Annotated in this window: 53 protein-coding genes (2 of these 53 running past the window's edge); 23 read left to right on the top strand and 30 right to left on the bottom strand. The window is 71.9% G+C overall.

Annotated elements, in window-relative coordinates; all coding sequences use genetic code 11:
• From ilvD to QIS96_RS23850, 4 genes are all read right to left on the bottom strand, one after another.
• Nucleotides 1-1,054: the 5' portion of a dihydroxy-acid dehydratase gene (gene ilvD, locus QIS96_RS23865; protein ID WP_282544757.1), read on the bottom strand. 800 nt of this gene lie to the left of the window's left edge; the window shows 1,054 of its 1,854 coding nt (coding positions 1-1,054); the start codon lies at nt 1,052-1,054; the stop codon falls past the left edge of the window.
• Nucleotides 1,055-1,232: 178 nt separating this feature from the next.
• Nucleotides 1,233-1,850, bottom strand: a complete 618-nt coding sequence (locus QIS96_RS23860; protein ID WP_282544756.1) for a TetR/AcrR family transcriptional regulator — start codon at nt 1,848-1,850, stop codon at nt 1,233-1,235.
• The gene (locus QIS96_RS23855; RefSeq protein WP_282544755.1) at nt 1,847-2,710 is read right to left on the bottom strand and encodes a sugar phosphate isomerase/epimerase family protein; all 864 of its coding nucleotides are present in this window, start codon (nt 2,708-2,710) and stop codon (nt 1,847-1,849) included. Before QIS96_RS23855 ends, QIS96_RS23860 begins: the two co-directional genes overlap by 4 nt.
• 75 nt (nt 2,711-2,785) lie before the next feature.
• Nucleotides 2,786-3,754, bottom strand: coding sequence for a Ppx/GppA phosphatase family protein (locus tag QIS96_RS23850; RefSeq protein ID WP_282544754.1), 969 nt, complete (start codon nt 3,752-3,754; stop codon nt 2,786-2,788).
• A gap of 71 nt (nt 3,755-3,825) precedes the next feature.
• Between QIS96_RS23850 and QIS96_RS23845 the strand changes: the two genes are divergently transcribed.
• Nucleotides 3,826-4,683 carry a hypothetical protein gene (locus QIS96_RS23845; protein WP_282544753.1) on the top strand — a complete coding sequence of 286 codons (858 nt, stop codon included), beginning with the start codon at nt 3,826-3,828 and terminating at the stop codon, nt 4,681-4,683.
• A 79-nt stretch (nt 4,684-4,762) separates the two neighbouring features.
• Here the strand turns inward: QIS96_RS23845 and QIS96_RS23840 are convergent, their stop codons facing one another.
• Nucleotides 4,763-6,499 carry a BACON domain-containing protein gene (locus QIS96_RS23840; protein ID WP_282544752.1) on the bottom strand — a complete coding sequence of 579 codons (1,737 nt, stop codon included), beginning with the start codon at nt 6,497-6,499 and terminating at the stop codon, nt 4,763-4,765.
• A gap of 222 nt (nt 6,500-6,721) precedes the next feature.
• On the opposite strand from QIS96_RS23840, the gene radA reads away from it, so the two are divergent.
• Nucleotides 6,722-8,125 carry a DNA repair protein RadA gene (gene radA, locus QIS96_RS23835; protein WP_282544751.1) on the top strand — a complete coding sequence of 468 codons (1,404 nt, stop codon included), beginning with the start codon at nt 6,722-6,724 and terminating at the stop codon, nt 8,123-8,125.
• A 266-nt stretch (nt 8,126-8,391) separates the two neighbouring features.
• Nucleotides 8,392-9,516, top strand: a complete 1,125-nt coding sequence (disA, locus tag QIS96_RS23830) for a DNA integrity scanning diadenylate cyclase DisA (protein WP_282544750.1) — start codon at nt 8,392-8,394, stop codon at nt 9,514-9,516.
• A gap of 63 nt (nt 9,517-9,579) precedes the next feature.
• Here disA and QIS96_RS23825 read toward each other — a convergent pair whose 3' ends face one another.
• A complete protein-coding gene (locus QIS96_RS23825; RefSeq protein ID WP_282544749.1) occupies nt 9,580-10,392 on the bottom strand; it encodes a hypothetical protein in 813 nt (270 codons plus the stop codon).
• A gap of 170 nt (nt 10,393-10,562) precedes the next feature.
• Between QIS96_RS23825 and QIS96_RS23820 the strand changes: the two genes are divergently transcribed.
• From QIS96_RS23820 to cseC, 6 genes are all read left to right on the top strand, one after another.
• On the top strand, nt 10,563-11,261 hold the full coding sequence (locus QIS96_RS23820; protein ID WP_282544748.1) for a phosphatase PAP2 family protein: 699 nt from the start codon (nt 10,563-10,565) through the stop codon (nt 11,259-11,261).
• 76 nt (nt 11,262-11,337) lie between these two features.
• Nucleotides 11,338-12,258, top strand: coding sequence for an HhH-GPD family protein (locus tag QIS96_RS23815; protein ID WP_282544747.1), 921 nt, complete (start codon nt 11,338-11,340; stop codon nt 12,256-12,258).
• A 347-nt stretch (nt 12,259-12,605) separates the two neighbouring features.
• The gene (locus tag QIS96_RS23810) at nt 12,606-13,154 is read left to right on the top strand and encodes a SigE family RNA polymerase sigma factor (protein WP_282544746.1); all 549 of its coding nucleotides are present in this window, start codon (nt 12,606-12,608) and stop codon (nt 13,152-13,154) included.
• Complete coding sequence (locus QIS96_RS23805; protein WP_282544745.1) at nt 13,142-13,783, top strand: hypothetical protein; 642 nt, start codon at nt 13,142-13,144, stop codon at nt 13,781-13,783. The genes QIS96_RS23810 and QIS96_RS23805 overlap by 13 nt, the downstream gene beginning before the upstream one ends.
• A 10-nt stretch (nt 13,784-13,793) precedes the next feature.
• A complete protein-coding gene (gene cseB, locus QIS96_RS23800; RefSeq protein WP_282544744.1) occupies nt 13,794-14,513 on the top strand; it encodes a two-component system response regulator CseB in 720 nt (239 codons plus the stop codon).
• A gap of 20 nt (nt 14,514-14,533) precedes the next feature.
• Nucleotides 14,534-15,922, top strand: coding sequence for a two-component system sensor histidine kinase CseC (cseC, locus tag QIS96_RS23795; protein WP_282544743.1), 1,389 nt, complete (start codon nt 14,534-14,536; stop codon nt 15,920-15,922).
• Between the two features lie 547 nt (nt 15,923-16,469).
• On the opposite strand, the gene QIS96_RS23790 is transcribed toward cseC, so the two are convergent.
• A complete protein-coding gene (locus QIS96_RS23790) occupies nt 16,470-18,032 on the bottom strand; it encodes an MDR family MFS transporter (protein ID WP_282544742.1) in 1,563 nt (520 codons plus the stop codon).
• A gap of 145 nt (nt 18,033-18,177) precedes the next feature.
• Here QIS96_RS23790 and QIS96_RS23785 point away from each other — a divergent pair, with 145 nt between their 5' ends.
• Nucleotides 18,178-18,783: a TetR/AcrR family transcriptional regulator gene (locus QIS96_RS23785; RefSeq protein ID WP_408907243.1), complete on the top strand. Its 606-nt coding sequence runs from the start codon at nt 18,178-18,180 to the stop codon at nt 18,781-18,783.
• A gap of 23 nt (nt 18,784-18,806) precedes the next feature.
• On the opposite strand, the gene QIS96_RS23780 is transcribed toward QIS96_RS23785, so the two are convergent.
• Both QIS96_RS23780 and QIS96_RS23775 read right to left on the bottom strand, forming a co-directional pair.
• Nucleotides 18,807-19,484, bottom strand: a complete 678-nt coding sequence (locus QIS96_RS23780) for a M23 family metallopeptidase (protein WP_282544741.1) — start codon at nt 19,482-19,484, stop codon at nt 18,807-18,809.
• 806 nt (nt 19,485-20,290) lie between these two features.
• Entirely contained in the window at nt 20,291-22,813 is a 2,523-nt protein-coding gene (locus QIS96_RS23775; protein WP_282544740.1) for an ATP-dependent Clp protease ATP-binding subunit, read from the bottom strand.
• 441 nt (nt 22,814-23,254) lie between these two features.
• Here QIS96_RS23775 and QIS96_RS23770 point away from each other — a divergent pair, with 441 nt between their 5' ends.
• Entirely contained in the window at nt 23,255-23,827 is a 573-nt protein-coding gene (locus QIS96_RS23770; protein WP_282544739.1) for an SCO3374 family protein, read from the top strand.
• Here the strand turns inward: QIS96_RS23770 and QIS96_RS23765 are convergent.
• The 10 genes from QIS96_RS23765 to QIS96_RS23720 all read right to left on the bottom strand — a co-directional run bounded on the left by QIS96_RS23765 (nt 23,806) and on the right by QIS96_RS23720 (nt 32,073).
• Nucleotides 23,806-24,141, bottom strand: a complete 336-nt coding sequence (locus tag QIS96_RS23765) for a histone-like nucleoid-structuring protein Lsr2 (protein ID WP_282544738.1) — start codon at nt 24,139-24,141, stop codon at nt 23,806-23,808. The two genes, QIS96_RS23770 and QIS96_RS23765, sit on opposite strands and share 22 nt — an antisense overlap.
• A gap of 234 nt (nt 24,142-24,375) precedes the next feature.
• Nucleotides 24,376-24,918, bottom strand: a complete 543-nt coding sequence (locus QIS96_RS23760; protein WP_282544737.1) for an amino-acid N-acetyltransferase — start codon at nt 24,916-24,918, stop codon at nt 24,376-24,378.
• A 9-nt stretch (nt 24,919-24,927) separates the two neighbouring features.
• Nucleotides 24,928-25,326, bottom strand: a complete 399-nt coding sequence (locus QIS96_RS23755; RefSeq protein WP_282544736.1) for a BlaI/MecI/CopY family transcriptional regulator — start codon at nt 25,324-25,326, stop codon at nt 24,928-24,930.
• A 100-nt stretch (nt 25,327-25,426) separates the two neighbouring features.
• Nucleotides 25,427-25,618, bottom strand: coding sequence for a hypothetical protein (locus QIS96_RS23750; protein WP_282544735.1), 192 nt, complete (start codon nt 25,616-25,618; stop codon nt 25,427-25,429).
• A 13-nt stretch (nt 25,619-25,631) separates the two neighbouring features.
• A complete protein-coding gene (locus QIS96_RS23745; RefSeq protein WP_282544734.1) occupies nt 25,632-26,255 on the bottom strand; it encodes a hypothetical protein in 624 nt (207 codons plus the stop codon).
• A gap of 149 nt (nt 26,256-26,404) precedes the next feature.
• Entirely contained in the window at nt 26,405-27,202 is a 798-nt protein-coding gene (locus tag QIS96_RS23740) for a type III pantothenate kinase (protein WP_282544733.1), read from the bottom strand.
• A complete protein-coding gene (nadC, locus tag QIS96_RS23735) occupies nt 27,202-28,209 on the bottom strand; it encodes a carboxylating nicotinate-nucleotide diphosphorylase (RefSeq protein ID WP_282544732.1) in 1,008 nt (335 codons plus the stop codon). Before nadC ends, QIS96_RS23740 begins: the two co-directional genes overlap by 1 nt.
• A gap of 5 nt (nt 28,210-28,214) precedes the next feature.
• The gene (locus QIS96_RS23730) at nt 28,215-29,951 is read right to left on the bottom strand and encodes an L-aspartate oxidase (RefSeq protein ID WP_282544731.1); all 1,737 of its coding nucleotides are present in this window, start codon (nt 29,949-29,951) and stop codon (nt 28,215-28,217) included.
• Nucleotides 29,948-31,045, bottom strand: coding sequence for a pantoate--beta-alanine ligase (gene panC / locus QIS96_RS23725; protein ID WP_282544730.1), 1,098 nt, complete (start codon nt 31,043-31,045; stop codon nt 29,948-29,950). The genes QIS96_RS23730 and panC overlap by 4 nt, the downstream gene beginning before the upstream one ends.
• Before the next feature lie 59 nt (nt 31,046-31,104).
• Nucleotides 31,105-32,073, bottom strand: a complete 969-nt coding sequence (locus tag QIS96_RS23720) for a Rossmann-like and DUF2520 domain-containing protein (protein WP_282544729.1) — start codon at nt 32,071-32,073, stop codon at nt 31,105-31,107.
• Nucleotides 32,074-32,292: 219 nt separating this feature from the next.
• Between QIS96_RS23720 and QIS96_RS23715 the strand changes: the two genes are divergently transcribed.
• Nucleotides 32,293-33,498, top strand: coding sequence for a threonine aldolase family protein (locus tag QIS96_RS23715; protein ID WP_282544728.1), 1,206 nt, complete (start codon nt 32,293-32,295; stop codon nt 33,496-33,498).
• A gap of 51 nt (nt 33,499-33,549) precedes the next feature.
• Here the strand turns inward: QIS96_RS23715 and QIS96_RS23710 are convergent, their stop codons facing one another.
• Entirely contained in the window at nt 33,550-33,762 is a 213-nt protein-coding gene (locus QIS96_RS23710) for a hypothetical protein (protein WP_282544727.1), read from the bottom strand.
• 194 nt (nt 33,763-33,956) lie between these two features.
• Between QIS96_RS23710 and QIS96_RS23705 the strand changes: the two genes are divergently transcribed.
• The gene (locus tag QIS96_RS23705; RefSeq protein WP_282544726.1) at nt 33,957-35,063 is read left to right on the top strand and encodes a DUF5937 family protein; all 1,107 of its coding nucleotides are present in this window, start codon (nt 33,957-33,959) and stop codon (nt 35,061-35,063) included.
• A gap of 817 nt (nt 35,064-35,880) precedes the next feature.
• On the opposite strand, the gene QIS96_RS23700 is transcribed toward QIS96_RS23705, so the two are convergent.
• Together QIS96_RS23700 and QIS96_RS23695 are read right to left on the bottom strand one after the other, a co-directional pair.
• Entirely contained in the window at nt 35,881-36,546 is a 666-nt protein-coding gene (locus QIS96_RS23700; protein WP_282544725.1) for a response regulator transcription factor, read from the bottom strand.
• Between the two features lie 57 nt (nt 36,547-36,603).
• Nucleotides 36,604-37,806: a sensor histidine kinase gene (locus QIS96_RS23695; RefSeq protein ID WP_282544724.1), complete on the bottom strand. Its 1,203-nt coding sequence runs from the start codon at nt 37,804-37,806 to the stop codon at nt 36,604-36,606.
• 170 nt (nt 37,807-37,976) lie between these two features.
• On the opposite strand from QIS96_RS23695, the gene QIS96_RS23690 reads away from it, so the two are divergent.
• A complete protein-coding gene (locus QIS96_RS23690; protein WP_282544769.1) occupies nt 37,977-39,038 on the top strand; it encodes an SAM-dependent methyltransferase in 1,062 nt (353 codons plus the stop codon).
• On the opposite strand, the gene QIS96_RS23685 is transcribed toward QIS96_RS23690, so the two are convergent.
• A complete protein-coding gene (locus QIS96_RS23685; RefSeq protein ID WP_282544723.1) occupies nt 39,003-40,163 on the bottom strand; it encodes an NADH-quinone oxidoreductase subunit D in 1,161 nt (386 codons plus the stop codon). The genes QIS96_RS23690 and QIS96_RS23685 overlap by 36 nt on opposite strands.
• A gap of 116 nt (nt 40,164-40,279) precedes the next feature.
• On the opposite strand from QIS96_RS23685, the gene QIS96_RS23680 reads away from it, so the two are divergent.
• A complete protein-coding gene (locus QIS96_RS23680) occupies nt 40,280-40,789 on the top strand; it encodes a PH domain-containing protein (RefSeq protein ID WP_282544722.1) in 510 nt (169 codons plus the stop codon).
• A complete protein-coding gene (locus tag QIS96_RS23675) occupies nt 40,786-42,156 on the top strand; it encodes a PH domain-containing protein (protein ID WP_282544721.1) in 1,371 nt (456 codons plus the stop codon). The genes QIS96_RS23680 and QIS96_RS23675 overlap by 4 nt, the downstream gene beginning before the upstream one ends.
• 145 nt (nt 42,157-42,301) lie before the next feature.
• Here QIS96_RS23675 and QIS96_RS23670 read toward each other — a convergent pair whose 3' ends face one another.
• The 4 genes from QIS96_RS23670 to QIS96_RS23655 all read right to left on the bottom strand — a co-directional run bounded on the left by QIS96_RS23670 (nt 42,302) and on the right by QIS96_RS23655 (nt 46,202).
• Nucleotides 42,302-43,579 (bottom strand): hypothetical protein, encoded by a 1,278-nt coding sequence (locus QIS96_RS23670; RefSeq protein ID WP_282544720.1) that lies wholly within the window; start codon nt 43,577-43,579, stop codon nt 42,302-42,304.
• 192 nt (nt 43,580-43,771) lie between these two features.
• On the bottom strand, nt 43,772-44,776 hold the full coding sequence (locus QIS96_RS23665; protein WP_282544719.1) for an ABC transporter substrate-binding protein: 1,005 nt from the start codon (nt 44,774-44,776) through the stop codon (nt 43,772-43,774).
• A gap of 29 nt (nt 44,777-44,805) precedes the next feature.
• Nucleotides 44,806-45,489: an ABC transporter permease gene (locus QIS96_RS23660; protein WP_282544718.1), complete on the bottom strand. Its 684-nt coding sequence runs from the start codon at nt 45,487-45,489 to the stop codon at nt 44,806-44,808.
• Entirely contained in the window at nt 45,486-46,202 is a 717-nt protein-coding gene (locus QIS96_RS23655; protein ID WP_282544717.1) for an ABC transporter permease, read from the bottom strand. Before QIS96_RS23655 ends, QIS96_RS23660 begins: the two co-directional genes overlap by 4 nt.
• A gap of 189 nt (nt 46,203-46,391) precedes the next feature.
• Here QIS96_RS23655 and QIS96_RS23650 point away from each other — a divergent pair, with 189 nt between their 5' ends.
• Nucleotides 46,392-47,555, top strand: a complete 1,164-nt coding sequence (locus QIS96_RS23650; protein WP_282544716.1) for an ABC transporter ATP-binding protein — start codon at nt 46,392-46,394, stop codon at nt 47,553-47,555.
• 107 nt (nt 47,556-47,662) lie between these two features.
• Here the strand turns inward: QIS96_RS23650 and QIS96_RS23645 are convergent, their stop codons facing one another.
• Nucleotides 47,663-48,784: an alpha/beta hydrolase gene (locus QIS96_RS23645; RefSeq protein ID WP_282544715.1), complete on the bottom strand. Its 1,122-nt coding sequence runs from the start codon at nt 48,782-48,784 to the stop codon at nt 47,663-47,665.
• Nucleotides 48,785-49,134: 350 nt separating this feature from the next.
• On the opposite strand from QIS96_RS23645, the gene QIS96_RS23640 reads away from it, so the two are divergent.
• The 6 genes from QIS96_RS23640 (at nt 49,135) to QIS96_RS23615 (ending at nt 54,188) form a co-directional block, all read left to right on the top strand.
• Complete coding sequence (locus QIS96_RS23640; RefSeq protein WP_282544714.1) at nt 49,135-51,036, top strand: phosphatidylglycerol lysyltransferase domain-containing protein; 1,902 nt, start codon at nt 49,135-49,137, stop codon at nt 51,034-51,036.
• A 55-nt stretch (nt 51,037-51,091) separates the two neighbouring features.
• The gene (gene folP, locus QIS96_RS23635) at nt 51,092-51,955 is read left to right on the top strand and encodes a dihydropteroate synthase (RefSeq protein ID WP_282544713.1); all 864 of its coding nucleotides are present in this window, start codon (nt 51,092-51,094) and stop codon (nt 51,953-51,955) included.
• Nucleotides 51,952-52,479 carry a nuclear transport factor 2 family protein gene (locus tag QIS96_RS23630; protein WP_282544712.1) on the top strand — a complete coding sequence of 176 codons (528 nt, stop codon included), beginning with the start codon at nt 51,952-51,954 and terminating at the stop codon, nt 52,477-52,479. The genes folP and QIS96_RS23630 overlap by 4 nt, the downstream gene beginning before the upstream one ends.
• A gap of 190 nt (nt 52,480-52,669) precedes the next feature.
• Complete coding sequence (gene folB, locus QIS96_RS23625; protein ID WP_282544711.1) at nt 52,670-53,029, top strand: dihydroneopterin aldolase; 360 nt, start codon at nt 52,670-52,672, stop codon at nt 53,027-53,029.
• Complete coding sequence (folK, locus tag QIS96_RS23620) at nt 53,026-53,625, top strand: 2-amino-4-hydroxy-6-hydroxymethyldihydropteridine diphosphokinase (RefSeq protein WP_282544710.1); 600 nt, start codon at nt 53,026-53,028, stop codon at nt 53,623-53,625. The genes folB and folK overlap by 4 nt, the downstream gene beginning before the upstream one ends.
• A 77-nt stretch (nt 53,626-53,702) precedes the next feature.
• Nucleotides 53,703-54,188 (top strand): DUF3180 domain-containing protein, encoded by a 486-nt coding sequence (locus QIS96_RS23615; protein ID WP_282544709.1) that lies wholly within the window; start codon nt 53,703-53,705, stop codon nt 54,186-54,188.
• 207 nt (nt 54,189-54,395) lie between these two features.
• Here the strand turns inward: QIS96_RS23615 and folE are convergent, their stop codons facing one another.
• Nucleotides 54,396-55,001: a GTP cyclohydrolase I FolE gene (gene folE / locus QIS96_RS23610; protein ID WP_282544708.1), complete on the bottom strand. Its 606-nt coding sequence runs from the start codon at nt 54,999-55,001 to the stop codon at nt 54,396-54,398.
• Between the two features lie 141 nt (nt 55,002-55,142).
• Nucleotides 55,143-56,037 carry the 3' portion of an ATP-dependent zinc metalloprotease FtsH gene (ftsH, locus tag QIS96_RS23605; RefSeq protein WP_282544707.1) on the bottom strand. Its footprint extends 1,151 nt past the window's final position, so 895 of the gene's 2,046 nt are visible here — the last part of the coding sequence; its start codon lies off the right edge, out of view — the gene reads right to left on this strand; it ends in the stop codon at nt 55,143-55,145.

The raw sequence follows: 56,037 nt of genomic DNA, 5'->3' as shown, positions 1-56,037 counted from the left end.
TGTTGAGCAGGCCGCCGCGGTGCAGCTCGCCGAGCAGGGCGGGGATGCCGCCGGCGCGGTGCACGTCCTCCATGTAGTACGTCTTGCTGCCCGCGACGTTCGGCGCGACCTTAGACAGGCACGGCACCCGGCGCGAGACCGCGTCGATGGCGTCGAGCCCGAAGGGCACCTCGGCCTCCTGCGCGGCGGCGAGCAGGTGCAGGATCGTGTTGGTGGAGCCGCCCATCGCGATGTCGAGGGCCATGGCGTTCTCGAAGGCGTTGAACGTGGCGATGTTGCGCGGCAGGACGGACGCGTCGTCCTGGCCGTAGTACCGCTCCGTCAGCTCGACGATCGTCCGGCCGGCGCGCTCGTACAGGTCCTTGCGGGCCGTGTGCGTGGCGAGGACCGAGCCGTTGCCCGGCAGGGACAGGCCGATGGCCTCGGTCAGGCAGTTCATCGAGTTGGCGGTGAACATGCCGGAACAGGAGCCGCAGGTCGGGCAGGCGTTCTCCTCGATACGGAGCATGTCCGCGTCCGAGACGCTGTCGTTGACGGCCTCCGACATGGCGTCGACCAGGTCGAGCGTGCGGACCGTGCCGTCGACGAGGGTGGCGCGGCCGGACTCCATCGGGCCGCCGGAGACGAAGACCGTCGGGATGTTCAGGCGCAGGGCGGCGTTGAGCATGCCCGGCGTGATCTTGTCGCAGTTGGAGATGCAGATCAGGGCGTCCGCGCAGTGCGCCTCGACCATGTACTCCACGCTGTCCGCGATCAGGTCGCGGGAGGGCAGGGAGTAGAGCATGCCGCCGTGGCCCATCGCGATGCCGTCGTCCACGGCAATGGTGTTGAACTCGCGCGGGATGCCGCCGGCCTCCTTGATCGCCTCGGAGACGATCCGGCCGACCGGCTGCAGGTGGGTGTGGCCGGGCACGAACTCGGTGAAGGAGTTGGCGACGGCGATGACCGGCTTCCGGCCGATGTCGGCGCCGGGTACACCGGAGGCCCGCATAAGGGCGCGGGCGCCCGCCATGTTGCGGCCGTGGGTGACAGTGCGCGACCTCAGCTCGGGCATCGCCGATCGCTCCTTCATACAGGTCCTGGTTACGGGTCCCACTGGGGGGCGGCCTGAGATCCACTACGGGTCAGACTGCCCTTCGAGAGTACGCCCACGATCCAAGATCCGGACAGCCTGTCCGGAATGCGGGACGCCCGGCTCACGCATCGGGCACCGCCCGGCACCGCCGGCGGGCTCAGGCCTGCGTCAGATACCGCTGCAGCGTCGGCGCGACCAGGGCGACGATCTCCTCCTGGTCCACCGAGGCCAGCGGCTCGACCTTGATCACGTACCGGACGAAGGCGATCCCGATCATGTGCGAGGCGGCGAGCTCCGCGCGGAACTGGGGATTCGGTACGTCGAGGTCGCCGGCCACGCGCTCCAGGAGCCGCCGCAGGACGAACGTGCGCAGCGCCTTGGCCGCCGCCTCGTGGGTCACCGCGGAGCGGATCACGGCGAGGAGCGGGGCACGCGTGGCCGGGTTCTCCCACACCGAGAAGAAGAACCGCGCGAGCCGCTCGCCGACCTGCTCGGGGCCTTCGGCCAGTACGGCCGGGACGACCAGGGCGGGCTCGAAGCTGACCTCGATCGCGGCGGCGAAGACCTCGTCCTTGCTGCCGAAGTAGTGGTGCACGAGCGCCGCGTCGACGCCCGCGACCTTGGCGATGCCGCGTACGGACGTCTTGTCGTAGCCGCGCGCGGCGAACTCGGAGCGGGCCGCCTCCAGGATCCGCTCGCGGGCCGCGGGCCCCTGCTCCCGCTCGGTGCGCGAGGGCCGGCCGCGGCGGCGCGGCGGCTCGGCCTCGGCGCTCACGCGCGCTCCGACGCGGCGCGGCCCGAAGCCGTACGGCCCGACGCGGCCCGGTTCGAGGCGGACGCGAGGTGGAGCCGGGTGAACGCGAGGGCCTCGGCGAGGTCGGCCTCCCGCTCGGCGCTGGACATCGCGCGGCGGGTGTTGACCTCGATCACGACATGGCCGTCGAAACCGCCGAGCGCGAGCCGTTCGAGGAGCTCGGCGCAGGGCTGGGTGCCGCGGCCCGGGACGAGGTGCTCGTCCTTGGCGGAGCCGTTGCCGTCGGCGAGGTGGATGTGGGCGAGCCGGTCGCCCATGCGGTCGACCATCTCCAGGGCCTCGGTGCGGGCGGTCGCGGTGTGCGAGAGGTCGACCGTGAAGTGCCGGTAGTCGTCCTTGGTGACGTCCCACTCGGGGGCGTACGCGAGCATCTCGCGGTCGCGGTAGCGCCACGGGTACATGTTCTCGACGGCGAACCTGACGTCCGTCTCGTCGGCCATCCGCCACAGGCCGCTGACGAAGTCGCGCGCGTACTGCCGCTGCCAGCGGAACGGCGGGTGCACGACGACCGTGGACGCGCCCAGCTTCTCGGCGGCGGCCTGCGCGCGCTGCAGCTTCGTCCACGGGTCGGTCGTCCAGACCCGCTGCGTGATGAGCAGGCAGGGCGCGTGCACGGCGAGGACCGGGATGCCGTGATAGTCGGAGAGGCGGCGCAGGGCTTCGACGTCCTGGCTGACGGGGTCCGTCCAGACCATGACCTCGACGCCGTCGTACCCGAGGCGCGCGGCGATCTCGAACGCCGTCGCCGTCGACTCCGGATAGACCGAGGCCGTCGACAGGGCGACCTTCGCATCCGGGATGCGCACCACTGGTTCTGCCACGAAGGACAGGGTACGGGCCGCCGAGCCCCGCCCGGCAGGCGACCTGGACCCTGTCGCCGTACCGCCGCGTGCGGTTCAGCCCGTGGCCGTAGCCGCGCTCTCGTCCAGCTGGACGCCCTCCGGGAGGTGGTCCAGGCGGCGCAGGATCACGCCCTCGCGCAGCGCCCAGGGGCAGATCTCCAGGGTCTCGACGCCGAAGAGGTCCATGGCGCCCTCGGCGACGAGCGCGCCCGCGAGCAGCTGGGCCGCGCGCCCCTCGGAGACCCCGGGCAGCTCCCCGCGCTCGGCCACGGTCATCGCGGCCAGCTGCGGAACCCAGTCCTCCAGGGACTTCCGCTTCAGCTCCCGCTGGACGTAGAGGCCCTCGGCGGTGCGCGCGGCCCCGGCCAGCCTGGCCAGCTGCTTGAACGTCTTCGAGGTGGCGACCACGTGGTCGGGCTTGCCGAAGCGGCTGAACTCGCCGACGGTACGGGCGATCTGGGCGCGCGCGTGCCGGCGCAGCGCCTTCACGTCCTGCGGGTCGGCGGGGTCGTCGGGCAGCCAGGCGGCGGTGAGCCGGCCGGCGCCGAGCGGCAGCGAGACCGCGGCGTCGGGGTCCTCGTCGATGCCGTACGCGATCTCCAGGGAGCCGCCGCCGATGTCGAGGACGAGCAGCTTGCCCGCGGACCAGCCGAACCAGCGGCGGGCCGCGAGGAACGTGAGCCGCGCCTCGTCCTCGCCGCTGAGCACCTGCAGCTCGACCCCGGTGGCCTCCTTGACCGCCCTCAGCACCGCGTCGGCGTTGCCGGCCTCGCGGACCGCCGAGGTCGCGAACGAGAGCACCTCCTCGCAGCCCTTGTCCTCGGCGGCCTCCAGGGCCTCCCGCACGGTCGTGATCAGCAGGTCGACGCCCTCGGGGCCGATCGCTCCCGCCGGGTCGAGGAGTTGGGCGAGCCGCAGCTCCGCCTTGTGCGAGTGCGCGGGGAGCGGTCGCGCGCCGGGGTGGGCGTCCACCACCAGCAGATGCACCGTGTTCGAACCCACGTCGAGGACACCGAGTCTCATACGGAAAACGCTACTGCCCCCGGCAGGCCCACCGGTCCTCTCCACCAGGTCCGCACGCATACCCTGGATTCGTGGCCAAGACGAAAAAGGCGAAGAACGACAAAACCTCCAAACCTTCCAAGGCGTCCAAGAAGAAGGACGGGAAGAGCGCCGCGCAGGGCGAGAAGACCGGCGCCGGCGTTCCCGACGAGCAGGGTCTCGACTTCGCCCGCGCCTGGGTCGAGTTCCCCGATCCTGCCGATGACGAGCAGGTTTTCCGCTGTGACCTGACCTGGCTCACCTCGCGCTGGACGTGCATCTTCGGCAGCGGCTGCCAGGGCATCCAGGCGGGCCGCGCCGACGACGGCTGCTGCACGCTCGGGGCGCACTTCTCCGACGAGGACGACGAGAAGCGCGTGGCGAAGCACGTGGCGAAGCTCACGCCGGAGATCTGGCAGCACCACGACGTCGGTGCGGAGACGGGCTGGATCCAGGAGGACGAGGACGGCGAGCGCCAGACCCGCCGCTTCGAGGGCTCCTGCATCTTCCAGAACCGTCCGGGCTTCGCCGGCGGCGCGGGCTGCTCGCTGCACATCCTGGCGCTGCGCGAGGGCCGCGAGCCCCTGGAGACCAAGCCGGACGTCTGCTGGCAGCTCCCGGTCCGCAGGACATACGAGTGGATCGACCGGCCCGACGACACCCGGGTCCTGCAGATCTCCATCGGGGAGTACGACCGCAGGGGCTGGGGTCCCGGCGGCCACGACCTGCACTGGTGGTGCACCTCGGCGACCTCGGCGCACGGTGCGGGCAAGGCGGTGTACGAGTCGTACCGCCCGGAGCTGATCGAGCTGATGGGCGAGAAGGGGTACGCGCGCCTCGCGGAGCTGTGCGAGGAGCGGCTCGCGTCCCAGCTCCCGCTGGTGGCGCCGCATCCGGCGGACCCGTCCTGACCTGCCGGCCCGACCTGCGCGCCGCAGCCCCGGCCGGACTGCTGAACCGTCACTGCCGGGGCTGCTGAACCGTCACTGCTCAGCCGGACCGGCTCGGTGAGCCGGTGTCCGACGGGCTCGTCGTCGGCTCTGTGGGCGAACCGGTGGGCGACCCCGTCGGCGACGGGCTCGTCGGGCTCGGCGTGGGATCGGTCGGGCCCGGATCCGTCGGGCCCGGGTCCGTCGGCGACGGGTCGGTGGGGCTCGGGTCCGTGGGCGTCGGGTCGGTCGGCGTGGGGTCCGTGGGGCTCGGGTCGGTGGGCGTCGGCGAGGTGGGGCGGCCCGGATCGCTGGGCGAGAGGGAGCCCGCGCCACGACCGTCGATCACCACCACCGAGTCGCCCGGACCGATCCGCACGCGCGCGTGCCACGTGCCCGCGGGCTCCCGGCTCTCGTCGACGTACACCCGCACCGTCGTGGACTCGCCGGGTTCGAGCACCCCGGACGTCCGGCTCAGCCACAGCCAGGACGCGCCCTCGTACGCCGACCAGTGCACCGGCGCGCCGCCCGAGGCGGTCAGCGTGATGAGCGTCGAACCGCCGCTGGGCTGCGCGTCCACGGTGAGGCGGCCGGGGCCCACGCCGGTGCGCGAAGGTGCGGCGCCGGGGCTGATCACCTCGACCGAGACGTCCGGCGACCGCTTGTCCTCGGTGAACCGGGGGTCGGGCTCGCTGCGCGCGTTGCCCGCGTTCTCGTAGTGGTCCGCGCGGTCGCCGTCCAGGCCGGTGGCGCCGCCCTCGCTCGCGGTGACCGAGCGGCCGTCCATGGCCTCGCCGGTCAGCGGCGCACCTCGGTACGCCGCCCACAGGGCGAGCACCGGGGCCGCGACGACGGTGGCCACGACCGTCGTCGTCACCGCGCGGGCGCGCATCCGGTCCCGGCGGGCCGCGTGGTCCTTGGGGTCCATCGGGAAGCCCCGCCGGTCGAACCGCGGGGCGTGCGCACGCGCGCGTGGTGCCCGCGCCATCGCCCCGTGCACGGCGTCGCGCGGCGCCGGGACCACGGGCAGCGCGGCGGGCGCGGCGGAGGTGCCGGGCCAGGCGGCGGCCCCGGCGCGCTCGGCCGTACGACGGCAGCGCGGGCAGTCGTCGACGTGCCGGACGAGCTCGCGGCGCAGCGCGGCGCCCAGGAACACCTGCTGGTCGCCGGTGAGCCGGACGATGCTCGGGCAGGCGCCGGTCTCGACGACGGCGAGCGCGGCCCGGGTGCGCTCCACCTCGCAGGCCGCGGCGGCGAGCAGCTCACGCGCGGCATCCCCTTCGAGACCGAGCACCGAGGCGACCTCCCCGGCCGACAGGCCGTGCCGGACCGCGAGCTCCAGGGCCTCGCGCTGCTCGGGCGTGGTGCCGGCCGCCTCCGGCCAGGCGAGCAGGGCGAGTTGGCGGCGCCGCTCGCCCTCGACGGCGTCGGGCACGGCCGCTCCACCGCCGCTCTGCGCGGCCCGGCCCGCCACATGGGCGCCGCCCTGCCGCTTCCGCTTGGCCTCAGCGAGCCGCCGCAGACAGGCCCAGCGCGCGAGCGCGTACAGCCACGCGCGGCGGGCGGCCGCCTTCTCGGGGGCGCGTGACGAGCGCCGCTCGGCGAGCGCGAGGACGTCGCCGAGCGCGGCCGTCGCGGCGTCGTGGTCGCACAGCACGGACAGGCAGTACGTGAACAGGCCGTCCAGATAAGGCTCGTGGCGCGCCGACGGTTCCTGCGGGACGGTCCTGGGCGCACGACGGTGCGCCCGGTGTGCGCCGGTGGTCTTGGTGGGATGCTCCGGGCTACTGGTCGTCACGCGTGCGACCGTAGGGGCCGGGGGCAGGGGCGGTCCGCCCGCTTGCGGACCTTTAATCCTTACGGGTGAACAGATCCCTCGAAAGGGGACAGGAACGCCCCATTCCAGCGCACCGGCCGAGCAGGGGTCGCACAGAAGCACGCCCCGGTGCACAGCCCCCGCGAGCACGGCCACGACCGCCCCCGGCCCGCGTTGTCAGTGGCTCCCGCTACGGTTTCGCACATGGCTGCCCGTACGAAATCCACCAAGGACCGTCCGTCGTACCGCTGCACGGAGTGCGGCTGGCAGACGGCCAAGTGGCTCGGCCGCTGCCCCGAATGCCAGGCCTGGGGCACGGTCGAGGAGTACGGCGCGCCCGCGGTCCGCACGACGGCCCCCGGCCGCGTCACCAACTCCGCCCTGCCCATCGGCCAGGTCGACGGCCGCCAGGCCACGGCCCGCTCCACCGGTGTGGACGAGCTGGACCGGGTGCTCGGCGGCGGCCTGGTGCCCGGCGCCGTGGTGCTGCTCGCGGGCGAGCCCGGCGTCGGCAAGTCCACGCTGCTGCTCGACGTCGCGGCGAAGGCGGCGAGCGACGACCACCGCACGCTGTATGTGACGGGCGAGGAGTCCGCGAGCCAGGTCCGGCTCCGCGCCGACCGCATCAACGCCCTGAACGACCACCTGTACCTGGCCGCCGAGACCGATCTCGCCGCCGTTCTGGGCCACTTGGACGCGGTGAAGCCCTCGCTCCTGATCCTGGACTCGGTGCAGACGGTCGCCTCGCCGGAGATCGACGGCGCCCCCGGCGGCATGGCCCAGGTGCGCGAGGTGGCGGGCGCCCTGATCCGCGCCTCCAAGGAACGCGGCATGTCCACGCTCCTCGTCGGCCACGTCACGAAGGACGGCAACATCGCGGGCCCCCGCCTCCTGGAGCACCTGGTGGACGTGGTCCTCTCCTTCGAGGGCGACCGGCACGCGCGCCTGCGCCTGGTCCGCGGCGTCAAGAACCGTTACGGGGCGACGGACGAGGTCGGCTGCTTCGAGCTGCACGACGAGGGCATCACCGGACTCGCCGACCCCAGCGGCCTGTTCCTCACCCGCCGCGCCGAGCCGGTCCCCGGCACCTGTCTGACCGTCACCCTCGAAGGCCGCCGCCCACTGGTCGCCGAGGTCCAGGCGCTGACGGTCGACTCGCAGATCCCCTCCCCCAGGCGTACGACGTCGGGCCTGGAGACCTCCCGCGTCTCGATGATGCTCGCCGTGCTCGAACAGCGCGGTCGTATCAGCGCCCTGGGCAAAAGGGACATCTACAGCGCGACGGTCGGCGGCGTGAAGCTCTCCGAGCCCGCCGCCGACCTGGCCGTGGCCCTCGCCCTGGCGAGCGCCGCGAGCGACACCCCGCTGCCGAAGAACCTGGTCGCGATCGGCGAGGTCGGCCTCGCGGGCGAGGTCAGACGCGTCACGGGCGTCCAGCGCAGGCTGGCCGAGGCCCACCGCCTCGGCTTCACGCACGCACTGGTGCCGAGCGACCCGGGCAAGGTCCCGGCCGGCATGAAGGTCACCGAAGTCGCCGACATGGGAGATGCGCTGCGGGTCCTCCCCAAGTCCCGCCGCAGAGCGCCGAAGGAGGAGCAGAGCTCTTAGGCGACGCCGCCGCGGCTCTTGGGTGACGCCACAGCGGAATCTCCCCGTCCGCCCGAACTGCGCCCACCGCGGCGTCCGGAGCGTGTGTGCCGGGCGTCTCTGGGCAGGCGGGACTCTGCGGACACGGCCTGGGACCGCCGGTAGACTTTGCCCCGGTCTCGCCCACCCGTACGAACCAGGGGCCGTACGAGCAAGGGCCGTACGGCACCGCGCACCAGGCGTTCCGTACACACCGAGGGCAAGGAAACCGCGACCGGAGGAGTGCAGTGGCAGCCAATGACCGGGCGGCAGCTCCCGGCAAGTCGGGTGGGAGCTCCGGCTCCGATGGGCTGATGCGCGCCTCGCTGAGCGCGGTCGCGCCCGGTACGGCACTGCGCGACGGCCTCGAGCGCATCCTGCGGGGCAACACCGGCGGACTCATCGTGCTCGGCTCGGACAAGACCGTCGAGGTGATGTGCACCGGCGGCTTCGTGCTCGACGTGGAGTTCACCGCGACGCGACTGCGCGAGCTCTGCAAGCTCGACGGCGGCATCGTCGTCTCGTCGGACCTCTCCAAGATCCTGCGGGCCGGCGTCCAGCTCGTGCCGGACCCGACGATCCCCACCGAGGAGACCGGCACCCGGCACCGCACGGCGGACCGGGTCAGCAAGCAGGTCGGCTTCCCGGTGGTCTCGGTCTCCCAGTCGATGCGCCTGATCGCGCTGTACGTCGACGGGCAGCGCCGCGTCCTGGAGGACTCCGCCGCGATCCTGTCCCGCGCCAACCAGGCCCTGGCCACGCTCGAGCGGTACAAGCTCCGCCTGGACGAGGTCGCGGGCACGCTCTCCGCCCTGGAGATCGAGGACCTGGTGACGGTCCGGGACGTGACGGCGGTCGCCCAGCGCCTGGAGATGGTCCGCCGCATCGCCACCGAGATCGCCGAGTACGTGGTGGAGCTCGGCACCGACGGTCGCCTTCTCGCCCTGCAGCTCGACGAGTTGATCGCGGGCGTCGAGCCGGAGCGCGAACTCGTCGTACGGGACTATGTGCCCGCGCCGACCGCGAAGCGTTCCCGCACCGTCGAGGAAGCGCTGCACGAACTGAACGAGCTGACCCACCCCGAGCTGCTCGAACTTCCCATAGTGGCAAGGGCGTTGGGGTACACGGGCTCGCCCGAGACGCTCGACTCCGCAGTGTCCCCGCGCGGCTTCCGACTGCTCGCGAAGGTGCCGCGGCTGCCCGGCGCGATCATCGACCGTCTGGTGGAGCACTTCGGCGGCCTGCAGAAGCTGCTCGCCGCCAGCGTGGACGACCTGCAGACGGTGGACGGCGTCGGCGAGGCCCGCGCGCGCAGCGTCCGCGAGGGCCTCTCCCGCCTGGCGGAGTCCTCGATCCTGGAGCGGTACGTGTAGCAGGGGCCCGGGGCGCCGCCCCAGCCCCCGCCTCCCGTCCGCAAAGGCCGAACAGGCCTCTGCTCACGCCTCCTTGAGGACGAACGACGCCCGCGCCGTCGGCATCCCCGGCGTCTTCGCCTCGACCAGGTACGTGCCCGGCTCCGCCGAACCGGGGCGCGGGGTGGCGCACTGCTCCTCGCTCGGCTTGCGGTCCCACTCCACGGCGTGCGTGAACTTCCCGCCCTGGGCCACCTTCAGGAACAGATGGCCGGGGCCGCGCGGGCAGTCGTCCGAGGCCCACAGGACGTCGCCGCCCTCGGCCTGAGTGATCGTCAGGACCGTTCCCTCGGGGCCGACGTCGAGCTTGCAGGGGGTGCCCGAGGTGTTCTCCGCGATCATCTCGAACTTCGGCTTCTGGCCCGGCTCGTACGCGTTGCGGACGCTGCGCAGGGTCCACATCACCTGGGACGGCGTGCAGTTGGCGAGCGCCGCGCCCGCCGGGACGCGCGTACCGGAGCCGTCGACGACGCCGTTCTCTCCCACGTCGCCGGTGGCGCCGCCGACTCCGCCCGCATCACCGCCGTCGCCCGCACCGGAGCCCGCACCCGCTCCCGAACCGGAACCCTCGCCCGAGCCGCCGCCCTCGCCCGACTCATCGCGTCCGCCCGGCTGTTCACTGATCGCGGGGCCGGAACCGGAAGGTCCGGGAGTGATGGACGGCGCGGGTCCCTTGCCGTCCGGCGTACCCGATCCGCCGGTGTCGCTGCCGCCACCGCCGGTGACGGCCCAGACGACCAACAGCGCGAGCACGCCGACGACGGACAGCAGAACCGCCCTCCGGCGCCAGTAGATGGAGGAGGGAAGCGGCCCGATCGGATTACGCAGAGATCCCACGGCCCAAACCTTACGAGAGAACGGCCCCGACTCCCGCCCCACCCGCCGCCCTGGGCCCGGACTTTTACGGATCATCAGCCCGCAGCGCGACACCTCGGAACCGCAGAGCAGCACACCGGCGGGTGGCCCGCTGGTCGGAGCGGTCCGCGGCGTCCACGACCATGGAGAGCATGGAAAGCAACACTCCGGTCGACACCTCCGACCTCTATCGCGACATCATCGGCTTCGCCCACGACACCCCGGCCTGGCTGCAGACCCTGGCCGAAGTATGGACCGAGGCCGGGCTGTTGCTCTTCGGCGTGCTCTTCGCAGCGGCCTGGTGGCGTGCGCGGCGCGGCGATCCGCGCGCCCTGGCGATATCGGTCCTGGCCCCGCTCGCCACCGCATTCGCCTATGTGGTCAGCGAGTTGATCAAGTCGGCCGTGGACGAGGAGCGGCCGTGCCGGGCCGTGGCGGGCGCGGCCGCCGCCCTGGTGGAGTGCCCGGAGGTGGGCGACTGGTCGTTCCCCAGCAACCACTCCACGATCGCGGGCGCCGCGGCCGTCGCCCTGGTCCTCGCCTGGCGCTCGCTCGCCTGGCTGACGCTGCCGATGGCGGTGCTCATGGCGTTCTCGCGGGTCTTCGTCGGCGTGCACTACCCGCACGACGTGGCGATCGGCCTGCTGCTCGGCGCGCTCGTGGCGTTCCTGGTGGTCCGCCTCGGCGCCCGGCCCGGTGCGCGGGTCGCCCTCGCGCTGCGCGGTTCGTCAACGCAGGCGGTGCGCTGGTTCGCCGGTCCCGGTGACCGCGCCGCGGCGGGTGACGCGCTCGCCGGGCACGCGTCCGCGGCCCCGCAGCCCGCCCCGTACCAGGGCGAGCGGACCCACTGAGGCGACGGGGCGGTGGACGGCGTACGGCACGGCAATGTCCCCGCCCCCAACTCGCCCGTGGGACACTCGCCGTGCCATGACTGCGACCACCTCAACCCCCCAAGCCCCCGACGCTCCCGACGCGTCGCACTCGCTCCACGCACCCGTCATCGCGTGGTTCGAGTCGCACGCACGCGACCTGCCCTGGCGCCGCCCCGAAGCGGGCCCGTGGGGCGTGATGGTCAGCGAGTTCATGCTGCAGCAGACCCCGGTCAGCCGGGTCCTGCCGGTGTACGAGCAGTGGCTCGCGCGCTGGCCGCGCCCCGCGGACCTGGCCAAGGAACCGCCCGGCGAGGCGGTCCGCGCCTGGGGCCGGCTCGGCTACCCGCGCCGCGCGCTGCGCCTGCACGGCGCGGCCGTGGCGATAACCGAACGGCACGGCGGCGACGTACCGCGCAAGCACGCGCAGCTGCTCGCGCTGCCCGGCATCGGCGAGTACACGGCGGCGGCCGTGGCCTCGTTCGCGTACGGGCAGCGGCATGCGGTGCTCGACACGAACGTGCGCCGGGTGTTCGCGCGGGCGGCGACCGGCGTGCAGTACCCGCCGAACGCCACCACCGCCGCCGAGCGGAAGCTGGCCCGCGCCCTGCTGCCCGAGGACGAGGAGCGCGCCGCGCGCTGGGCGGCCGCCTCGATGGAGCTCGGCGCGCTGGTCTGCACGGCGAAGAACGAGGACTGCGCGCGCTGCCCGATCGCCGGCCAGTGCACGTGGCGCCTCGCCGGGAAGCCCGCGCACGAAGGCCCCGCCCGGCGCGGCCAGACGTACGCGGGCACCGACCGGCAGGTCCGCGGCAAGCTGCTCGCCGTGTTGCGGGAGGCCGTGGCGCCGGTGCCGCAGGCCGCGCTCGACCGGGTGTGGGACGAGCCGGTGCAGCGGGCCCGCGCGCTGGACGGCCTGGTGTCGGACGGGCTGGTCGAGCCGCTGCCCGGCGGCCTGTACCGGCTGCCGCTGAGCTGAGTCCGTACGTACGACGCTGAAGGCCCGCACGGCTTTGGTCGTGCGGGCCTTCGCCGTGCCCCGGGGCCGTACGCCCGGAGGCGCGCACCCGGGGGCGCGCATCGGAGCGTGCGCCTGCAAATCATTTCCCTACACTGGCCTTACACCGCGCAAATGCTGTCTGACCAGGCATAACGCCGGGAATTCTTAGGTCCGCTCGCCCCTGTTACACAACCGAGGGGTAGCCGTGCGTCCCCCGCAGGCTCCTTCGCGAAGCCTCGTTACACCGCGTCCGTAGCTTCGGAGATGTACCGGAGAGACATCCGGTTCCACTTCGGATGCAGGTGTGAGAACGGAGGCGGTTGAGAATGGCGCACGGCGAGGTGCTCGAATTCGAGGAGTACGTCCGTACCCGGCAGGACGCCCTGCTGCGCAGCGCCCGCCGCCTCGTGCCCGACCCGGTGGACGCCCAGGACCTGCTGCAGACCGCGCTCGTGCGGACGTACCACCGCTGGGACGGGATAGCCGACAAGCGGCTCGCGGACGCCTATCTCCGCCGCGTGATGATCAATACGCGGACCGAGTGGTGGCGGGCCCGGCGCCTGGAGGAGGTCCCGACCGAGCAGCTGCCGGACGCCAGCGTCGACGACTCCACCGAGCAGCACGCGGACCGCGCCCTCCTGATGGACGTGCTCAAGGTCCTCGCCCCCAAGCAGCGCAGCGTGGTCGTCCTGCGACACTGGGAGCAGATGTCGACCGAGGAGACGGCTGCCGCCCTCGGAATGTCGGCCGGTACGGTCAAGAGCACGCTGCACCGAGCACTCGCCCGGCTCCGCCAGGAGCTGGAGAGCCGCAATGCCGAGACCGGTGCGGACGGCGTGCTCGGAGTGAAGGAGCGGGAGCGTTGCACGGCCTGAAACGGCTCGGCGGACCCAAGGGACCCAAGGCGGCGAGTGCGGCGGCGCTCGCCGCCCTCGCCCTTTGTGTGTGCACCCTCGCCTCCTGCAGCACGGGCGGCACCGGCACGCGCGACGAGGGCCCGGCCCGCAGCGACCAGGTCGCCCAGGGCTCACCGGCCCCGGCCGCCACCCCCGGCAAGGAGCACGCGGTCGACCCGATCCGGCTCGTGCGCGAGGACCCCAAGGTCAGCAAGGCGGTCAAGGCCGATCTGAAGCCCTGCGCGGGCGACTCGTACCCGGTGGACGTGAGCTACGGGAACTTGACCGGCGGATCCCGCAACGACGTCGTCGTCAACGTCCTGACCTGCTCGGACGCCATCGGTATCGGCTCCTATGTGTATCGCGCCAAGGGCGGGGCGTACGAGAATGTCTTCCGCACCGAGGAGCCCGCGTCGTACGCCGAGATCGACCGGGACGGACTGACCGTCACACGCCAGACGTACGAGAAGGACGACTCGGTGGCCCTGCCCTCCGGGGAGGACATCACCCTCTACGAGTGGCGGGACGGCGCCTTCGTACAGACCAGGCACTGGACCAACCGATACGGCAGCGCGGGCGGCGATGTCAGACCCGCGCCCGAGAACTGAGAGCGAGCGGATGGCCGAGCAGACCCATGTCCTGTTCGTCGAGGACGACGACGTCATCCGCGAAGCGACGCAGCTCGCCCTGGAGCGCGACGGCTTCGTGGTCACCGCCATGCCCGACGGCCTGTCCGGCCTGGCGGCGTTCCGGTCGAACCAGCCGGACATCGCGCTGCTCGACGTGATGGTGCCGGGGCTCGACGGCGTCTCGCTGTGCCGGCGCATCCGGGACGAGTCGACGGTGCCGGTGATCATGCTCTCCGCGCGGGCCGACTCCATCGACGTGGTCCTCGGCCTGGAGGCCGGCGCGGACGACTACGTGACGAAGCCGTTCGACGGTGCCGTGCTCGTCGCCCGTATCCGGGCCGTCCTTCGGCGGTTCGGGCACGCGGGCGGGTCGGCGGGCGGCGCGGGGGCCGCTGCGAACGACGGCGACGGCCGGGTCGGCGGCGGCGTCCTTGTCTTCGGCGACCTGGAGGTGGACACGGAGGGCATGGAGGTGCGGCGCGGCGGCGCCCATGTCGCCCTGACGCCCACCGAGATGCGGCTGCTCCTGGAGTTCTCGGCGGCGCCCGGCACGGTCCTGTCCCGCGACAAGCTCCTGGAGCGGGTGTGGGACTACGGCTGGGGCGGGGACACCCGCGTCGTCGACGTCCATGTGCAGCGCCTGCGCACCAAGATCGGCCAGGACCGGATCGAGACCGTCCGCGGCTTCGGCTACAAGCTCAAGGGATGACGGGGGATGACGCTCGAGCGATGAGGCTGACCGGGCTGAGGCTGAGCGGACGCCGCCTGACCGAACTCCCCAAGGGGCTGCGCACGGGCCTGCGCTGGAAGCTGAGCGCGGCGATCGCGCTGGTCGGCGCGCTGGTGGCGATCGCGCTCAGCCTCGTCGTGCACAACGCGGCGCGCGTCTCGATGCTGGACAACGCCCGCGATCTGCAGGACACCCAGCTCCAGATGGCACAGCGGCTCTACGAGTCCTCCAAGAGCCCGCGCCTGCAGAGCAAGATCGACGACCCCGAACTGCCGCCCGAACTGCGCGCCAAGGCCGAGGCCGGCCGCCGCGCCACCCACGTCCAGGAGACGAACGGCGCCCCGGACATCTGGGCCGCGACCCCGGTGAGCGGCGGCCACATACTCTCGCTCCACTCCCGCTTCACCGACCGCAGCGCCACCGTGATGAAGGACCTCGACCAGGCCCTGATCATCGGCTCGATCGCGGTCGTCTTCGGCGGCTGCGCCCTCGGCGTGCTGATCGGCGGCCAGCTCTCCCGCCGCCTGCGCGAGGCCGCGGCCGCCGCGCACATGGTCGCCCAGGGCCAGACCGAGGTCCGCGTCCGCGACGCCATAGGCGGTGTCGTACGCGACGAGACCGACGACCTGGCGCGCGCCGTGGACGCCATGGCCGACGCCCTGAAACAGCGGTACGAGGCGGAGCGCCGGGTCACCGCCGACATCGCGCACGAGCTGCGCACCCCGGTCACCGGACTGCTCACCGCGGCCGAGCTGCTGCCGGAGGGCCGGCCGAGCGAGCTGGTCAAGGACCGCGCGCAGGCGCTGCGCACCCTGGTCGAGGACGTGCTCGAAGTCGCCCGCCTGGACGGCGCGTCCGAGCGGGCCGAGCTGCAGGACATCACGCTCGGCGAGTTCATATCGCGCCGGGTCCGCGCCATGTACCCGGACGTCGAGGTGCGGGTGGTGCACGAGTCCGAGGTGACCACCGACCCGCGCCGCCTGGAGCGGATCGTCGGCAACCTCCTCGCCAACGCCACCAAGCACGGCGGCGCCCCGATCGAGATCTCCGTCGAGGGCCGCGTCATCCGCGTACGCGACCACGGCACCGGCTTCCCCGAGGACCTCCTCGCCGAGGGCCCGAGCCGCTTCCGTACCGGCTCCACCGACCGCGCGGGCCACGGCCACGGCCTCGGCCTCACCATCGCCGCAGGCCAGGCCCGGGTCCTCGGCGCCCGCCTGACCTTCCGCAACGTCGGCCCGGACCACGGCGACGGCCCGGCGGAGGGCGCGGTGGCAGTCCTGTGGCTCCCGGAACACGCCCCCACGAGCACGGGCAGCTACCCGATGCCGGAATTGGGCACCTTGGGCCTGGCCCCCGGAAGCGCCTCCGGTCCGTCGAGCCCTTGAACACTGCGCGCTTGATGCCGGGCCCCCGCCCCCGGACCTGATCCAGCCCTGTCCGCGGGCTTGGTCCGGCACCTCGGGCCGCTTCCAACCCGCCCGACGAGTTTGGTCTGGTGCCTGCCCCGGCCAAACCCAGCCTGTCCGGCACGCTTGACGCTGCCGCCTCGGGCCACTTCCGGCCCGTCCGGCGCGCTTGGTCTGGTGCCCGGCGCCAAGCCAGGCCCGTGCGGCGTTCGACCACCGTTGTCCGGGCCACTTCCGGCCCGCCCGGCGCGCTTGGTCTGGGTCCTCAGGCCAAGCCCAGCCTGTCCGGCGCGCTTGGCGCTGCTGCCCAAATCAAGCCCGTCCGGCGTTTGAGGACGAGCCCGAAGGGCGATCAACGGCGCCGCAGGCTTTCGGGAAGGGGCGGGGAGGGGAGCCAAATCAGCCCGTCCGGCGCTTGAGGACAAGGCCGAAGGCCGAACAAGGGCGCGGGGCCCGGGGCGGCAGCCCCGAACAAGGGCCGAGCCCCGGACAAGGGAGCCCCGGACAGGGACCAGCCCCGGACGACCTAGCCCACCGACTCAGCCGCAGCCTCCCGCCGCGGCCCCGCCCCCTTCAACGGCACCTCCTTGACGAACAACGCCGCAAGAAACGCCAGTACCGCAATCGCAGACCCCAGCAGGAACGCCCCATGCGTACCGGACGACACAGCGAACTGGTACGCCTCCCGCATCGCCTCCGGCAGCTTCGCCAGGCTCGCCGCGTCCAGCTGAGCGTTGGGCAGCGCACCGCCCCCGCCCGGCACCCGCTCCGCCATCTCATGGGCGACCCGGTTGTTGAACAGCGCGCCCATGACGGCGACGCCGAAGGAACTGCCGAGCGTACGGAAGAGCGTGGTCGACGAGGACGCGACGCCCATGTCCTTCATCTCGACGCTGTTCTGCGCCACCAGCATGGTGATCTGCATCAGGAACCCCATGCCCGCACCGAGCACCGCCATGTAGATCCCGGAGGTCAGCCGGGACGTGCCGGTGTCCATCTGGGCGAGCAGGAACAAGCCCACGACCATCAGGGCGCCGCCCGCGATGGGGAAGATCTTGTACTTGCCGCTGTTCGTGGTGACCCGGCCGGCGATCAGCGAGACCACCATCATCGCGAGCAGCATCGGCAGAAGCAGCAGGCCGGAGTTGGTGGCCGAGGCGCCCTGCACGGACTGCTGGTAGAGCGGCAGGAACAGCACCGCTCCGAACATCACGAAGCCGGTGATGAAGCCGATCACGGACATCAGCGTGAAGTTGCGGCTGCGGAAGATGTGCAGCGGCATGATCGGGTCGGCCGCCCGCGTCTGCGAGTACAGGAACGCGCCGAGCGAGACCACCCCGAGCACCGAGAGCCCGACGATCATGGTCGAGCCCCAGGCGTACTCCGTACCGCCCCACGTGGTGACGAGCACGATCGCCGTGATGCCGATGGTCAGAAGCGCCGCGCCCAGGTAGTCGATCCGGGCCCGCGAGCGCTTCTTCGGCAGGTGCAGGACGATCGTGACCATGGCGAGGGCGATCGCACCGAGCGGCAGGTTGATGTAGAAGGACCAGCGCCAGCCGAGGTGGTCGGTGATGGTGCCGCCGACCAGCGGCCCGCCGATCATGGCGAGGGCCATCACGCCGGCCATCATGCCCTGGTAGCGGCCGCGCTCGCGGGGCGGGATCAGGTCGCCGATGATCGCCATGACGCCGACCATCAGACCGCCGGCGCCGAGGCCCTGGACCGCGCGGAAGCCGATCAACTGGCCCATGTCCTGGGCCATTCCGGAGAGCGCGGAGCCGATCAGGAAGATCACGATCGAGGTGAGGAAGGTGCCCTTCCGCCCATACATGTCGCCGAGCTTGCCCCAGATCGGGGTGGATGCGGCGGTGGCGAGCGTGTACGCGGTGACCACCCAGGATAGGTGCTCCAGACCGCCGAGCTCACCGACGATCGTCGGCATCGCAGTGCCGATGATCATGTTGTCCAGCATCGCGAGCAGCATCGCGATCATCAGCGCGAGCAGCACCACCCGCACGCTGCGCTTCGGCGGTTCGGCCGCCTGTTTCCCCGGCTCGGCCGCCCTCGCGGCCTCGGATATCGCCATCGAGATCACTCCCCGTACTTACTTGCCGCCCGGCTAGTTGGTTACGATAGGGAAGCTAGACCGCCAACTAGCCGGGCGTCAAGTAAGTTCATGTTCCATGGTCGTACGGAACATGTCCCGTACGACGACGGCCGAGCGCAGCCGCATGGAGACCACGATGAGTAACAACGAAGGCGCCCGCCCCCGCCGGGGCAACACGCGGCAGCGCATTCAGGACGTCGCCCTGGAGCTCTTCGCGGAGCGCGGGTACGAGAAGACCTCGCTGCGGGAGATCGCGGAGCGGCTCGAGGTCACCAAGGCCGCGCTCTATTACCACTTCAAGACCAAGGAAGACATCCTCGACAGCCTCTTCGAGGACCTGACGCGGCCGATCGACGAGCTGATCGAGTGGGCGGGCGAGCAGCCGCGCACCCTGGAGACCAAGCAGGAGATCCTGCGCCGCTACAGCGAGGCGCTCGCCGGAGCGGAACGCCTCTTCCGGTTCATGCAGGAGAACCAGGCGACGATGCGCGAGCTGCGCACCGGCGAGGACTTCAAGGCCCGGATGCTGCGCCTGCTCGACGTGCTGCGTGAGCCGGACGCCCCGCTGACCGACCAGGTCCGCTGCTTCAGCGCGCTGTTCTCCATGCACGCCGGCCTTTTCGCCCTCAAGGACGTCGAAGGCGACCCCGAGGAGAAGCGCAGGGCCATCCTCGAGGTCGCCACCGATCTGGTCACCCAGGCCCACACGGACCGGGAGACGGAGCGCTAGTCAGCGCTTGTTCAGCTGCCGGGTCAGAACGTCACGCCGAGCGAGCGCATGAAGGTGACCGGGTTGATCGCCGAGCCGTAGTTCGGGGATGTACGGATCTCGAAGTGCAGGTGCGGGCCGCTGGAGTTGCCGGTGTTGCCGGAGCGGGCGATCTCCTGGCCGGTCTTCACCTTCTGGCCGATCTTGACGCCGACCTTCGACAGGTGCGCGTACTGCGAGTAGCGGCCGTTCTCGTGCTTGATCACCACAGCGTTGCCGTACGCGGGACCGTCACCGGCGCCGTTCGGGCCGGCCTTGACGACGGTGCCGTTGTGCACGGCCGTGACCTTGGTGCCGACCGGCACGGCGAAGTCCTGGCCGGAGTGCTTGTGCGACCACATGCCACCGGCCTGCGCGTAGCTGGCGCTGAGCGTGTACTTCTCGACCGGGTTGCCCCAGCCGGAAGCCTTCTTCTTGGCAGCGGCCTTCGCCTCGGCCTGCTTCTTGGCGGCGGCCTCGGCCTTCTTCGCGGCGGCCTGGCCCTGAGCCTTGGCCTGCGCCTCGATGGAAGCGGCGGGACCGGTCAGGCCCGCGCCCTGCTCGGCAGCCATCGAGACACCCGCGCCGAGCGTCGCCGCCACGCCGACACCAGCGGCGAGAACGGCCGCCCGGTTACGGAACAGCGAGGACTTGGAGATGTGGGACTCGGCGCGCTTCGACATTCGGATGACCTCCAGGGGGTGGGGGCGGTCCGGACATCGGCGTCCGGAGCAAAGACATGAGCGGACCCGGCCGACGAACCTCTGCGACCGGGCTGCCCCACCTTGGTAACCCGCCCCCACGGCTCCGCTCAAACACCCCATCTACTACCAAAGCTCGTACGAAGGCATGGGAACGATGCCCTCTTGACGCCCTTTGGGCCCCCTTCCGGAGACCTCTGGAAATGATCTGGGATGTGGTGTTTACACCCACTTCAGAGGCTTATTGACGGACATGAACGCCCCAGTTGCGCCCAACTTGCCCGGTTCAGGACTTTAGTCCCGAGGGTTGCTTCCCGAAGGTCCCCCGCACCCCAGGGCATGCGCCAACTATTCCGGCTAGTACCCCTCGAAACGCCTGTGCGTCATGTCACCGGGCAGCAAGATCGAACCACCCCGCGATGTGACCCGGGCTACTCGAATCGCCAGGTCGGAGAGGGGTTCGCGACGCTCTCCGAGCGCGGTTCGGAGCTCCCCTCCGATGGGGTTCGGGGACCCGTCCGGGGCTCGCGTCTCGGGCTCGGGGCTCGGGTCTCGGGCCCCGCTCGGCGGCACAGCTTCGCGCGGCGGCACGGCTACGCGCGGCGGGGGCCGTGAGCCGCCGGGCACGCCGCTTCCGGGGCGGAGGGGCGTCGCGTCAGGGCGCGCCCCGCGGCCTTCGGACGTACCCCGCAGCCCGCCCGCAGCGGCCGCCCTCAGGCGCGCGAAAAGGGACCGGCCCCGAACCGATCTCTCGGTTCGGGGCCGGCCCCTGACGGTCTACTGCCGACTCAGCCCTTGGTCAGGTCCGGACCGGACCCACCCGCGGCCGCGTCCACCGGAGGCACGTCCGGCAGCGTCGACTTCTCCTCGCCGCGGAAGGTGAAGGTCTGCTGCTCACCCTCGCCCTCCGTCTCGACGACCACGATGTGACCGGGGCGCAGCTCGCCGAAGAGGATCTTCTCCGACAGGCTGTCCTCGACCTCGCGCTGGATCGTGCGGCGCAGCGGCCGGGCGCCCAGGACCGGGTCGTAACCCTTCTTGGCGAGGAGCTCCTTGGCGGACTGGGAGAGCTCGATGCCCATGTCCCGGTCCTTCAGGCGCTCGTCCACCTTGTCGATCATCAGGTCGACGATCCGCAGGATGTCTTCCTGGCTGAGCTGCGGGAAGACGACGACGTCGTCGACACGGTTGAGGAACTCGGGGCGGAAGTGCTGCTTGAGCTCGTCCGAGACCTTGTTCTTCATGCGCTCGTAGTTGGTCTTCGTGTCGCCCTGGGCCGCGAAGCCCAGGTTGAAGCCCTTGGAGATGTCCCGGGTGCCGAGGTTGGTCGTCATGATGATGACCGTGTTCTTGAAGTCCACGACCCGGCCCTGGGAGTCGGTCAGGTGACCTTCCTCCAGGATCTGCAGGAGCGAGTTGAAGATGTCCGGGTGGGCCTTCTCGACCTCGTCGAACAGGACCACGGAGAACGGCTTGCGGCGCACCTTCTCGGTGAGCTGACCGCCCTCCTCGTACCCGACGTAGCCGGGGGGCGAGCCGAAGAGGCGCGAGACGGTGTGCTTCTCGCTGAACTCCGACATGTCGAGGGAGATCATCGCGTCCTCGTCGCCGAAGAGGAACTCGGCGAGCGCCTTGGACAGCTCGGTCTTACCGACACCGGACGGGCCGGCGAAGATGAACGAACCGCCGGGACGCTTCGGGTCCTTGAGGCCCGCACGCGTACGCCGGATGGCCTTGGAGAGCGCCTTGACCGCGTCGTTCTGGCCGATGACGCGCTTGTGCAGCTCGTCCTCCATGCGCAGCAGACGCGAGGACTCCTCCTCGGTCAGCTTGAAGACCGGGATGCCGGTGGCGGTCGCGAGGACCTCGGCGATCAGCTCGCCGTCGACCTCGGCGACGACGTCCATGTCGCCGGCCTTCCACTCCTTCTCCCGCTTGGCCTTCGCGGACAGGAGCTGCTTCTCCTTGTCGCGCAGGGACGCGGCCTTCTCGAAGTCCTGCGAGTCGATCGCGGACTCCTTGTCGCGGCGGACGCCGGCGATCTTCTCGTCGAACTCGCGGAGGTCCGGCGGCGCGGTCATCCGGCGGATGCGCATCCGGGAGCCGGCCTCGTCGATCAGGTCGATCGCCTTGTCCGGCAGGAAGCGGTCCGAGATGTACCGGTCGGCCAGGGTCGCGGCCTGGACGAGCGCCTCGTCGGTGATGGACACACGGTGGTGCGCCTCGTACCGGTCGCGCAGGCCCTTGAGGATCTCGATGGTGTGCGGCAGCGACGGCTCGGCGACCTGGATGGGCTGGAAGCGGCGCTCGAGCGCGGCGTCCTTCTCCAGGTACTTGCGGTACTCGTCGAGCGTGGTGGCGCCGATGGTCTGGAGCTCACCGCGGGCCAGCATCGGCTTCAGGATCGAAGCGGCGTCGATGGCGCCCTCGGCGGCACCCGCACCCACGAGCGTGTGCAGCTCGTCGATGAACAGGATGATGTCGCCGCGGGTGCGGATCTCCTTGAGGACCTTCTTCAGGCGCTCCTCGAAGTCACCGCGGTACCGGGAGCCGGCGACCAGCGCGCCGAGGTCCAGGGTGTAGAGGTGCTTGTCCTTGAGCGTCTCGGGCACCTCGCCCTTGACGATGGCCTGAGCGAGGCCCTCGACGACGGCGGTCTTGCCGACGCCGGGCTCACCGATCAGGACCGGGTTGTTCTTCGTACGACGGGACAGCACCTGCATGACCCGCTCGATCTCCTTCTCGCGCCCGATGACCGGGTCGAGCTTGGACTCACGAGCGGCCTGGGTGAGGTTCCGGCCGAACTGGTCGAGGACCAGGGACGTGGAGGGCGTGCCCTCGGCAGGACCGCCGGCGGTGGCGGTCTCCTTGCCCTGGTAACCGGAGAGCAGCTGGATGACCTGCTGCCGCACCCGGTTGAGATCGGCGCCCAGCTTCACGAGGACCTGGGCGGCGACGCCCTCGCCCTCGCGGATCAGGCCGAGCAGGATGTGCTCCGTGCCGATGTAGTTGTGGCCCAGCTGAAGGGCCTCGCGGAGCGAAAGCTCCAGGACCTTTTTGGCACGGGGGGTGAAGGGAATGTGCCCGGACGGGGCCTGCTGGCCCTGACCGATGATCTCCTCCACCTGCTGGCGGACCGCCTCGAGCGAAATCCCGAGGCTCTCCAGGGCCTTAGCGGCGACACCCTCACCCTCGTGGATCAGGCCCAGGAGGATGTGCTCGGTGCCGATGTAATTGTGGTTGAGCATCCGGGCTTCTTCCTGAGCCAGGACGACAACCCGCCGCGCGCGGTCGGTGAACCTCTCGAACATCGTTAATCGCTCCTCAGAGCGGTCAGGCAGTAAAGGGGTCGGTCCCCTCCCTGTCCTTCCGCAGCTTAGTCCCGCAAGCGGGGACCGCTCATTCCAACTGCCGACACCCGGCCCTACTTCCCGGGGGATCTCCTGCCACGAACGCCGACATCCACTCCAACCCGATGGTGCGAGACGATGTTCCCGCAGGCCAGGCAGTTACCCCCATCGCCAGTACGCCGATGGCGAACGTGAGACGTCCGAGCCCGCGTGTCGCCCCTCTCCACTAGGAATGTCTTACCCGTACGGACTGACACTCCATGCGGCGCGCACTGGTTCCCTCCGCTACGGGCGAACACCCTTGCGCCTCCCGAGTGCCGCGCACGCCCCGTTTTCGGACACGTATCGCATCCGGTCACGCACGCTGCGTAACCCGTGGTGCCGCCGGGAGTTGCTCCAGGCATGTCGCCCGCGATCCCGCTCCCGCGCAAGCCCGCCGCCCCCGGCGACCCGGTGCAGCAGTGGTACGAGAACGAGCTCGGCTGGGCGACGACCGCGGGGCCGCCGGCTCAGCTGGTGGCGGGGCTGCGCTTCGACGTCCTGGAGGTCCCCGCCGACGCGGGCTTCGCCGTCCTGCGGCGGCTCGGCGCCGCGGCCGCGACGGGCCCGGTGGCGCTCGACGGGAACACGGTGCGGTTCCTGGTCGCCGCAGGCAGCGCCGACGAGCTGCCCGGACTGCTCGAATGGCTCGAGTGGGGCGACCTCGCACGGGATCTGCGGGCCGTGGGAGCGGGCGGTCTGGTTCCCGCACCGCTGCCGCCCGGCCGGCCCGGCCCCCGGGAAGCCGCCGTGTGGCTGCGGCCCCCAGGTCCGGGGCGCGAGGTGGAGCCGACCCTGCCGACGCTGTCGGCTCTCACCGGTCTCGGGAGGCACTCGGGCGCTCCCGATCTCGTACGACTCGTGGAAGCGGCGGCGACTCAGTGCCACCGGCTCCGGTTGCTGCGCGCGAGCGCTCAGCCGTTGGCCTTCTCGTAGGCCTCGCGGATCGAGGCGGGGACACGGCCGCGGTCGTTGACCTCGTAGCCGTTCTCCTTCGCCCAGGCGCGGATCTGCGCGGTGTTCTCACCACCGGCGGAAGCGGTGCGCGCCTTGCCGCGAGCACCCGCGGAACGACCTCCGGTGCGACGACCACCCTTCACGTAAGGCTCGAGGAGACCCCGGAGCTTGTCCGCGTTGGCGGTGGTGAGGTCAATTTCGTACTGCTTGCCGTCCAGAGCGAACGTCACGGTCTCGTCCGCCTCGCCGCCGTCGAGGTCGTCGACAAGAAGGACCTGAACCTTCTGTGCCACCGGATTTCCTTTCATCGATAACTTCAGGTCCCGCACTAGGCGGCGCGTCCGCCGCGCTTTCCCGGGCCCCGGTTATATGGAGTACGTCGGAAAGCAAACCGCTTTTGCCGGAAAAACACAAACCCCCGGGTTGGGACTGAGACCTCAAGAGCCCTTGAAACGTGCGCGTTTCGGACATAGCACCGCGGTGTAGGTACGGCGATGGGTGCGGGCGCTATAAACCCGAGGCGATGGTCAGAGGTGCAGAAGCATGCGACTGTTGCCCAAGGTGTTCGGTTTCACTCGTTCGAGACCGAGGAACTCCGCAACGCCTTCGTCATAGGACCGAAGCAGCTCACTGTAGACATCTGTGTCGACCGGAGTCTCGCCGATCTCGACGAAGCCGTGCTTGACGAAGAAGTCCACTTCGAAGGTGAGACAGAAAACCTTGCGCACACCGATCCAACGCGCGGTCTGCACCAACTTGCCGAGCAGTTGATGCCCCACTCCGGAACCCTTGACATCGGAGTTCACGGCCAGTGTGCGCACTTCGGCGAGGTCTTCCCACATCACGTGCAACGCACCGCAGCCGACCACCTGTGCGTTGTCGTCGCGTTCTGCGACCCAGAACTCCTGGATGTCCTCGTAAAGCGTCACCGTTGCTTTGTCGAGGAGGATGCCGTTGCCCGCGTAGGAGTCGATGAGGTCGCGCACCGCGGGGACATCACTGGTTCGCGCCCTGCGGATGGTGACGGCTTTTGCGGGTGCATCGCGATACGCGGGGATCTCTGCTGGCATGTCCGGACGCTATCGCCCTGTGCCGCTCTCCGCCGCGCCGGGGTTCTCGGGTCCCTGCACCATGCGAACGGCGTCACTGAGGGCTTCGCGCTGTTCCGGCGACATCATGCCGAAGAAGGCGACGAGAGCGGCCGCGGGGTTGTCGCTCTGCGACCAGGCGTCGTTCATGAGCGCGGCGGCGTAGGCGGCACGCGTGGAGACCGCCTCATATCGATAGGCACGGCCTTCCGCTTCTCGCCGTACCCAGCCCTTCTGATGGAGATTGTCCAAAACGGTCATGACCGTCGTGTAGGCGATGGACCGTTCCTGCTGAAGGTCTTCCAGGACTTCTCGAACCGTGACCGGGCGGTTCCACTTCCAAACCCGCGTCATCACGGCGTCTTCGAGTTCTCCCAAGGGGCGAGGCACACCTGAACAATAGTGGGAGTTGCCGCCATTTCGGGAGCAAAAAGGGCGTACGGCTCGAAAATGAGTGAGCCGTACGCGCGGGGTGCCGCTTCGGGGACGGTCAGGCGTCGCCGGTCTTGGGGCTGCTCTGCTGGGCCTGGCGCACGCTCTCGGCGCGGGCCATGGCGGCATCGACGGCCCCGTCCTCCTTGGCCTTGTTGGCGCCGCCCTGGGTCTTCACGATGACGACGATGAGGGCGGTGAAGAAGATCGCCATCCCTACGGGGGGCAGGAGCGCGGAGACGTAGTCCATGCCCCCAGAGTAGCTATCCGGCGGCGAGCGTCTGTGACGGGGCGGCCGGTTCGTCCCTCTCGCCGGGCGCCGCGGGACGGCGCTTCGGTGGGAAGACCTCGGCCGGTGTGGGTACGGGGCGGGGCGGTCCGGTGCGCTGGGGCACGGGCTTCTTCGGTTCCGCGGCCGGCTTGTCGCCCTCGGAGCGCCCGCCGGGCAGCGCGAGGAGGCGCCCCCGCGAGGCGGGCACCCGCGGGGCCGCGATCTCGGTGCGTACGTCGTGCTCGGCGAGGGCGCGGCAGCGGTCGAGGAGGGCGGCCGCGACCGGGTTGCCGCGCAGGGCGCGCAGGGCGGCCAGGTCGTCCACCTCCGGGCGGTGGCCTGCGGCGAGGGCGTCGGCGAGGAGCTGGAGGTAGCCGGCGGCGGTGCCGGGGAGCGCGGCGCGGTAGCGGCCGAGGTCGGCGATGAGGAAGGCGCGCAGGCGGGCCCCTTCGTCGATCGCCTCGTTGATGCCGTCGGAGAGATCCAGGCAGTCCTGGACGTCGGCGACGGAGGCGGCCTTGCTGGGATGGAGGGCGACGGCGAGGGCGCGTCGGAGCACACGCAGCTCGTCTGCGCTGAACGCCATGCCGCCGCGGGATCCGTATGGCGTGGGCATGGGCCGACGATACGCGCTAATCGGACAAAATCGACTAAATGCGATCAGGTGGCGCGCCGGGCGCGCACGCGTGCGTGCGCGCCCGTACGACGGCATCCGCCCTGCCCGTACGACGGCATCCGCCCTGCCCGTACGACGGCTGCTGCCGGCTAGCTGCGGGCGACGTTGCGTTCGTGGACCAGGCGGAGGCCTATCAGGGTCAGCCAGGGCTCGTGCTCGTCGATGACCGTGGACTCGCCGAGGACCATCGGGGCGAGGCCGCCGGTGGCGATCACGGTGACGTCCTCGGGGTCGTCGGCCAGCTCGCGGGCCATGCGGTTGACGACGCCGTCGACCTGGCCCGCGAAGCCGTAGAGGATGCCGGACTGCATGGCCTCGACGGTGTTCTTGCCGATGACGCTGCGCGGGCGGGCCAGCTCGATCTTGCGGAGCTGGGCGCCTCGGACGCCGAGGGCGTCGACGGAGATCTCGATGCCGGGGGCGATCACGCCGCCGACGTACTCCCCGCGCGCGGAGACCGCGTCGAAGGTCGTGGCCGTGCCGAAGTCGACGACGATGGCCGGGCCGCCGTAGAGCTCGACGGCGGCGACCGCGTTGATGATGCGGTCCGCGCCGACCTCCTTGGGGTTGTCCATCAGGATCGGCACGCCGGTCTTGATGCCGGGCTCGACCAGGACCGCAGGGACGTCGCCATAGTAGCGGCGGGTGACCTCGCGCAGCTCGTGCAGGACCGAGGGGACCGTGGCGCAGATGGCGATGCCGTCGATGCCGTCGCCGAGCTCCTCGCCGAGCAGTGGGTGCATGCCCATCAGGCCGTTGAGCAGGACGGCGAGCTCGTCGGCGGTGCGGCGGGCGTCGGTGGAGATGCGCCAGTGCTCGACGATCTCCTCGCCGTCGAAGAGGCCGAGGACCGTGTGGGTGTTGCCCACGTCGATGGTCAGGAGCATCAGACGGCCTCCCCCGCGCCGTCCGCCCCGTTGTCGGCCTCGCGCAGGTCCAGGCCGATGTCGAGGATGCGCGAGCTGTGCGTGAGGGCGCCCACCGCCAGGTAGTCGACGCCCGTCTCCGCGTACGCGCGCGCGTTGTCGAGGGCGAGGCGGCCGGAGGACTCCAGGAGCGCGCGGCCGTCCACCAGGGCGACGGCCTCCTCGGTCTCGGCGGGCGTGAAGTTGTCCAGGAGGATCAGGTCCGCGCCCGCGTCGAGCACCTCGCGCAGCTGGTGCAGGGTGTCGACCTCCACCTCGATCGGCAGGTCCGGGAAGCGCTCGCGTACGGCGTTGAAGGCCTGGGCGACGCCGCCGGCCGCGACCACGTGGTTGTCCTTCACCAGCGCGGCGTCCGAGAGGGACATGCGGTGGTTGACGCCGCCGCCGCAGCGGACCGCGAACTTCTCCAGGGCGCGCAGGCCGGGGGTGGTCTTGCGGGTGTCCCGCACCTTGGCCTTCGTACCGTCCAGAACGTCCGCCCACGCGCGCGTGGCGGTGGCGATGCCGGAGAGGCGGCACAGGATGTTCAGGGCGCTGCGCTCGCCGGTGAGCAGGTCGCGCGTGCGAGTGGTGACGCTGAGGAGCTTCTGGCCGGCCTGCACGCGGTCGCCGTCCTCGACGTGCCGCTCGACCTCGAAGGCCTCCGTGCAGACCACGGAGAGGACCGCCTCGGCGACCCTGAGGCCCGCCACCACGCCGTCCTCGCGCGCGGTGAAGTCGCCGGTGGCGACGGCCTGTTCGGGGATGGTGGCGACCGAGGTGACGTCCACGCCGCCGTCGAGGTCCTCGGCGAGCGCCATGTGGGCGATGTCCTCCACCAGGACGGGGTCGAGGCCGTCCTGGACGATGAGGGCGGCGAGCGCGGGGTCGAGACCGCACTCCGTGACGGTCTCGTCGGCGTCGGCCGAACAGCCGCAGCCGTCGCCGCAGCCGCCGGTCTCGGCGAGGGGGAGGTCGGGGGTGCTCACTTCGGTCACTGCTCCTGGGGAGGGGTCGGCTGCGGCCGGGTCGGGTCCGGCCCGGTCGGCGGGAAGTCCGCGGTCTCGGTGCGGTGCACCGCGAGGGTGCGGTCCGGTCGGAGGCGTACGACGAGGTGGCGCCGCCAGTTCGTGTCGTCGCGGTCGGCGTGGTCCTCGCGCCAGTGGCAGCCGCGGGTCTCCTCGCGGCGCAGGGCGGCGGCGACGAGCACGCGCGCGACGCACAGGAGGTTGGTGGCCTCCCAGGTGTCGGTGCCGGGCTCGGCCGTCTTGCCGTGCTCGGCGAGCGCGTCCCGCGCGGCGGCGTGGATCGCGTCGAGCTGCTCGGCCGCTTCCTTGAGGGAGTCGGCGGAACGCAGCACTCCGGCGCCTGTGGTCATGATCCGCTGGATGGCGAGGCGGGCCTCGGGCGGCAGCAGTGGATGCGCCGGCGTCTCGGCCTGCTCCACGGGCGCGGGGACGCGGCTCGCCGGGGTGTCGCGGACGATGTCGTCGGCGATGCGCTCGGCGTAGACCAGGCCCTCGAGGAGGGAGTTGGAGGCCAGGCGGTTGGCGCCGTGCACGCCGGTGCAGGCGACCTCGCCGCAGGCGTACAGGCCCGGGACCGTGGTGCGGCCGCGCCGGTCGGTGCGTACGCCGCCGGAGGCGTAGTGCGCGGCCGGGGCGATCGGGACGGGCTCCGTGACCGGGTCGATGCCGTGGGCTCGGCAGGCGGCGAGGATCGTCGGGAAGCGGCTCGCCCACATGTCGGCGCCGAAGTGCCTGGCGTCCAGGTACATGTGCTCGGCGCCTGTTTCCAGCATGCGGCGCGTGATGCCCTTGGCCACGATGTCCCGCGGCGCCAGCTCGGCCAGCTCGTGCTGCCCCACCATGAAGCGCACGCCGTCCGCATCCACGAGGTGGGCGCCCTCGCCCCGCACCGCCTCGGAGACCAGGGGCTGTTGGCCCTCCGCGTCCGGGCCGAGGAAGAGCACCGTGGGGTGGAACTGGACGAACTCCACGTCGCTGACCTCGGCGCCCGCGCGCAGCGCCAGGGCCACGCCGTCACCGGTCGACACCGCGGGGTTGGTCGTCGCCGAGAAGACCTGGCCCATGCCGCCGGTCGCGAGCACCACCGCGCGCGCGTGCACCGCGCCGACGCCATCGTGCTGACCCTCTCCCATCACGTGCAGAGTGACGCCGGCCGCATGGCCCTCGGCGTCCGTCAGCAGGTCCAGGACGAGCGCGTTCTCGATGGTCTCGATGCCGCGCGCGCGGACCGCCTCGACCAGGGCCCGGGAGATCTCCGCCCCGGTGGCGTCGCCGCCCGCATGCGCGATGCGGCGGCGGTGGTGGCCGCCCTCGCGCGCGAGGGCGATCTCGCCGCTGTCGGACCTGTCGAACTCGGCGCCCGTCTCGATCAACCGCCGCACCGCGTCCGGGCCTTCGGTCACGAGGGTGCGCACGGCCTCCTCGTCGCACAGGCCCGCGCCCGCCACCAGGGTGTCGTCCAGGTGCTGTTCGGGGCTGTCGCCCTCGTCGAGCGCGGCCGCGATGCCGCCCTGCGCCCAGCGCGTGGAGCCGTCGTCCAGGCGGGCCTTGGTGACGACGACCGTGCGCAGGCCGCTCGCCGCGCAGCGCAGCGCCGTCGTCAGGCCTGCCACACCGGAGCCGACCACGATCACGTCGGCCGCGCGGGCCCAGCCGGGGGCCGGGGCGTGCAGCCGTATGCCGGTCGTTGCGGGGGTGGTCATACGGCGGCTCCGGGGGCCTCGTCGGTTCCTGCGGGGTCGGCCGAGGTGGTCTCCTGGGCGAGCTCCTCGGCGGTGTCCTGAGTGGTGTCCTGGGCCGTGTCCTCGGGGGCGAACGTCAGGGGCAGGTTGTCGATCAGGCGGGTCGTGCCCACGCGGGCGGCGACCGCGAGGACGGCTTCGCCGGTGAACCCGTCCGGCACTTCGGTGAAGTCGGCCGGGTCGACGAGCGCCAGGTAGTCCAGGGCCAGCGGGGGCCGCAGCCGCGCCGCGTCGTCGAGCACCGCGCGGGCGGCGGTGCGCACCGCGCTCGGGCGGCCGAGCGCCGCCTGCGAGACGGCGTGCGCGTCGGCGGCGGCGCGGGCCTCGCCGAGCGCGGTCAGGGCGTCGGCACGCGCGCGTGAGGCCGGGTTCGCCTGGGCGCGCGCGGACAGGGCCTGCTGGGCGGCGAGCCGCTCACGGCCGGCGAACAGGGCGGTGGACAGGGCGAGTGCGGTGCGGCGCTCGTCCGCCGCGAGGTAGCGGTTGCGGCTGGACAGGGCGAGGCCGTCCGACTCGCGCACCGTGGGCACGCCGACGATCTCCACCGGGAAGTTCAAATCCCGCACCATGCGCCGGATCAGGGCGAGTTGCTGCGCGTCCTTCTCGCCGTAGAGCGCGATGTCGGGCGCCGTGAGGTGCAGGAGCTTGGCGACGACGGTGAGCATGCCGTCGAAGTGGCCGGGGCGCGCGGCGCCTTCGAGGCGCTCCCCCATCGGGCCGGCGCTGATCCGCACCTGTGGTTCGCCGCCCGGGTAGACCTCGTCGACTCCGGGGGCGAACACCACGTCCGCGCCTGCCCGTTCGGCCACCTTGAGGTCGGATTCGAGGGTGCGCGGGTAGCGGTCGAGGTCCTCGCCGGCACCGAACTGGAGGGGGTTCACGAAGACGGTGACCACGACCTGGCCGTGCGGACCCGCCACGTCGCGCGCGTGCCGCACGAGCGTCGCGTGCCCCTCGTGCAGGGCGCCCATGGTCATGACCACGGCGCGGCGGCCCTCGTGGGCGAGGGCGCGGAGTTCGGCCGCCGTGTGCAGCAGTCGCGTCGGTCGTGTCATGGCGGATCCCTGTTCGTACGTCGCGCGTGCCGGTGGCTTTGCGGGGGCTGCCTGTGCGGTCATCGCTCGTCCCCGTCCGGGCCGCTCGCGGGGCCGTTCGCCGGGCCGGACGCCGGGCCCGCGCCGCCGGCGAGCACGCCCAGGAGGTCCTCGGCGAGCTCCGGCTTGAGCAGGCCGTGGGCGAGGGCGCGGTCGGCGGTGGCGCGGGCCATCGCCAGGTACCCGGCGACGGTGCCGGGGGCGTGCTTGCGGAGCTCCGCGACGTGCGCCGCGACCGTGCCGGCGTCACCGCGCGCGACGGGGCCGGTGAGCGCGGCGTCCCCGGACCGCAGGGCGTTGTCGAGGGCCGCGCCGAGCAGCGGGCCGAGCATCCTGTCGGGGGCTCCGACGCCCGCCTGGCGCAGCAGTTCCATGGCCTCGGCGACCAGGGTGACCAGGTGGTTCGCCCCCAGGGCGAGCGCCGCGTGGTAGAGCGGGCGGGCCGACTCCTCGATCCACTCGGGCTCGCCGCCCATCTCGATGACCAGGGCCTCGGCGGCGAGCCGCAGCTCCTCGGGCGCCGTCACCCCGAACGAGCACCCGGCGAGCCGCTGCACGTCCACGGGCGTGCCGGTGAACGTCATGGCGGGGTGCAGGGCGAGCGGCAGGCCGCCGGCGCGCAGGGCGGGTTCGAGCACACCCACTCCGTACCGCCCCGAGGTGTGCACGATCAGTTGGCCGGGGCGGACCGCGCCGGTCTCGGCGAGGCCTTCGACGAGGCCGGGCAGGGCGTCGTCGGGGACGGTGAGCAGGACCAGCTCGGAGCGGGCCAGGACGTCCGCGGGGGACATGATCGGCACGTCCGGGAGCAGGGCCGCCGCCCGGCGCACCGAGGCGTCGGAGACTCCGGACACGGCCACCGGGCGGTGTCCGGCGAGCTGCAGCGAGGCCGCGAGGGCGGGTCCTACGCGGCCGGCTCCGACCACGCCGACCGCCAGCCGGGCCGGTCGATCCGCTGGATTCTGGGGTTCCGCATGCGGTGTGTTCACTCGACGAGCGCCTTCCGTTCCAGTCCGCTCGGGGTACCGGACGATTTCTCGTCATGCTAACGCGAGGGGTTCTCGGGGTCTCCCGGCTGTCCACAGGCTGTGCGGTTTGTATGACTGCCGCCGGGGGCGTTGTCCACAGGCCTTCGGTCGCCCGGAGGTTGTCCACAGGCTGTGGAAAATCCACATGCCCGCATGAGGTGCGTACGCGACGATCGGTGGATGAGCGACAGCGGGCGGGACCTCACGAACGATCACGGCCACGATCGTGACCACGATCGCGATCAAGACCACCGGCACGGAGAAGGGGAGTGCGCGCGGGAGCGGTTGCGCCTCGCGTTGCGGGGCGCGCGGCGGACGCTCTCGCGGCCGGCGTTCGACGCGACGCTCGGCGAGCTCCTGAGCGGACTCGCCGCGGACGCGGGCGAGGTGTACGACCTCGGGGAGCCGGCCGACCTCTACGGGGACGGAGTGGTCGCCGACCTGGAGCGCCGGGTCGCCGCGCTGCTCGGCGCGGAGGACGCCGCGTTCTTCCCCACCGGGACGATGGCCCAGCAGGTGGCGCTGCGCTGCTGGGCGGGACGCACCGGGAACGCCACGGTGGCCCTGCATCCGCTGGCCCACCCCGAGCAGCACGAGCGGGGCGCGTTCCAGGCGCTCAGCGGCCTGCGGACAGTGCACCCGACGAGCGAGCCGCGCCACCCGACGGCCGATGAAGTACGGGACTTCGACGAGCCGTTCGGGGCGCTGATGCTCGAACTCCCCCTGAGAGAGGCGGGTTTCGCGCTGCCCTCCTGGGAGGAGCTGATCGAGGTCGTCGAGGCGGCGCGCGAACGGGACGCCGTCGTGCACTTCGACGGGGCGCGCCTGTGGGAGTGCGCGACGCACTTCGGCCGCCCCCTGGACGAGATCGCGCAGCTCGCGGACAGCGTGTACGTGTCGTTCTACAAGTCGCTCGGCGGCATCGGGGGCGCCGCAGTCGTGGGCCCGGCCTCCTTCGTGGCGGAGGCCCGCGCCTGGCGGCACCGCTACGGCGGGCAGGTGTTCCAGCAGTTCCCCACGGCCCTGTCCGCACTGCTCGGGCTGAGCCGCGAACTGCCCAGGCTGCCCTCGTACGTCGAGCACGCGCGCGTGGTGGCGGATGCGCTGCGCGCCGGGTTCGAGGAGGCGGGGACGCCGTGGTTCAAGGTGCACCCCGAGACGCCGCACACGCACCAGTTCCAGGTCTGGCTGCCGCACGACGCCGACGCGCTCGTCACCGCGGCCGCCGAGCAGGCCGAGGAGACGGGGAACGCGCTGTTCCGCCGGTGGTTCGCACAGGGCGCGCCCGGGGTCGCCATGACCGAGGTGACGGTGACGGGTCCGGGCCTGGAGTGGACGGCGGACGACGTGCGGGCAGCGGTGAAGGACTTCGTACGGCGGCTGTGAGGCCCCCTTGCGCGAGCAGTGGTCCGCGAGCAGTGGTTTACGGGGCTCGGTTCAGTGGGCCGCGCCGCCCGTTCCGAAGAGGCGGGCCAGGGCCAGGCGCAGGCGGCCGTGGGCCGGGCGTTCGTGCACCACGGCCTCGAAGCTGCGGTGGTCGCGCAGCTCGCGCACCGTGCGCCAGTCGTGGCGGCCGGGGGCGGGCGGCTGCGGGGCGCCGTGCTGGGCGGCGCGGTAGGAGTCGAGCAGGAACTGCTGGGTCACGGTCATGACAGGTCGCCTCTCGGGGGCACCGCACCCGCGGGTGGGGCACGGTTCGGGTGAAGGGGGTGAGAGGGCCCCGCGGAAAGCCCGGATCTCGTCGACGTCTCCAGAGTGCTGAGGCCGGGCGGGGCTGTCGCGTCGATTGACGGGAGCCGTCAATCGACCGGGGCGTTGTCGTACCCGCCGGGCACCATGGGGACATGAGCGTGACCATCGACATCGCCGGTCTCTCGCCGGAGCGGATCTCCGTCGTGCCCTCTCCCCTCGCGGAGCTGGGCATGGCGCTGCACGCGCTGAGCGAGCCGGGCCATCACCCGGGCCTGCAGGGCTGGGTCACCGCCGTCTCGGCCGGGCTCGACCCGTGCCTCGCCGACCGGCTGTGCGAGGCGGACTTCCTGTGGCGTACGACGTTCTCGGACGTGTTCGCGCCGTTCGCCGGCGTGCCGGGGCGCAGAGCGCTGCCGGGGGCCACGCTCGCCGAGGAGCTGGACCTGCTGGACACGTTGAGCGACGAGACGTTCGTCGACATCGCCCTGGAGTTCACCTGCCAGTTGGCGTACGACACGGTGACGCCGGACCCGTTGAACGACCCTGCGGTGCGCAAGCGCGCCCTTGATCTCGCGGCCACGCGCGGGGTGCCGCAAGTCCGGTTCACCAAGCGGCTGTTGGACGATCCGCCGCAGATACGGGCCTGGTTCCGGCAGTTGATGGAGGACTGCGAGGAGGCGTTCTTCTCGGACATGTGGGGGCGGGTGGAGCACCAGCTGGCGGCGGACGCCCGGCACAAGACGGAGCTGCTGCGCCACAAGGGCCTCAAGGAGACGCTGAGCGCGGTGTCGGCGGCGGTCTCGCTCGACGAGCGGGCGCGGCGGATCACCGTGGACAAGCTGGCGGAGGGGCGTACGTCGACGGGCGAGGGCGGGCTCGTCCTGGTGCCGACGAGTCTGGGCCGGCCGCATCTGATGGTGCTGCACCGGTACGGATGGCAGCCCGCCATCACGTACCCCGTGGGCGGTCCGCGGCCCACCGCGCCGGCCTCGGTCGAGGAGCTGACGCGGCGCATGGAGGCGTTGGCGCACCCGGTGCGGATGCGGCTCTGCCGGCACCTGGCGCGTGGGGCGTACACGACCAGCGAGCTGGTGGACGCGCATGGGATGACGGCGCCGGAGATCTCGCGGCATCTTGCTGTGCTGAAGCGGGCCGGGTTGCTCAGTGCGCGGCGGCGGGGGCGGTATGTGCAGCATCAGCTGGATCTGGGGGCAGTGGCTCGGCTCGGGAGCGATTTCATTGAGGGGGTGTTGCGGTAGGGGTGGCGTTGATTCCGGGGCAGCTTCCGGAGCGCGTTTCGTGCCGTTGGCTGCGGTTGGCTGCGGTGCCCTTGATCGCCCTTCGGGCGCGTCCTCAAGCGCCGGACGGGCTGGTTTTGCTCCCCTCCCCGCCCCTTCCCGAAAGCCTGCGGCAGCTTCGGGGCGCCGCCCCGGACCCCTCCCCCACCTCAAACGCCGGAGGGGCTGAGTTCGGGGGGCGGATTGCCCGATGGGGTGGGTGGGGTACCCGCACTCAGGGAGGGCTCTGCACCCGCGCCCGAAGGGCTGGTTACCGCCCGGGAGGGTGGGTGCACGCCGGGGCGGCCTGAGGCTCGGGTTGCACGCCCAAGTGCCGGACTGCCCAGGGGAGTTGGCTGCCAGTCAGAGGGACGGAGTGGATGGCCCCGCACCCAGGGACCGGCCACGCACGCCCGAGGGGTGACTTCCCCTCTGACGGGGGTGGGATACGGGCGGGGCGCACGCCGGGCCGGCCTGCCCCGGAGGGGCTGAGTTACACACCCAAGAGGCAGACCGCCCAGGAGAGTTGGCCGCCAGCCCAGAAGGGCGGAGTGGAGGGCCCCCGCAGCCAGGGACCGGCCACGCACGCTCGAGGGGTGGCTTCCCCTCTGACGAGGGGGGCTGCGGGCAGGACATACGCCGGGCCGGCCTGCCCCGTGGGGGCTGAGTTACACACCCAAGAGGCAGACCGCCCAGGGAAGTTGGCCGCCCACCCCGGAGGGGTGGGGTGGGTGCCGTGAAGTGGGTGCAGTGAGGCGGTGCCGTCGGGTGGGCGTGGCTCCCCCGAGTAGCCAGGCCCTCAGCCCCCCGCTCGTACCAAACCCGTCTCGTACGCGAGGACTACGACCTGGACTCGGTCTCGGAGGGCGAGTTTGGTGAGGATGCGGCCCACGTGGGTTTTCACCGTGGCCTCGGAGAGGACCAGGCGGGCGGCGATCTCGCCGTTCGAGAGGCCCTGGGCGACCAGGACCATCACCTCCCGCTCGCGGTCGGTGAGGCGTTCCAGTTCCTTGTGCTGCGGTTCGCCGCCGGAATGCGGCAGCATCGGCGCGAACCGGTCGAGCAGCCGCCGCGTCGTCGAGGGCGCCACGACCGCGTCGCCGCTGTGCACGGAGCGGATCGCGCCGAGGAGCTCGCCGGGCGGCACGTCCTTCAGCATGAAGCCGGAGGCACCCGCCTTGAGCCCGGAGAAGGCGTACTCGTCCAGGTCGAACGTGGTCAGGATCAGCACCTTCGGGGGGTCCGGCTGCGCGCAGATGCGGGCCGTGGCCTCCACGCCGTCGAGCCGTGGCATGCGGACGTCCATGAGGACCACGTCGACCGCGGTCGAGCGCAGCACCTCGATGGCCTCGGCGCCGTCGCCGGCCTCCGCGACGACCTCCATGTCCGGCTGGGCGGCGAGCACCATGCGGAACCCGGTGCGCAGCAACACCTGGTCGTCGACGAGCATCACGCGGATCGGCATTTCCGGTTCGACCTCCGGGAGGAGCAGGGAAGAAGAGGCTGACAGGTGTCAGCGCCGTCAATGTGCGGGCTTGAGGGGCAGCAGGGCGCTGATCCGGAACCCGCCGCCGGGCCGCGGCCCCGCGTCCAGGGTGCCGCCGACCATACCGACGCGCTCCCGCATGCCGATGAGTCCGTGGCCGCGGCCGTCCGTGCCCCCGTCCTCGTACAGCTCGTGCGGCGCGCCCTTGCCGTCGTCCTCGACGAGCAGGCCGAGCCCGTCGTCGAAGTAGACGATCCGGACGCTGGCGCCGGCGTTGTCGCCGCCGTGCTTGCGGGTGTTGGTGAGCGCCTCCTGCACGATCCGGTACGCGGTCAGCTCGACGCCGCTGGGCAGCGGGCGCGGGGTGCCCTCGACCCGGAAGTCGACGGTGAGGCCGGAGCCGCGGACCTGCTCGACCAGCTCGTCGATCTGCTGGACGTCGGGCTGCGGCACGTACTCGCCGCTCTCCTGCTGCTCGCCTGTGCGCAGCACGCCGAGCAGCCGGCGCATCTCGGCGAGCGCCTGCCGGCCCGTACCGGAGATCGTCTCCAGAGCCTTCCTGGCCTGGTCGGGCGCGGTGTCCATGACGTACGCAGCGCCGTCCGCCTGGACGACCATCACCGAGACGTTGTGCGCGACGACGTCGTGCAGCTCGCGGGCGATCCGGGCGCGCTCGGCGGCGACCGCGACCTTGGCCTGCGCCTCGCGCTCCTGCTCCAGGCGGGTCGCGCGCTCCTCGAGCTGGGCGAAGTAGGCGCGGCGCGTACGGATCGAGTCGCCGAGGGTCCAGGCGAGGGCGAACGGCACCATCGTGAAGCCCGCGATGAGGATGTTGCCCCAGACGCCGCTGTACTGGTTCGGCCAGGCGATCTGCGAGATCGGCGCCGCGCACAGGCCCCCGACCAGGGCGAACCGCCGCGCCCAGGAAGCCCCTTCGGCCGCCACGGTGTAGATGAGCACCAGCATCGCGAAGTCGGCGGGCAGCACGCTCACATCGGCAGCCAGCTGGCCGACGCCGACCGCGGCGGTCAGCAGCAGCATCTTCTCCGGCCACTTGCGGCGCAGCGCCACGGCCAGGCTCAGAAGCACGGAGACCACCACGGCGGCGGCGCTCGGCTCGCTCCCCGCGCCGTCCGGCCCCGACGCGAGCCCCACGAACGCCACCATGAGGAGCACGACCGCCCAGAAGGCGTCGACGCCCGTGGGGTGTCTGCGGAGGAAGTCATAGAGGCGCTGCACATCACCCAGCGTAGGTACGCGCCCCTCGTGCGGGGGTCAACCGCAGGTTCGATCCCGTACGACACCTCGTACTCCCCAAGGTGGAGGCGCATAGCCTTTCCGGCGGGACAGGGACGGGCATGCGCGGGGCGAGGTGCGGTGTGACGGGCAGGACGAGCGGGGCGGTCGGGATGAGCGGGGCGGGCGAGATGAGTGGGGCGGGTGGCGGGTCCGGGTGGCCGCGCGGCTGGCGGGCGGCCGCCGAGGACGCGCTGTACGGGCGGTCGGACAGCTTCTATCTGCGGCCCGAGGGCCCGGCGGGCCACTTCCGTACGTCGGTGCACGCCTCGCCGCTCTTCGCCGACGCCGTGGCCCGGCTGCTCTGCCGGGTCGACGCGGCGCTCGGCGCCCCGGCCGAGCTGGCCTTCGTCGATGTCGGCGCCGGGCGCGGCGAGCTGACGGTCGGCGTGCTGAACGCGCTGCCCGCGCGGGTGGCGGCGCGCGTGCGGGCGTACGCCGTGGAGCTCGCGCCCCGCCCGCAGGGCCTGGACGACCCGCGCATCGAGTGGACGGCCCGCGTGCCGCAGGGCGTGAGCGGGTTGCTGTTCGCCAACGAGTGGCTGGACAACGTGCCCGTGGACGTCGTCGAGGTGGACCCGCAGGGCACGGCACGCCTCGTGCTCGTCGACGAGGACGGCGTCGAGACCCTCGGGCCCGAGCCGTCCGCCGCGGACGCGCGGTGGCTGGAGCGGTGGTGGCCGCTGGCCGCCGAGCCGGGCCTCCGGGCGGAGCCGGGCGGTCCGCGCGACGCGGCCTGGGCGACGGCCGTCGGCTGCCTGGAGCGCGGCCTCGCGGTGGCCGTCGACTACCGGCACACGCGCGGCGCGCGGCCCGAGTTCGGCACGCTGACCGGGTTCCGGGAGGGCCGCGAGTGCCGGCCCGTGCCCGACGGGTCCTGCGACCTGACCGCGCATGTGGCGCTCGACGCCTGCGCCGACGCGAGCCCGCTGCCCGGCGCGGAGCTGACCGACCAGCGCACGGCGCTCACCGCGCTCGGCGTCTCGGGCGGCCGGCCCCCGCTGTCCCTGGCGAGCACCGACCCGACCGCGTACGTCCGCGCCCTCGCGCACGCGGGCGAGGCCGCCGAGCTCACCGCGCAGGGCGGACTCGGCGACTTCGGCTGGCTGCTCCAGCCGGTGGGCATGCCGCTGCGGGACCTACTTGTCGATGTCGCCTACGACGAAGAACAGTGAGCCGAGGATCGCCACCATGTCGGCCACCAGCGTGCCGGGCAGCAGCTCGGTCAGCGCCTGGATGTTGTTGTACGAGGCGGAGCGCAGCTTGAGGCGGTACGGGGTCTTCTCGCCCTTCGACACCAGGTAGTAGCCATTGATGCCGAGCGGGTTCTCCGTCCACGCGTACGTGTGCCCCTCCGGTGCCTTGAGGACCTTGGGCAGGCGCTGGTTGATCGGGCCCGGCTCCAGCTCCGCGATCCGGTCGAGGCAGGCGTCGGCGAGGTCCAGGGCGTTGTGCGTCTGCTCCAGGAGCACCTCGAAGCGGGCCAGGCAGTCGCCCTCCTGCCGCGTCACCACCTTCAGCTCCCGCTGCAGCTCCCCGTACGCGAGATACGGCTCGTCCCTGCGCAGGTCGAAGTCGACGCCGGAGGCGCGGGCGATCGGCCCGCTCACCCCGTACGAATGCACCGCCTCGGGCGTGAGGACGCCGACTCCGCGGGTGCGGCCGCGGAAGATCTCGTTGCCGAGGACCAGGCGGTCGTAGACGTCCATCCGCGAGCGGACCGAGGCAACCCCCTGGCGGGCGCGCGACGTCCAACCGAGCGGAATGTCCTCCTTGAGGCCGCCGACGCGGTTGAACATGTAGTGCATCCGGCCGCCGGAGACCTCCTCCATGACGTTCTGGAGCTCCTCCCGCTCCCGGAAGGCATGGAAGACAGGGGTGATTCCACCCAGTTCGAGCGGGTACGAACCGAGGAACATCAGATGGTTGAGGACGCGGTTCAGCTCGGCGAGCAGCGTGCGCGTCCACACTGCGCGCTCGGGCACCTCCATGCCGAGCATCCGCTCGACGGCGAGGACCACGCCCAGCTCGTTGGAGAAGGCGGAGAGCCAGTCGTGACGGTTGGCCAGCATCACGATCTGCCGGTAGTCCCGCGCCTCGAAGAGCTTCTCCGCGCCGCGGTGCATATAGCCGATCACCGGCTCGGCGTGCTGGATGCGCTCGCCGTCGAGCACCAGGCGCAGGCGCAGGACGCCGTGAGTGGACGGGTGCTGGGGGCCGATGTTGAGCACCATGTCGGTGCTCTCCGCGGCTCCGCCGACGCCGACAGTCCTGATCTGCGGATCCGTCTTGGGACTCATACGCACAGTCTGTCGTACGGGACCGACATCGATCGAGGCCAGGGGGGACGGGGATGGGGACAGGGAGCGGGACAGGGAGTGGGACAGGGATGACAGGGGCGAGTGGGGCGGAGGGGATGTCAGTGGTTCCGGGGACGTCCAGGGGCGGTTCGGCGGAGCGTGCCGAGCCCGCCTGGCGAAGGCTTCCGTCGTCGATGCTCACGCTGCGCCGGCTGCTCCTGGTGCTGTGGACGGTGCCGCTCGCCGTCGCGGCCGGGGTGCTCCTCGGGGTGTTCGCGGGCCCGGCGTGGGCGGCGTTCGCCGCGCTGCCGGTCGGCCTGCTGCTCTGGGGCTGGCCGCTGCTCGGACGCAACTGGCGGTCCTGGCGGTACGCGGAGCGCGCCGACGACCTGCTCATCCAGCGCGGCGTGCTGTGGCGCGAGGAGACCGTCGTGCCGTACGGGCGGATGCAGCTCGTGGAGGTCCAATCGGGGCCGCTGCAGCGGAAGTTCGGGCTCGCGAGCCTGCAGCTGCACACCGCTGCGGCCGCCACCGACGCGACCGTCCCGGGGCTGGACCCGCGCGAGGCCGAGCGGCTCCGGGACCGGCTGACCGAGCTCGGCGAGGCACGATCGGCGGGGCTGTGAATCCCAAGGCTGTGAACGCGGGCCCGGAGGCGGGGGCGGGCGGCGTGGTCGAGCGCCGGTTGCACCCCGTCACGCCCTTGCGCCGCGCCTGGGCGCCGCTCGCGGTCGGGGCCGGCTGGGCGGTGCACGATCCGGACGGCGCGTACCGGCGGGTCGCCGACCTGGCCGTGGAGACGCTGCTGCTCGGCGGCGCGGGCCTCGTCGTGGCGGCCGCCCTCTACGGCTTCCTCACCTGGTGGTTCACGCACTTCGCGGTGACCGAGACCGAGCTGCGCATCCGCACCGGCCTGCTCTTCCGGCGCACCGCCCACATCCGCCTCGACCGGCTGCAGGCCGTCGACGTCAACCAGCCGCTGCTCGCCCGGTTCCTCGGCGTCGCCAAGCTGAAGATGGACGTCATCGGCACGGACTCCAAGGACGAGCTGGCCTACCTGAGCGAGCGGGACGCGGCCGCGCTGCGGGCCGAACTCCTCGCCCGCGCCGCCGGGTTCGCGCCCGAGACGGCCCAGGAGGTCGGCGAGGCGCCGGTCGCGAACCTAGTGCACGTACCGCCGCGGCAGCTCGCCGTTTCGCTGCTCCTGACCGGCAGGACCTGGGCGCTGGTCGTCGCCGCGCTCGCCGTGCCGCCGGTGCTCTGGCTGACCACGCACAGCGTCGGCCTCGTGCTCGGCATCGGCCTCCCGCTGCTCGGTGCGGCGGGCACGAGCAGTGTGGGCAGGTTCGTGAAGGAGTACGACTGGCGGGTCGGCGAGTCCCCGGACGGCCTGCGGCTCGACCACGGGCTGCTCGACAAGGAGCACGAGACGGTGCCGCCCGGCCGGGTGCAGACCGTACGGATCGTGGAACCGCTGCTGTGGCGGCGGCGCGGCTGGGTGCGGGTGGAGCTGGACGTCGCCGGGTCGTCCAACAGCGTGCTCGTGCCGGTCGCGCCGCGCGAGCTCGCCGTCGCCGTGATCGGCCGTGTCCTGCCGGGCGTCACGGTGCCCGGAGCGGGGGCGGTGGCTGGGGCTGGGACGGAGGCGGGGGCGCTGTCCCGGCCGCCCGCGCGCGCGAAGTGGTGCGTACCGGTGTGGTGGCGCGGCCACGGACTCGCGGTGACGGACACGGTGTTCGGCACGCGGCACGGGCTGCTGCGCCGCACGCTCACCCTGGTCCCGCACGCGAAGGTGCAGAGCGTACGGCTCACCCAGGGGCCCTGGCAGCGCCGCCACGGTGTCGCCGACGTCCATGTGGAGACCGGCGCGAACACCTCCGTCGCCGCCCGCCTCCGGGACACGACGGAGGCCCGCCTCCTGCTCCAGGCCCAGGCGGACCGCTCCCGCACGGGCCGCAGGACGGCCCGGCCGGACCGGTGGATGGCGCCATAGGGCGCCCTGAAGGGGCGCCGGGAACTGCGCGATCAGCCACGGCCGAGCGGCAGGCGAACAACAGCCGGGGCAGGGGGCAGAGCCACGAGTGGGGCCACGGTCGCGTTCGACCGTGGCCCCACCCGTGCGCTGACTCGCGTGACGGCTACGAGATGGCCGTACGCAGATCCGCCAGGTCCAGCTGCTCCGTCTCGTCGTGCGCGGTCAGGTCGATGACCTCCCCCACAGCACGCTCCACCGCTTCCACCGGGGTGAACTCGGCTTCGGGGGCGGCGTCTTCGGCCGCATCTTCGGCAACGTCTCCGGCCGCGTCTTCGGCCGCGTCTTCGACCGCGTCGTCGGACGGGACGGCGAGCGCCTGGGCCGTCGCCTGGACCTGCTCCGCCGCCCGGACCTCGGCCCGGTGCAGGGCGAGGGCCTCCTCGCCCACCACGTCCGCGAGGTCCTTGTTCTCGATCGCCCGCACCTCGTCCCGTACGGCCTGCTCGGCCTCCGGGCTCTTCGTACCGAAGAAGTCGAAGCCCCCGACCGTGCGCCGCACCGGGGTGTACGGCACGACCGCCGCCGCGGCCGCCGCGGGTACGGGGTAGTGACGCGGGGCCTGGGACACGGCGGCCGGACGCAGCTCTGCGTCGGCCGCCCCGGGCTTCCCCTGCGCCGCCTCCGCCCCCTCACGCGCCGCACCTGAGCCACCGGCGTCACCGGCGTCACCGGCCTGACCCGTGCCGCGCTGTGCGGGCAGGTCGCCGGGCACACCGCCGCGCATCAGGTGCTCAAGGGCGGCGTTGGCCCGGCGGTAGAGCGCGGGGCTCGGAGTCTGGGCCGAACTACCGCTCGGCGCACCGCCGTTGACAGCCTTGCCGTTGCTCCCGGCATCGCCGTTGTTTCCGGCATCGCCCTTGTTTCCGGCATCAACGGCGCTTTCCGTGCTTCCGGCGCTCCCGGCCGGCAGTGCCCGCGCAGGCGCGGACGCCTCGATCGCGAGGCGCCTGCGGCCTTCGAGCGCGCTGGCCCGCTCGGTCTCCGCGGTCGCGTACCGGCGCAGCAGCGCGGCGTGCTCGGAGCGCAGGGCGGCGAGCTCGGTGCGCTTGGCGCGGAGCTTGACCTCCAGCTTGGCGCGCACCTCGCGCGACTCCTCGAGGTCGGACTCCAGCTCGGCGGTGTGTTCCTCGTGCTTCCACTCGTCGCTCGCTCTGGCCCGGGTCAGTTCCGCGACGCGCTTGCCGGCGACCCGGTCCCATCGGCGCATGACGACCGAGCCGACGACGGCCGCTGCTGCGGCGGCGCCGACCAGGCCGCGGAGCACCACGGGTTCCGCGACCAGCCAAGCTGCGGCGGCGCAGACCAGTGAGACACCGGCGACCGTCGAGGGGGGAAGCAGCCTGTGCAGGGGTGGGGAATGGCGGTGACGTCCACGTGGCATGGCCAGAAACTTACCGCGCGTGCACGACGGACGAACCCCCGCCCGGGAATCTGTTCCCTTGTGGTTACTTACGCACCATTAGGTTTAAGCGGCAACCACCGGTAACCCTCTCCCGTTCCTTGCCACTTGAGGATCCGTCCAGGATCGGTCTCCCGTCTCGGACACCCTCGAAATGAGCCCCGGAACTCAAGATCATTTCTTGAGCAGGCCCTTCGCCTCCAGGTACTCCTTCGCCGCGTCGGCCTCCTTCACGCGCTCCGCGTCGACCTTGCGGTTGAGTTCCACGAGGTCCTGTGTCGTCAGCGTCTCGGTGAGCTTCGCGAGCGCGTCGGCTATCGCCTTGTCGCCCGCCTCATCGGCGTTCACCACCGGCAGGACGTTGTCGGCGTTCTGCAGCTTCTTGTCGTCCTTCAGCAGGACCAGGCCGAAGTTCTCCAGGGTCGCGTCCGTCGTGGTCGTCAGGACCAGCTGGTCCTCCCCGTCCTTGACGGCCTGCTTGGCCTGCGGCGTGCCGACGCCCTTCGGGTCGACGCCCGTCACGTCTATGCCGTACGTCTTCTTCAATCCCGGTGCGCAGAACGGCCTGACCTCGCATTCGTCACCGGCCGCGATCTTCACCTTCAACTTCGCCCGGCCCAGGTCGGAAAGGGACTTCAGCTTGTTCTTCTGCGCGTATTCCTCGCTGACCGCGAAGGCGTTCTGGTCGACCGCAGGTCCGGCCGGAAGCACCTTCAGGCCGCGGGGTTCGGCGAGCTTCTCCAGTGCGGCCACGGTGTCTTCCACATCGCTCGACGCGACGGGCTTCGCCTTCGGGCCGTTCTTCTCGGTGTTGAGGAATTCGGCGAGCGTCGCCGCGTATTCCGGTACGACGTCGATGTCGCCCTTCTCCAGGGACGGTTCGTAAAGCTCTCGGTTCTCCACCGTCTTGATCGACGTGTTGTATCCGGCGTCCTTCAGGACCTGGGCGTAGAGCTCGGCGAGAACCTTCGACTCGGTGAATCCGGCCGAACCCACCACCAGCGAGCCCTTCTTGCCCGCGCCGCCCTCGCCGCCCGCGCCCTTGCCCTCCTCCAGGCTCTTGCCGCCGCAGGCGGTGAGCCCCGCGGCGAGGCCGACCGCGATCACCGTCGCCGCCGCCCTGCGCAGGCCCTGCGGGAAGTGCTTCGTCGGAAACTGCTTCTTCGGGAAGTGCCTCATGGGGAATCACCCGTCCAAGTCGTCATGCGTCAGTCGTCCTGCGAGAGCGCTCTGCCCCGCATCGGGTCGAAGAACCTGCCGAGGGCTGCCAGCACGCCCTCCACGAGCAGCGCGAGCGCCGCCACCAGCACCGCGCCGGCCACGACCTGCGCGGTGTCCTGGAGGTTGAACCCCGCGGTGATGATCCGGCCGAGTCCGCCCTCCCCGGCCATCGCGGCGAGCGTCGCCGTGGCGACCACCTGGACCGCCGCGGAGCGCAGCCCCGTCATGATCAGCGGGTAGGCCAGCGGGAGTTCCACTCTCAGGAACAGCTGACGCCCGCTCATCCCCATGCCCCGCGCGGCCTCCACCACCGACCGGTCGACCTCGCGCATCCCGACGTACGCGTTGGTCAGCAGCGGCGGCACCGCGAAGAGGACCAGGGCGATGAGCGTCGGCAGGTCGCCGTACCGCCCCAGCGGCGTGAGCGTGAGCAGCACGAGCACCGCGAGCGTCGGCACCGCGCGGCCCACGTTGGAGAGGTTGACCGCGAGCGCCCCGCCCTTGCCGATGTGCCCGAGCCACAGCGCGAGGGGCAGGGCGATCAGGCAGGCGACGGCCAGGCACGTCCCGCTGAAGTACAGGTGCTCGCCGAGGCGGTGCCCTATCCCCTTCTCCCCCTGCCAGTTGGCGGGGGTGGCGAGCCAGGCGAAGGCGTCCGACAGCGCGTTCATGCGGGCTCGACCACCTTTGCCGTACGGACGCCGGGCGCGCGCCCCGACCGTATGCGCGTCCAGGGCGTGAGCCATCGCTGCAGGGCGAGCAGCAGCAGGTCGGCCGCGACGGCGAGCAGCACGCAGAGCACCGAGGCGGTGAGCACCTGCGCCTTGAAGTCGCTGCGCAGGCCGGACATGATCAGGCCGCCCAGGCCGCCGTAGTCCACGATGGCGCCGACCGTGGTCAGGGCGACCGTGGCCACCGTGGCTATCCGCACGCCCGCGAGCAACGCCGGGAGTGCCAGCGGGAGTTCGACCTCCCAGAGCTGCCGCACCGGCCCGTACCCCATCCCGCGCGCGGCCTCGCGGGCCTCTTCCGGGACCGCTTCGAGCCCCGCCAGGATGTTCCGCACGAGGACCGTCAGGGAGTACAGCACCAGGCCCGTCACGACCAGGGCCGCCGAGAGTCCGAACAGCGGGAGCAGCAGCGAGAACATCGCGAGGGACGGCACCGAGTAGAGCGCCGTGGTCAGTCCGAGCACCGGACCCGCGAACGCCTTGCCGCGCCGCGCGAGCAGCGCGAGCGGCAGCGCGACGGCCAGCCCTATGAGGATCGAGGCGGCCGTGATGCCGACGTGCTGGAGCGTCGCGTCGGTCAACTCCTCGCTGCGCGTGCGGACATACTCCGCGCACACCCAGTCGTTCGCGACCAGGCAGTTCCGCCCGCCCATCCGGCACCCCCTCCCCCGCGACACCGCCGAAACCGCGCCCCGAAACCGCGCCCCGAACCCCTGTCCCCGGCGCGGGAACCCCCGAACATCTGTCTGTCCGCGACCCTAAACCCCGGGACTGACAATCGCCGAGAGCCGTCGTCCTGCAGCAACATGAGGTTCACAGAACGCCCACCACAATGGGGAGCCATGATCCGGTTCGAGCACGTCACCAAGCGGTACGCGGACGGCACCACGGCCGTGGACGACCTGTCGTTCGAGGTCGCGGACGGTGAACTCGTCACGCTCGTCGGCCCGTCGGGCTGCGGCAAGACCACGACGATGAAGATGGTGAACCGGCTCATCGAGCCCACCTCCGGCCGGATCCTCCTCGACGGCGAGGACATAGCCGGCGTCGACCCGGTCGAGCTGCGCCGCCGCATCGGCTATGTGATCCAGCAGGTCGGCCTGTTCCCGCACAAGACGGTCCTCGACAACACCGCGACCGTCCCGCACCTCCTCGGCGTCAAGCGCGCCAAGGCCCGCGAACGCGCCGCCGAACTCCTCGAACTCGTCGGCCTGGACCCGTCCGTGCACGGCGCCCGCTACCCGGAGCAGCTCTCCGGCGGTCAGCGTCAACGCGTCGGCGTGGCCCGCGCGCTCGCCGCCGACCCGCCCGTGCTCCTCATGGACGAGCCGTTCGGCGCGGTCGACCCGGTCGTGCGCGAGCACCTGCAGAACGAGTTCCTCAAGCTGCAGGCGGCCGTGCGCAAGACGGTCCTGTTCGTCACGCACGACATCGAGGAGGCCGTACGCCTCGGCGACCGCATCGCCGTCTACGGCTCAGGACGCATCGAGCAGTACGACGCCCCCGCGACGGTCCTCGGCGCGCCGGCCACCCCGTACGTCGCCGAATTCGTGGGCGCCGACCGGGGGTTGAAGCGCCTGTCGGTCACCCCGATCGAGGTGGGCGACCTGCAACAGCCCCCGGTCGTACGCCTGGACGACCCCCTGGACCGGGCCGCCGAGCAGCTCCGCGCGGAGGGCGCGCACTGGGCCGTCGTCCTCGACGCGGAGGACAACCTGCACGGCTGGATCTCCGCCGAACACGCCGACAGGAAGGGCACGGTGCGGGACCGGGCCCGCCGGATGGAGGCCTGGCTGCCCGTCGGCGCATCCCTGAAGCAGGCGTTCTCCACGATGCTGCAGCACGACGCGGGCTGGATCGCGGTGATCGACGAGGAGTCCGCGGGCCGCTTCCTCGGCGTCCTGACGCCCGCGACCCTGCACGAGGCGCTGCGCCGCTCGACGACGGCGGACGCGCGGGACATCACACGCGCGGAGGTCGATCTGGAGACGGTCACGGTTCGCTGAGCCGCCTCCAAAACCCGACCCATTGAGCCCGCCCCCGAAAACCGACTCCCCTACGGGAAGGGTCAGTTGAGCGAGAGCAACGCGACCGGGGCCTACTCGACCAGGGGTTACTCGACCGAGAGCCGTTCACTCATCCACCGCAGCGCCGGCGGGATCTCCCGCCGCCACGTGTTGAAGTTGTGGCCGCCGCTGTCGAGGACGATCGAGAACATCCGCGTGGGCGCCCGGCCCTTGTCGAGGAACCGCACGGTCTCCGCGTAATTGCCCTCCCCCTGCCTGCTGCTGGTGGCAAGGAGCGAGACCTTCGGGGGCGGCCGGTGGTCGAGGAGCCACATCAGGTCGGACTCCCGCTCCACCCGCTTGTCGCCCTGGAACAGGTCGCCCGTGGCGGCGTCGATGGGCGCCCGGTAGTCGGCCGAGAGTCCGGCTCCGGCGGCGAACCGGTCCGGGTGCTTCAGGGCGAGCTTCAACGCGCAGTAGCCGCCGGTGGAGTTGCCGATGACACCCCAGCCGCCCGGCTCGCCGCCGACCCGGTAGTGGCTCGCGATCGCGGCGGGCAGGTCCTTCGCGAAGAACGTCTCGGTCTGCGGGCCGTGCGGCACGTCCACGCACTCGGTGTCGCGCGGCGGCGCCACCGTCGGCCGCAGCATGACCAGGATCATCGGCTGCATCTTGCCGCGCCTGGCCTGGTCGTGGGCGGTGGCCGGGTAGCGGAGCCCGTTGAGCAGGTTCTCGGCCGTGCCGGGGTAGCCGGTGATCACGATCGCGGTGGGGAACCTGCACCCTTTGTCCTGCTTCCTGAAGTACTCGGGCGGCAGGTAGACGTACGCGGGCGTGCGTATGCCGGTCCGCTCGCCGGTGATCACGACGTGCTGGATGCGGCCGCCCACGGTGCGCTTGGAGCCGCGGGCCACGTGGTTCACCGGCTGGGTGCCGAGCACCCTGAGCGCCCGGTTCGCACCGCCCGTGTCGTGCTCCTCGACGACGCCCATGTCCTGTTCCCGGCCGAAGAGATCGGCCCAGGAGGCGTAGAACTCGTAGGACCGGTTGGCGGCCAGGCCGACCGTCGCGAAGAGCGTCAACTGCGTTGCGGCGAGCAGCACTACGCGGCCGAGCACCGCCCGCCATCCGCGCCGCGCCAGCTTCGGCCAGAGCCAGACCGTGCCGGCGAACAGCAGCACGGCGAGGAGGGCGGCCAAGGCAAGGACGAGGTTGCTCTTGAGACCCATGGGGAGTTCCTGCCTGCGCTTTCCTCCGGGCGCGCGCCCGGACTCCGTCGATCCGCGTCCGATCCGATCCCGCCGCGACCGCTCCGATCCGGCCCTGACCGATCCGATCCGGCCGTGACCGCTCCGATCCGGCCCTGACCGGTCCGATCCGGCCCTGACCGGTCCGATCCGATCCGGCCTCCGATGCCGGATTTCCGGTCTCCTGCACCGGTTTTCCGGGCGGGGAGTGAACCCGCCTCCCGGAAGCGCCGTCCTAGAGGGCGCAATTTGTCCGGCGTAACCGCAGAAGCCGGGCTCCGAACTCTCTCGCAGAACTACGGGATGCGATGCCAGCCAGGATAGATGGGGACATGTCGGGCGAGGGGGCATCGACTCCTCATGACGCACCGTCTCCTCACCGCGCACCAATACCTCACGGCCGAGCCGCCGGCCCGGCGGCCGCGCGCGGAACCCTGCGCCCGCGCGCGCTGCGCGGCCCGCGCCCCGAGAAGGTGCCGTCCCTGGTCGCCTCCGCCTGCACGCTCGTGGGCCTCCTGGACATCGCAGCCGGCGTCTTCCCGCGCTTCCGGCACAGCCGCTTCCACGCCCTCGCCGAGGTCCTGCCGGGAGCCCTCGGCCCCTTCGCCGCCGCCCTCGCGCTCAGCGCGGGCGTGCTCCTGCTGCTCCTCGCGCACGGCCTCAGGCGCCGCAAGCGGCGGGCCTGGCGGGCGGCCGTGCTCCTGCTCCCGGCGGGCGCCGCGGCCCAGTTCGCGTACCGGCACTCGCTCGTCGGCGTCCTGCTGGCGGGCCTGCTGCTCGCCCTCCTGCTGCGCCACCGGGTTGAGTTCGCCGCCCTGCCCGACCCGCACAGCCGCCGTCCCGCGCTCGCCAACTTCTTCCTCATGGGCACGCTCTCGCTCGGCCTCGGCACGCTGGTAGTCGCCACCCACCCGCGCAAGGTGGTCGGCGACCCGAGCCTCGCCGACTACCTCACCCACGTCGTGTACGGCCTGTTCGGCGTCGACGGCCCCCTCGCCTACACCGGCCGCACCGGCACGACCGTCGGCTACTCGCTCGGCGCCCTCGGCATGCTCACCGCCCTCACCACCGTCTACCTCGCCCTCCGCCCCGAACACCCCGCCGCCCGGCTCACCGAGGACGACGAGGCCCGCCTGCGCGCGCTCCTCGACCGGCACGGCGCCCGCGACTCCCTCGGCCACTTCGCGCTCCGCCGCGACAAGGGCGTGGTCTTCTCGCCCAGCGGCAAGGCGGCCGTCACGTACCGCGTCGTCTCCGGCGTGATGCTCGCGAGCGGCGACCCGATCGGTGACGTGGAGGCCTGGCCCGGCGCCATCGAACGGTTCATGGACGAGGCCAGGAAGCACTCCTGGGCCCCCGCCGTCATGGGCTGTTCCGAGACCGGCGGCGAAGTCTGGACCCGCGAGACCGGCCTCGACGCCCTCGAACTCGGCGACGAGGCGGTGGTGGACGTCGTGGAGTTCTCCCTCGCCGGGCGCGCCATGCGCAACGTGCGCCAGATGGTCAGGCGCATCGAGCGCAGCGGCTACGAGACCCGGGTACGGCGCGTACGCGACCTGAGCGAGGGGGAGTTGGCGCGCCTGCGGCGCGCCGCCGAGGACTGGCGCGGCACCGAGACGGAGCGCGGCTTCTCCATGGCGCTCGGCCGCATCGGCGACCCCACCGACGGCGACTGCCTGATCGCCACGGCCCACCGGCAGGACCAAGTGCCCGGCCCGCACGGGGACTTGAAGGCCGTGCTCCACTTCGTGCCCTGGGGCGAGGACGGCGTCTCGCTCGACCTGATGCGCCGCGACCGCGCCGCCGACCCCGGCATGAACGAACTCCTCATCGTGGCCGCCCTGCAGGCCGCCCCGAAACTCGGCATCGCGCGTGTGTCGCTCAACTTCGCGATGTTCCGCTCCGCGCTCGCCCGCGGCGAACGGCTCGGCGCGGGCCCGGTTCTGCGCACCTGGCGCGCGTTGCTCGTGTTTCTGTCGCGCTGGTTCCAGATCGAGTCGCTGTACAGGTTCAACGCCAAGTTCCGCCCCCGCTGGGAGCCCCGTTTCGTGGTCTTCCGCAGCAACCGGGACCTGCCCCGCATCGGCGTCGCCGCCCTGCAGGCCGAGGGCTTCGTCACGCTCGCCGCGCCCCGCTTCCTGCGCCCGGCCCCGCGCCCGCGCCGCCCCTGCCCGCACAGCCCCGCCACAGAGCCGCAGGAGCGCCTCGGCCGGCGCGACGTCCGGGCCGTCTGAGCCGCAGCGGACCGCTCCGTACAGGCCACACCCCGTACGGGCCTACGCTGGAGGCATGAGTACGTTGCACGGCCGGGGCACGGTCGAAGGCCTTCCGGAGTGGGACCGCTGTGCGGTGATGGGAGTCGTCAACGTGACGCCCGACTCCTTCTCCGACGGCGGCCGCTGGTTCGACACCACGGCCGCCGTCAAGCACGGCCTCGACCTGGTCGCCCAGGGCGCCGACCTGGTCGACGTCGGCGGCGAGTCCACCCGTCCAGGCGCCACCCGCGTCGACGAGGACGAGGAGCTGCGCCGGGTCGTGCCCGTCGTGCGCGGCCTGGTCTCGGAGGGCGTCACCGTCTCCGTCGACACCATGCGCGCCGCCGTCGCCGAGGCCTCGCTCGCCGCGGGCGCGGGCCTGGTCAACGACGTCAGCGGCGGCCTCGCCGACCCCGCGATGATCCCGGCCGTCGCCGCCGCGGAGGCCCCCTTCGTCGTCATGCACTGGCGCGGCTTCAGCGAGGACATGAACAGCCGTGCGGTGTACGAGGACGTCGTCGGCGAGGTCGTGAGCGAGCTGCACGCGCGCGTAGAGGCGGTTGTGGCGGGCGGCGTCGCCCCCGAGCGGATCGTCCTCGACCCCGGCCTCGGCTTCGCCAAGGACGCGGAGCACGACCTGGCCCTGGTCGCCCACATGCGGGAGCTGCGCGCCCTCGGCCTGCCGGTCCTGGTCGCCGCCAGCCGGAAACGTTTCCTCGGCCGGGTCCTGGCCGCAGGCCCGGACTCCGCCCCACCGCCCGCCCGTGAACGCGACGCCGCGACCGCCGCGGTCTCCGCCATCGCCGCCCACGAGGGCGCCTGGGCGGTCCGCGTCCACGAGGTCCGCGCCACCGCCGACGCCGTCCGCGTAGCCCGCGCCGTAGAAGGAGCCCAGTGACGCCCCGTACCGACATCGAAGCCGTCGAGACCGCCAACACGTCCTTCTACGAGGCCCTGGAGCGCGGCGACTTCGAGGCGGTCTCGGACCTCTGGCTGCCCGACGACGGCGCCGGATCCGGTTCCGATGCCGGCGACGTGGACGGCGACGACGCGGCGGGCTCGGTGTCCTGCGTGCACCCCGGCTGGCCCGCGCTCTCCGGCCGCGGCGAGGTCCTCAGGTCGTACGCCCTGATCATGGCGAACACCGAGTACATCCAGTTCTTCCTCACCGACGTGAAGGTCTCGGTGCACGCCGACACCGCCCTCGTCAGCTGCACGGAGAACATCCTCAGCGGCGGCCCCGCCGAGGAGGGCGCCGACCTCGGACCGCTCGTCGGCCAGCTCGTCGTCGCCACGAACGTGTTCCGGCGCACGTCCGACGGCTGGAAGCTGTGGTCCCACCACGCCTCGCCCGTGCTCGCCGAGACGGACGACGAAGAGGGCGCCGGCGGCAGCACCGAGGGCGGCGAGACACCCGCCTGAGTGGGGAGACGCCCTCCGGGGATTGGATTCCCCGCCCCCGGGGTATGGGCGGCTACCAGCCCCGGCCCGGCACGTCCAGAGCCCCCGTGGGCACGCACTGTCAGACCCCGCAGGTAGATTCGAATGGGTCTCGCGAGCCGACCGCACTCGGCGGGGACCCGCCGAACCGACGATTGCAGGAGTGATTCGCGTGGATCGTGTCGCGCTGCGCGGCCTCAAGGCCCGCGGGCACCACGGTGTCTTCGCCCATGAACGCGAAGAGGGCCAGACCTTCATCGTGGACCTGGTCATCGGCCTGGACACCAGGCCGGCCGCGGCCGACGACGACCTGACGAAGACCGTGCACTACGGCATCGTCGCCGAGGAGGTCGTGGCCGTCGTCGAGGGCGAGCCCGTCGACCTCATCGAGACCCTCGCCGAACGCATCGCACAGCAGTGCCTCAAGCACGAAGGCGTCCAGGAGGTCGAGGTGGTGGTGCACAAGCCGGACGCACCCATCACCGTCCCCTTCGACGACGTCACCGTCACCATCACCCGGAGCCGTGCATGAACACGCAGCAGAGCGACCCGACCGTACAGCCGGTGCCCGCCTCCGTGGTGGAACAGGTGGACGCCGCGGACGCCACCCTCAACAACCCGAAGTTCGCCGTCATCAGCCTCGGCAGCAACCTCGGCAACCGCCTGGAGACCCTCCAGGGCGCCGTGGACGCCCTGGAGGACACCCCGGGCCTGCGCGTAAAAGCTGTCTCGCCGGTGTACGAGACGGAGCCCTGGGGCGTCGAGCCCGGCAGCCAGCCCTCGTACTTCAACGCGGTCGTCGTCATCAAGACCACGCTCCCCCCGTCCTCGCTCCTGGAGCGGGCGCACGCGATCGAGGAGGCCTTCCACCGCGTACGGGACGAGCGCTGGGGCGCGCGCACCATCGACGTCGACATCGTGACGTACCAGGACGTCGTCTCCGACGACCCCGAGCTCACGCTCCCGCACCCGCGGGCGCACGAGCGGGCCTTCGTCCTCGCCCCCTGGCACGACGTCGACCCCGAGGCGCAGATCCCCGGCCGCGGCCCCGTCACGGAGCTGCTCGGCCAGGTCACCCGCGCGGGCGTGACGCCCCGCGTGGACCTGGAACTCCGGCTGCCCGAGTAGTCGTTAGGGTCAGGACGGGGCCTCGCCGAGGGGCCCGTGGACCCGTACGAAGCACGACGAAAGAGGCGACCGCCACCGTGAAGCAGCTGCGCATCCGGACGCTGATCGGCCTGTTCGTGGTGGCCGGGGTGCTGTCCTGGGCCGGCGCCCGGCTCTGGGACGCGCTCGGCGAGCTGCCGAGCGTCCCCCTGGCCGCGCCGATCGTGCTCGGCGTGATCGCCGCCGTGCTGCTCGCCACCGCGCTCTCCATCCGCGCCCGGCTCCGCGCCCAGCGCGAACGCCGCCCCGGCGCCAAGGGCGTCGACCCGATGATGGCCGCTCGCGCCCTGGTCTTCGGCCAGGCGAGCGCCCTGGTCGCGGCCCTGGTCACGGGGGTCTACGGCGGCGCGGGCGTCTTCCTGCTCAGCCTCCTGGAGATCCCGGCCCGCCGCGACCAGGCCATCTACGCCGGCTTCGCGGTCGTGGCCGGCGCCTGTGTGATCGCGGCGGCCCTGTTCCTGGAGCGCGTCTGCAAGCTCCCCGAGGACGGGGACGAGGACCAGCCGGGCGCGGCCGCGGCCTGAAGCCCGGCCCGCTGCTTCGGCACCGAGTACGTCGATCACCAACTCCGGTGCGCCACATGGCCGTTGAGCGGGAAGCCAGGCTGCCCGTCGAGACGGAAGTCGTACAGCGTGTGCCGAACTGCTCGGTATCCCCGTATGCACGTACGTCCCCCTCGGGTCCTGTTCGACCCGAGAGGGACGTTATCGGGCATTACTCAACGAACGTGCCTAGTTCGCCAATATCAGACTCATCGCCTCGGCCCGCGTCGTGGCGTCGCGCAGCTGGCCGCGCACCGCCGAGGTCGTCGTCTTGGCGCCCGGCTTCCGAATGCCGCGCACCGACATGCACATGTGCTCGGCCTGAACCACCACGATCGCTCCGCGCGCCTCGAGGATGCGCATCAGCGAGTCGGCGATCTGCGTGGTGAGCCGCTCCTGCACCTGCGGGCGGCGGGCGTACACCTCCACCAGCCGGGCCAACTTCGAGAGGCCGGTGATCTTCCCGCTCTCCGCCGGTATGTACCCGACGTGGGCCACCCCGTGGAACGGCAGCAGATGATGCTCACAGAACGAAACGATCTCGATGTCCTTCACCAGGACCATCTCGTCGTGCCCAAGGTCGAAGGTCGTCGTGAGAACGTCCTCGGGCTCCTGCCAGAGCCCCGCGAGGAGCTCCCGATACGCCCGCGCCACGCGTGCCGGCGTCTCCCGCAGCCCCTCGCGGTCCGGGTCCTCGCCGACCGCGATGAGGAGTTCCCGTACGGCGTTCTCTGCCCGCTTCTCGTCGAACTCGCCGATCGAGCTCTCGCCGTCCAGCGTCACCGGGTCGGTCATCTGTGCCTCGTTCCTGTTACGACGGGCAGCGTTCCTCCACGACTGCCGTGTGCGGACACCAAAATGCCGCGCCCCCCAAGGCTAGAACCAGGGGGGCGCGGCATCCATTCCGGGCCCGCTGTCGGGGCCGGGAGCCGGAAATCAGCTCTCCGGGCGTTCCTCCGGGGCGGGCGCCTTCGTCAGGTCCGCCGGAGTCGCCGTCTCCGTCGCCGCCGTCACCGCGGGGGTGCCGTTGGCGCCGTTGGTGAGCGACAGCTCCTTCGGGGAGAGCACCGGGGGCCTCGTCGACGGCGTGCGCCGCGAGGAGCCGGTCCACGCCGGGCGGGCCGGGCGCTTCACGATCGGCGCGAAGATCTCGGCGATCTCCTCCTTGCCGAGCGTCTCCCGCTCCAGGAGCTGGAGCACCAGGTTGTCGAGGACGTCGCGATTCTCGACGAGGATCTCCCACGCTTCGTTGTGGGCGGTCTCGATGAGCTTCTTGACCTCTTCGTCGACCAGCGCGGCGACCTCTTCCGAGTAGTCCCGCTGGTGCGCCATCTCACGGCCGAGGAACGGCTCGGTGTTGTCGCCGCCGAACTTGATGGCGCCGAGCCGCTCGGTCATGCCGTACTGCGTGACCATGGCTCGGGCCGTGGCGGTGGCCTTCTCGATGTCGTTCGCCGCGCCCGTGGTCGGGTCGTGGAAGACGAGCTCCTCGGCCGCGCGCCCGCCCAGCATGTACGCGAGCTGGTCGAGCATCTCGTTGCGCGTGGTCGAGTACTTGTCCTCGTCGGGCAGGACCATCGTGTAGCCCAGAGCACGGCCTCGCGAGAGGATCGTGATCTTGTGGACCGGGTCGGAGTTCGGCGAAGCCGCCGCGACCAGGGCATGACCGCCCTCGTGGTACGCGGTGATCTTCTTCTCCTTGTCCGACATGATCCGGGTCCGCTTCTGCGGGCCCGCGACCACACGGTCGATCGCCTCGTCCAGGAAGTGGTTGTCGATCAGCTTCTTGTCGCTGCGAGCGGTCAGAAGCGCGGCCTCGTTGAGGACGTTG

The sequence above is a fragment of the Streptomyces cavernicola genome (assembly GCF_029968035.1).
Lineage (GTDB): Bacteria > Actinomycetota > Actinomycetes > Streptomycetales > Streptomycetaceae > Streptomyces > Streptomyces cavernicola.
This window is presented reverse-complemented; position numbering and strand designations above follow the sequence as displayed.

Bases quoted from the DNA above. Each gene is read 5' to 3' on its own strand.
- QIS96_RS23820 (WP_282544748.1), top strand. From the start codon at position 10,563: ATGGAAAGCAACACTCCGGTCGACACCTCCGACCTCTATCGCGACATC.
- QIS96_RS23790 (WP_282544742.1), bottom strand. From the start codon at position 18,032: ATGGCGATATCCGAGGCCGCGAGGGCGGCCGAGCCGGGGAAACAGGCG.
- folE (WP_282544708.1), bottom strand. From the start codon at position 55,001: ATGACCGACCCGGTGACGCTGGACGGCGAGAGCTCGATCGGCGAGTTC.
- panC (WP_282544730.1), bottom strand. From the start codon at position 31,045: ATGACACGACCGACGCGACTGCTGCACACGGCGGCCGAACTCCGCGCC.
- QIS96_RS23740 (WP_282544733.1), bottom strand. From the start codon at position 27,202: ATGCTCCTGACCATCGACGTGGGCAACACCCACACGGTCCTCGGCCTC.
- QIS96_RS23640 (WP_282544714.1), top strand. From the start codon at position 49,135: ATGTCGGGCGAGGGGGCATCGACTCCTCATGACGCACCGTCTCCTCAC.
- QIS96_RS23745 (WP_282544734.1), bottom strand. From the start codon at position 26,255: ATGCCCACGCCATACGGATCCCGCGGCGGCATGGCGTTCAGCGCAGAC.
- QIS96_RS23770 (WP_282544739.1), top strand. From the start codon at position 23,255: ATGTCGCCCGCGATCCCGCTCCCGCGCAAGCCCGCCGCCCCCGGCGAC.
- QIS96_RS23780 (WP_282544741.1), bottom strand. From the start codon at position 19,484: ATGTCGAAGCGCGCCGAGTCCCACATCTCCAAGTCCTCGCTGTTCCGT.
- radA (WP_282544751.1), top strand. From the start codon at position 6,722: ATGGCTGCCCGTACGAAATCCACCAAGGACCGTCCGTCGTACCGCTGC.
- cseC (WP_282544743.1), top strand. From the start codon at position 14,534: ATGAGGCTGACCGGGCTGAGGCTGAGCGGACGCCGCCTGACCGAACTC.
- QIS96_RS23655 (WP_282544717.1), bottom strand. From the start codon at position 46,202: ATGGGCGGGCGGAACTGCCTGGTCGCGAACGACTGGGTGTGCGCGGAG.
- QIS96_RS23660 (WP_282544718.1), bottom strand. From the start codon at position 45,489: ATGAACGCGCTGTCGGACGCCTTCGCCTGGCTCGCCACCCCCGCCAAC.
- QIS96_RS23775 (WP_282544740.1), bottom strand. From the start codon at position 22,813: ATGTTCGAGAGGTTCACCGACCGCGCGCGGCGGGTTGTCGTCCTGGCT.
- cseB (WP_282544744.1), top strand. From the start codon at position 13,794: ATGGCCGAGCAGACCCATGTCCTGTTCGTCGAGGACGACGACGTCATC.
- QIS96_RS23680 (WP_282544722.1), top strand. From the start codon at position 40,280: ATGTCAGTGGTTCCGGGGACGTCCAGGGGCGGTTCGGCGGAGCGTGCC.
- QIS96_RS23685 (WP_282544723.1), bottom strand. From the start codon at position 40,163: ATGAGTCCCAAGACGGATCCGCAGATCAGGACTGTCGGCGTCGGCGGA.
- QIS96_RS23715 (WP_282544728.1), top strand. From the start codon at position 32,293: ATGAGCGACAGCGGGCGGGACCTCACGAACGATCACGGCCACGATCGT.
- QIS96_RS23730 (WP_282544731.1), bottom strand. From the start codon at position 29,951: ATGACCACCCCCGCAACGACCGGCATACGGCTGCACGCCCCGGCCCCC.
- QIS96_RS23705 (WP_282544726.1), top strand. From the start codon at position 33,957: ATGAGCGTGACCATCGACATCGCCGGTCTCTCGCCGGAGCGGATCTCC.
- QIS96_RS23750 (WP_282544735.1), bottom strand. From the start codon at position 25,618: ATGGACTACGTCTCCGCGCTCCTGCCCCCCGTAGGGATGGCGATCTTC.
- QIS96_RS23815 (WP_282544747.1), top strand. From the start codon at position 11,338: ATGACTGCGACCACCTCAACCCCCCAAGCCCCCGACGCTCCCGACGCG.
- QIS96_RS23670 (WP_282544720.1), bottom strand. From the start codon at position 43,579: ATGCCACGTGGACGTCACCGCCATTCCCCACCCCTGCACAGGCTGCTT.
- folP (WP_282544713.1), top strand. From the start codon at position 51,092: ATGAGTACGTTGCACGGCCGGGGCACGGTCGAAGGCCTTCCGGAGTGG.
- QIS96_RS23665 (WP_282544719.1), bottom strand. From the start codon at position 44,776: ATGAGGCACTTCCCGAAGAAGCAGTTTCCGACGAAGCACTTCCCGCAG.
- QIS96_RS23710 (WP_282544727.1), bottom strand. From the start codon at position 33,762: ATGACCGTGACCCAGCAGTTCCTGCTCGACTCCTACCGCGCCGCCCAG.
- QIS96_RS23650 (WP_282544716.1), top strand. From the start codon at position 46,392: ATGATCCGGTTCGAGCACGTCACCAAGCGGTACGCGGACGGCACCACG.
- QIS96_RS23645 (WP_282544715.1), bottom strand. From the start codon at position 48,784: ATGGGTCTCAAGAGCAACCTCGTCCTTGCCTTGGCCGCCCTCCTCGCC.
- QIS96_RS23785 (WP_408907243.1), top strand. From the start codon at position 18,178: ATGGAGACCACGATGAGTAACAACGAAGGCGCCCGCCCCCGCCGGGGC.
- folK (WP_282544710.1), top strand. From the start codon at position 53,026: ATGAACACGCAGCAGAGCGACCCGACCGTACAGCCGGTGCCCGCCTCC.
- QIS96_RS23760 (WP_282544737.1), bottom strand. From the start codon at position 24,918: ATGCCAGCAGAGATCCCCGCGTATCGCGATGCACCCGCAAAAGCCGTC.
- QIS96_RS23690 (WP_282544769.1), top strand. From the start codon at position 37,977: ATGAGCGGGGCGGGCGAGATGAGTGGGGCGGGTGGCGGGTCCGGGTGG.
- QIS96_RS23850 (WP_282544754.1), bottom strand. From the start codon at position 3,754: ATGAGACTCGGTGTCCTCGACGTGGGTTCGAACACGGTGCATCTGCTG.
- QIS96_RS23700 (WP_282544725.1), bottom strand. From the start codon at position 36,546: ATGCCGATCCGCGTGATGCTCGTCGACGACCAGGTGTTGCTGCGCACC.
- QIS96_RS23810 (WP_282544746.1), top strand. From the start codon at position 12,606: ATGGCGCACGGCGAGGTGCTCGAATTCGAGGAGTACGTCCGTACCCGG.